A 40,813-nucleotide genomic window follows, 5' to 3' on the forward strand; every position below is an offset into this window, starting at 1 on the left:
TAACCGCAGCGACTGATATATTTTTGCAAACGTTCTTGTTCCATAGTCTGCTCCTTTCCCTTATTCCATGATTTCATGAGCTTCATGAGCCTCAATCGTATTATTACTTTCACCCTCAATTACCGGACTTTTATGGTCTTCGTCGGCCTCAATAGTGTTACTTCTTTCAGCGGTAACTGCCACACCGTTATCGACGGCTACTTCACGTTTTAAGGTCTCCACCGATTCTATGCCGACACTGCGTAAAAATGTATCGGTCGTTCCGTACAATACAGGCCGGCCAATGCTTTCCTTACGACCCAGTTCCATAACTAAATCGCGGCTCACTAAATGCTTTAAAACTTTTTCACAATTCACACCGCGCACTTCTTCAATTTCACTTTTCGTAACCGGCTGCTTAAAGGCAATAACCGCCAAGGTTTCCATCGCTGCCGGTGACAAGCGGTCTTCCCGTTGGCGAATCTTACTCACATATTCACTGCTCTCCGGCGCACTGACAAGCTCGGCTCCAACGCCGCTTACTTTTAAACGGAGGCCACGTTTATCAACCACCAGCTGATTGGCATATTGCTCCAATAACGCTTCGGCCTCTTCCGTTGCACAATCAAATAGTTCGCCAAGCAGTGCGATAGGCACCGGTTTGGCTGCGGAAAAAAGAACTGCTTCCAAATGGGCGAGCAGCGATGTATCGCTTGGCTGATTCACATCTGTCATAGTTTGTTACTCACCTTTCTAACTAATATACGCTTTCTTATGTAATATCTTAATCTAGTCGATTTAATAGCTATTCCTGTATTCAATAGTACGCATAACCAAAAATCTATTATAAACTGAACTAGACAATTTCACTGACTAAAGTTACATCCTTTAACGAACCGTCATTAGGGCCTTCCGTCACTGAGTGTATAGTAAAAATCTGACGCTTCAATAATTCCAAAACAGCTATAAACATAGTCACTTTGGCGGCCCGCACAGTTACCTCATTAAGTAAAGCTACAAAACTGAATCGGCGTTGTTGTTTGGCCCTCATAAGCAAGGAATCAATCGTATCTTCCAAACTGTAAGCTTCTTTTTCCACCTTTACCTTTGGCGGTTCCGGCACCGTTTCATCCACTCGATCAATGCAAGATTTAAATAAACTGTACAATTGGGCAATGTCAAAACGAAATACCGTTTCCTGCCCCCATTGACTCAACGAATCGGGCCGGCTAAAACTCTGACTACTCGCCTCTGATCGTTCGGTTAGAGCCTCGGTTAACTCCTTGATTTGCTTATATTCAAGCAAATTAGCCACCAATTCGTCACGGGGATCCTCTTCTTCTTCCGGATTGAGTGGTGCGTTTCTTGGCAATAGCATGCGGGATTTAATCTGTAACAGCGTAGCCGCCATAACCAAAAACTCACTGCTGTAATGAATATCAAAGGTTTGCCATTCTTCGAGCTGCGCCATATATTGCGACGTAATTTCCACAATGGGAATGTCGTAAATATCTATTTTATGTTTTTCTATCAAATGGAGTAATAAATCCAATGGCCCTTCAAAAACGGCCAGCTTATACTCATAGGGTTTCATCATATCTCCTTACGATTCGGCAAACAAATAAGAGGGGTTATACGCCCCTCTTTATGTTGTCACGAAGTCTCGATAACCTTTTTTTAATTGTATCATAGAAAAATAGCATTTAACAACCGTCAAAGTATGTAAAAAAGCATATTAAACCTTGTATTTTTACTATATTTCTGCTATCGTATTGATGTTATTATAATATAAAGGAAATGCGTTATGAAAACTCTTATATCATGGTGGCGCAATGCCGTCGTTCAGGCAATTTTGTGGTGTGTCCTCATCTTTGCCGCTTTTTATTTTATTTACGAACCTATTGCCTTTGGCTTTGATTGGGAAGATATTCTTTTGTTATCCCTCCCCTTGTTATTGGGGCTGGCCATTTTCCAGCAACTTATGCGCAGTACTTTATGGCATCGGGCCTTCTTGGGGCATGGCCTTTTGGGCATTGCCTGGGCTTTAACCTATCCTTTGTTGTACCATTGGTCCTATACCAAGCCCTTTTATTTTTACGAATTCTTCCCAGATTTCTTATTTGGCTTTCTACTCTTTGTAGGACTCAGCTTACTCCACTATTTCATGGTGCACCATCTGCCATACCGCCGTTCTTTGAGCATCCTTATTGCACTCATCCAGTGGCTTTTGTCTTTGATTCCGCTAATTCAAATCGGCTACTATATTAACACGTGGCATTGTTTGACGCCGGCCACCTTAATGGCCCTGTATCAAACAAATCCGGAGGAAGCTTTCGGCTTTTTAAAAAGCTCCGCCGGCATTCCCGGCTTAATCGGCATCGGCAATGTACTCTTATTCCTGTTTTACTACTGGTCAAACCAGGGGATGAACCGCTTGTCCCGTCGCGATATGATGACAAGATTGCGTTTAGGCGTACTCAGCATTGCCTGTCTTGCCTGTGTAATCTACTTGCCCTTTGGTTTTATGAAAACAGACATTGTTAAAAACTGGACTGATGTAGCTACATATATGAAAGAGTTACAACAATACAGCGACAAACATCACGAAATCTACAATGACTTACATCTCGAAACAGACGAAACCGCTGCCACCGGGGCGCCGGGTACTATAATCCTCGTTATCGGCGAATCAGCTTCGCGCAATTACATGAAAGTCTACAATCCAAGCTTTGCTTACGATGATACACCTTGGCAAAGCGAAATGGCGGCCTCAAATCCAGATTTTATCTTCTTTAAAAACGCCTATTCGTCTTATGTACAAACAGTACCTACCTTAGAACGGGCTCTTACAGAACGCAATCAATACGATGATAAGCCGTTCTTGGATTCTGCCAATATTCTCGATGTGGCTAAAAAAGCCGGTTACTACACGAGTTGGTTTAGCAACCAAGGCGTTTACGGCGAATACGATACGGCTATCTCCTTAATTGCCAAAACGGCAGACAGACCTTTATGGGCTCATGAAGCATATATGTTCTCCGATAAGTACGACGGTGTTATTTTGCCGCTACTCCAACAAGTAGAACCGTATAAAAATAACTTTATTGTCATTCATATCATGGGCAGTCATATTTATTATAATGACCGTTATCCTCATGAATTCAGTAAATGGAAAGTCGGCGAAGTGCCGAAAGGCAAAGAAGCTTATGCCAACAGCCAACTTTATACGGATTGGGTATTACAGCAAATTTATACCTATGCCAAGGATCACTTAAATCTACAGGCCATGATTTATTTCTCCGACCACGGGGAAAGCCTCAATTATTCCCACAATCCGGATATTTTTGATTTCGACATGGCCCGCATTCCTCTATGGGTTTACTTATCGCCAACCTACGAAGAAGCTTATCCGGAAACAACGGCTATTCTGCGTGACCATGAAAACAAATATTTCACCAATGATTTACTCTACGACTTAGTATCCGGTATCTTACAGGCACCGACTAATCGTTATGATCGGACCAGAGACTTCTCTAATCCGAACTATCGCTTCAACAAGTATAATTTAACGACGCTTTTAGGTCAGGAACCATTAACCAATGACCCGGAAGCAGCCGCACCGGAGCGATAACAGTCCAAGTTTAATTCGAAGCGAATAAAAACAAAAACACACAAAAAGCGAGTCCCCCATCAGAAGCGGGACTCGCTTTTATTTAAGTTACTATTTTGGTCGGTATTGATTAAACTAAAGGTAATGATAAATGTACAACCGTACGAACCGGTTTTTTCACATTCCGGTCAGTGCTCTTAAAGCCCAAGGCTTTGTATAATTCTTTGGCACTTTCCATGCTAGGCAAGGAATCCAATAGAAGCGTCTTATAACCTTTTTCTTTAGCTTCTTCTACAAGAATGTGAGCAATATTCATACCGAGGCCGGTACGACGAAATTCAGGGCGTACATAAAGGCGCTTCATTTCAGCGGTTTCATAGTTAACATGGCGTAAAGCTACGCAGCCGGCCGGTACATCATCTACAAAGGCAATGTATAACGCTTCACGGTCGCCTTTATACTTTTCTTCCAAGCCTTCAAATTCTTTCACATTGGCAGCAACACCTAAGGAACGTACATAATCAACAAATAGTTTCTTTACTTCATCAATATACTCATGACCATCACGAAGTTCAAAATTCATACGAAATCCTCCTTTAGCTATACCATAGTATGTATCTGTACCAAAATATACATGATTAATTACTCTAAATATATAGTTCGCTATAGGAGGAAAAAAGTCCTTCTTTATTTGAAAAAAAATAGACTGAATTTTCATTCAGTCTAAATGGTGCCGAGGACCGGAATCGAACCGGTACGGTTGTCTCCAACCGACGGATTTTAAGTCCGTTGCGTCTGCCTGTTCCGCCACCCCGGCATGGGTGGAAAAATATGGAGGCGGCACCCAGAATCGAACTGGGGAATAAAGGTTTTGCAGACCTCTGCCTTACCGCTTGGCTATGCCGCCAAATAAATGGAGCGGAAAACGAGATTCGAACTCGCGACCCCCGCCTTGGCAAGGCGGTGCTCTACCACTGAGCTATTTCCGCATAAATGGTGCCCCAGGACAGAATCGAACTGTCGACACAAGGATTTTCAGTCCTTTGCTCTACCGACTGAGCTACCGGGGCGAACGTGGCGACCCCGATCAGATTTGAACTGACGATCTTCGCCGTGACAGGGCGACATGTTAACCGCTACACCACGGGGCCGTATACGTTACTTTGTTATTATAGGGGTTTCAGCAACAATTGTCAAGCAACTTTTTGAAAAGTTTTTACATGCTTTTGACTGTTTCATTACTTTCGCCGCCCTTAGCAACGAAAATTATTCTACCATTTTTCAGGTGGCTTTGTCTAGTATAAATTTAATATTTTATTTCAATTTAATTAAATTCTTTCAAAGGCTGTAAAAATGGGTTATGAGCCAACTCTTCTTTAATCGTTGTATCCTCTGCATGACCGGGATGAACGATTAAATCGGGGTTCCATGTCATAATTTGGCGAAGCGAAGATTTAAGCACCGCATCATCCCCATTATAGTTATTCGTAGCCCCTACTGAATTTTTAAACAAAGTGTCGCCGGTAAACAAATGTTGTCCCCACTGTATAATAACGCTTCCTTTGCTGTGTCCCGGCGTTTCGTGCACATAGAGGTCAAATACCCCGAGGTTAAGAATTCCTTCCTTTAAGGGCAAATACGGGGACTGAAAGAGGCCTTTATAGGCCGATGGAATCCGCCGTTTGGCATGTAGCAATTCATCATCCCCGGGATGCATATATAAAGGAACGGGACGTTCTTTCAAAACTCCGTCAACGGCACACACATGATCGCAGTGACCATGTGTGAGTACAACGCCTTTAAGATCCGCTTCCCCTACCATTTCAAGGACTTTATGAGCATGAAAGCCCGGATCTATGATAAGCGCCTGGCCGGCCTCTTTTAAAACATAACAATTTGCCTTATATAAGCCTAAAGGCTGTTTTAAAATTTCCATAAAGTCCTCCTATCCAAGTCATACGTTGAGCCTTCTATTATGGCTATTAATCACCAGTGAGTAAAAATGTTAAGGTACTAGCCTCTGCGATGAGTACCTACCGGTTGCAATACCTTATAGGAACGTTTGCGACGTTTAAGGAAATAGCCCTGCCAAAAATCCGGATGAAGTAATACAAGTAAGGTAAACAATTCCAAACGGCCGAGTAACATATCGATTACACAAATTATTTTGGCCATCGGATGAAGCACTGCAAAAGAGCCTTGTGGCCCCAGTTTGCCGAACGCAAGCCCTACGTTCCCCAAAATCCCCGCCACACATTGTAAAGATTCACCGAAACTAAGGCCTGTAGCGGCAATGCCCAACGCAGAAATAGCAAATACAGTCATGTACAAGAAAAAGAACTGCTGCGTCATTTGAACCCATTTTTGTGGCATAGATTTGCCATTAATTGTAATGGTCTGCACCATATCGGGATGAATGGCCTTACGCAAATAAATAATACTGCTTTTAATTAAAATAATAATACGAATAATTTTAATACCACCCGTAGTAGATCCGCTACAACCACCGAAGAACATTGACATAAAGAGCATCATTTGTGCGAGCGGCGACCATACATCATAGTTGCCCAGAACCAATCCGGAACCGGTTTGCATCGACACAATCATGAATACAGCCCGATTAAAGGAGGTACCGGGAGAAAAATTATCGGCCATATATAAAGCATACATTACAATGATTGACCCGATAAACAGTATCAATAAATACATGCGATATTCAAAATCCTGCCAAACCGCTTTGAGACCTCGCTGGAATACGGCATAATACACGGTAAAGTTACCACCTGCTAAAATCATAAAAAAGATTAAAATCCAGCGAATAGCCCAACTTTCCGTATAAATATCAACGACTCCGTCATTTGGTATATAACCACCGGTGGCAATCGTGGTAAACGTCATGTTAATGGCATCAAAATACGACATACCGGCAATTACTAACGCACTGAAACATACGGCTGTAAATAATAAATAAATAGTCCATAATTTAAAAGCCATAGACCGAATGCGCGGCAATACCACACCGGGACGCGGCACCGAAGCTTCAGCGTTGAACAAATGAGCCGAATCAGCACCTAAGTTCTTAAGGAAGGCCAGCACCAATACGACAATCCCCATACCGCCAAGCCAATGAGTGAGGCTGCGCCACAGCACAAAACTTTTGGGTAAGCTGTCCAACTCTTCCACCACAGACGCACCGGTAGCCGTTATCCCCGATACCGACTCAAATAAAGAATCTATAAATGTTGGCAAAACGCCGCCGAAGTAAAACGGTAATGAGGCAAAAAAGGATACCAAAATCCAGATAGAACTAACGGTCAAAAAACCGTCGCGCAAACTGTAACTGGTACTCGGCTGTCCGTAGTAATACAATAAACTGCCCGTTACAGCCGCCATAATGGAGGCGCCGATAAAAGAAAAATATGACTCACCAACCGTCAAACCGTAAATGAACGGAACCCACATAATTCCTGCAACAATGAGGATTAACTGCCCCACTAATCGCATGACAATCTGTATACGCATAAGACACCTCGATTAAACCGGCTTCAAATACGTTAATAGTTTATTAACATGATTCGGCAACGTAAAGAAAACAATATGGTCATTGGCAAAAAGCACCGTATTACCGGTCGGCACGATAGTGGAACCATCACGTACAACGGCACCTACCAAGGCTTTACCGGGGAGCTTCAAATCTTTTAAAGCACAACCCACAAGCGGCGATACCGGACTCAATACCACTTCTACAGCCTCCGCTTTTGAACCTTCAAAAGTAGAAATGCTCACTACATTTTCACCGCGTCGTACCATACGTAAAATCTCGCCAGATGTCAAAAGGCGCGGCGAAAATACAATATCAATCCCCACTTGTTCCATAAGGACAATATATTCCGGTCGACCAACGCGTACAATTGTCTTTGGCACACCTAAATGTTTGCCCAATAAGGCCACCAGCAGATTCAATTTATCATCATCAGTAAGGCAAATAATAGCATCACAATCGGAAATTTCTTCCGCTTCCAATAAATTCATATCTGTGCCGTCACCATTGATAACCATGGCATTCTCTACCATAGATGCCAAAAGCTCACAGCGCTCCATGTCTTTTTCGATAACTTTAACCATGTAACCGGCTCGATCGAGGAGAACTGCCAAATTGCGACCGATAAGGCCGGCCCCAATCAATAGAATACGCTTGGTTTGCTCCATCATGGCTTCTTCGTGGAATTCTTCGGCTATTTTCAAAATAGCGTCTTTCGCCCCCAAGAAGAATACTTTATCCATATTCAACAGACGACTTTCGCCATGAGGAATAATCATTTCGCCGTTACGAAGAATGCCTACAATAATAACACCTTCCGGAAATTGAATATCCCGCAAACGTTGGTTAATATAAGGAACGTCTTCATGCATCTTAAATTCCATGAGACGGACGGCCCCACTGGCAAAATCCTCCACATCAAGAGCTGCCGGAGTCTGTAATACCTGCACAATTTCTTGAGCCGATACCATCTCCGGATTAATAAATAAATCAACCCCTAATTGTTCCTGTAACTCGCGGTTTTCTTCTCTCAAGTAATCATTATCACGAACACGAGCAATGGTACGAGGAATCCCGCCGATTTTTGCCACCGAACAAGCCAGCATATTTACTTCATCGGAATCAGTAACGGCGATGAGCATACCCACATCATCCATACCGATTTCTTTTAATAATTGTAAACTGCTGCCGTTACCATGAACGAGGCTTACATCTAAGCTGTTCTCCAGATTACGGATGCGCTCTGCCGATTTTTCAATAATATATACATCATGTTCATCTTGCACGAGGCGCTGTGCTACGGAATAGCCAACCTTACCGGCGCCTACCACAATAATTTTCATAATTAATCAACCCTCAAATTCAATATGTCGGTAAATGCAAAGAAAGGCGTAATTGATTACGCCTTCTATTTGCCGTCACTACGCCTTACGAGTATCCTCTTTGGCTTCCTTACCTGTGACAGACGCTTCGGTTACACCTGCACTTTTAGGAGCGTCACCGTTTGCCTTACGTTTCACAAGTTCCTCAGCCGCTGTTTTACCCGTTTCGGTCAATAAGGTCCAGCCTTCTTCCTGAATAACCTTACCTTCTTTCATTAAATGACCTACAGCACGTTTAAAGGCTGCTTTACTGAAACCGAATTTTGCTTTAATAATATCAGACGATGATTTATCACTGTATGGCATACGACCATTACGCTGATATAAATATTCCAATAACACTTCGCCATCAATGGTCAAAGCCGTTTCTTTTACAGGACGCATGGATACGTTAACACGTCCGTCATCACGTTTATAGGTAACGCGAGCATCAATCAATTCGCCCACCTTCAAATGATGTGTCATTTCACTGTTATGAATGAACGCAATCCATCGTTCCGGCGTGATAAAAAATGCCCCGTCGGAGGTGAAGTTATAGATTGCACCGCGCACCATTTGCCCTACTTGAGCCTCTGTGGCCGGTTTGGAGGCACGGCGCATAGCATCATCCACATCCATAGAAACAGCTAAACGACCGGACTTATCCGTATATAAACGAACCCAGACTTTCTCGCCTAATTGCGGACGACCACGCATTTCCGCGTGTGGCATAAATATACCGCGTTCGGTCCCCACTTCGACAAAAACGCCGAATTGGGTCTTATTAATAACTTCCACATAGCCGATTTGACCTTCTTTAATGGCCGGCAAACGCATACTGGCAGTGAGACGACCTTTCGGATCTTTGTACAAGAATACCGGTACTTCATCGCCGATTTTCACCGGTGCGGTCTGTTGATCCTTATGAAGTAAAATGTCATCATTGGTATTGCCCGTACCACCGTCCAAGAACGAACCTTGGTCGCTTTGACGTAACACCTTTAGCGTGGCTAATGTGTTTTCAGATAATTGTGTTGCCATATTAAGCCCCTGTAAATTCTACGCGAGCCGCATCATTCCAAAGCTGTTCCAAGCCGTAGAAAGAGCGTGTTTCCTGCCCGCCGAAGACATGACAGATAATATCGCCGAAGTCCAAAAGAATCCATTCCCCTTCGTGATAACCTTCACGATGAAGCACGGTAGCGCCTACTTCAGCCCCTTTATCTTCAATTTCATCGGCAATGCTCTGTGCCTGTTTTACGTTGGACGCACTCACCAATACGAAATAATCCGCTAAGCTGGATAAACCTTCCAAATCCAAAATGGCAATGTCTGTACCTTTTTTGTCAAAACCTGCTTGTGCCAATGCTAATGCCACGTCTTTAATTTCTTGTTTCTCTTTCATGAAATCTCCTTTTTATAATCATCGCCAACAATAAACTATAAAATTAAATACAATATATTGTCACGACTAACCGTTACAATCCCTATAATTATTTTAACAATTATAATACTGTTTATAACATAGTAAATTAATATTTATCCTTCTTTGGCGTTACCGGTCGAAGTATTTTTCGAATCATCAGTTGTCCCGTCGCCACCGCCTTCAATCGGGGCATTGCCTAAGGTAATGCCCAATAATTGCTGTGCTTCTACCGGGTCGTAGGTCCAGAATATTTCGCCGTTAAGCACTTCCCTGGTGCCCGGTAAAATATAGTACTGAATATTATTACCGGTAAGACTACCCAAACTCATAACCAATTTAACCGCGTCAGTCGTACTGATATTAGAATCATAGTGGCTCCAGAGGCGCCACACATGCCACATGCGGGAAATAGTAAAAGTGTCTTCCTGAGAACTCAATAATTGTTTTAAAAACCGTTCTTGACGCTGGGTACGACTGAATGCATTTTTATCGGCATCCACAAAGCGCACATATTGATACGCTTTATCCGCATCCAATGTTTGATACCCACGGGCCAAATTAACATCGGCTGTATCGGTAGCGTCGTCAATATGTACCATTTCTTTTTCCACATACATATCTTGAGCCCCCAGTACATCAAGGGTATCTTTAAAAGCCGCCTCATCGACCACCACATAATAGGGAATGGGAATATGGAATAAATCCTCCACCACGGCCTTAGTAAGTTCAATATTACCGCTACTGTACATGGTATTAATCATAGACACGGACTTATTATCACGGCTGTAAATTTTTGTATTGGACGGGATACCGATTACATCAATATTTTTTTGTTGTTCATTTACGGATAGTAAAAAGAGAGCATCCCCTTGCGCCGGATTATTGCTATCTTTGCCTACCAATAAAATATAAATCGGCTTATCCAGTGATTTTTGTTCTAAAGGAATTGTCGTTACTTGATTGGGCTGCGATGGTGGTGCCACATCGGCCGTCGTTGTTGTCTCGGTCGTAGCTGAACCACCAAAATAACTTACCGCTGCCTGATAACCGCGCCATAAACCAAAACCGATACCGCCTACCAGGACTATGAGTATTACCAAAGCTAAGATGACCCGTCCCCAACGTACTTTGGGTTTTCTCCGCACCCGCCGAGTCGGTCTTTTACGCACTTCTTCTTCCATACTACCCGCACCCTATCGATTATGAATACGCCGTACCATATCGTTACGGCCTAAAATGGTTTTAAAATAAATACTCAATTCTTGATCCAACAAATGACGAATTGTCGTATCATAACCGGCCAACACTGCTTCATCCAAATCTTCCAAGGCCAGACTGCGCAAATAGTCCACACCCGGAAAATCACGAGTTTCTTCCACATAATCGGCTAGAAAAATAATTTTATCCAATTGCGTCATACCTACGCGGCCCGTCGTATGATAACGAATGGCATCAAGAATATAACCGTCAATAACACCATAGCGATCATGGGCCATAACGGCACCGCTTACACCATGCAATAGCGCACCTTTTACATACATATCCATATCCACTTTGATGTCCGCGTCATCTACCAAACGCTGCATTTCCGATAAAGGCAATTCTTTAGCACAATCATGCAAAAGGCCGGCAATATAAGCTTCTTCCGGATCGGCACCATATCGTTGGGCCAATCCTACAGCGGCTCTCGCCACACCTAAAGTATGGGCGAAACGTTTAGGACTAAGTCGCATTTGTAAATCATTAATAATTTCTTCAAACATAGTATTTGTTGCCTCACTTTTTATAAATATCATGTTGTGCAATATACTGAACTACGGCTTTAGGAATCATGTAGCGAACACTGCGCTTGGTGCGCAATCTTTGACGTAAATCCGTAGCCGACAGCTGCATGAGCGGCACTTCGAGCAAATGAATACGGTCACGACCTAAATCGCCAAAATATTCAATAATCTTTTCAATAGCCGCCGAACCATCCGGTCGTACAGCCCCTATAAAATGGCATAAACCGAGCAGTTCATCAATATATTTCCAATTGGGTAAGTCTTGAATGGTATCTGTACCGGCTATGAAATAGTATTCCTTATCCTCACCATATTGGGCACGGAAGTACTTTATTGTATCTACCGTATAAGACGGCCCTTCCCGTTTAAATTCAACGTCGGAAATAGTAAATTTAGGATTGTCCATAACAGCCGCCGCCGTCATCTCATAGCGATATTTTGCATCAATCACGTCTTCATGTTTGTGAGGCGGATGATACGCCGGTACAAAAATAACGCGGTCAAGTTCATAGGTTTCCTGCGCCATTTCCGCTATCATCAAATGGCCTAAATGAATTGGATTGAAGGTACCTCCGATGATGCCGATTCTTCCTGTAAGTTTCATAAGCAGTACATTATCCCCATAATTAACAATGATAATACAAGCCACAGTATTATTGCTTTAATATAGGATAGCCATTCATAGCGTCCCTTAGGTGTTTTTATGTAGGAGCCATAAGCTCGTACCATATTGAGCCACTTTATCATGAACGAATTTGGCCATCTCCTTGCACATAATATTTATACGAAGTAAGCGCCAAGAGCCCCATAGGCCCGCGAGCATGTAATTTCTGAGTGCTGATACCGATTTCGGCTCCTAAGCCAAACTCAAAGCCATCCGTAAAACGGGTGGAAACATTTACATACACGGTAGATGCATCTACTTGTTGTAAAAAGGCCTGTGCCACCTCTTTATTTTCCGTAATAATACATTCCGAATGTTTCGTCCCGTAGTGATTAATATGGGCAATGGCAGCCTCCACGGAAGGCACTACTTTTACATTCATAATTAAATCGTTATATTCCGTTGACCAGGCCGATTCTTCAGCAACTTTAATATCTTTAACGATAGCCCGCGAAGCTTCATCACCGCGAAGTTCCACCTGTTTGGCCATTAAAGCATCCGCAATAATCGGCAACAATTTAGGTGCCACCGCCTCGTGAATAAGTAAGGTTTCTGCAGAATTGCAAACAGATGGCCGCTGTACTTTAGCATTGACTACAATCGGTACAATTTTAGCTTCGTCACAATCTTTATCCACATATACATGAACGACACCGCTCCCCGTTTCAATAACCGGAATGCGACTTTCTTCTACAATTCGTTTAATAAGACCCGCACCGCCACGAGGTATTACTACATCAATGTATTCACGTTGGCGCAGTAAATCAGATACGGCCGCACGATCGGTGACGGTTACCAATTGTACCGCATCGGCCGGTAAGTTAACTTCGGTCAACGCATCACGCAATAAATTTACCAAGCATTCATTGGTGTGAAATGCTTCTTTACCGCCGCGCAAAATAACCGCATTGCCTGTTTTCATACATAGAGCCGCTGCATCAACAGTTACATTCGGTCTTGCTTCGTAAAACATAGCAATAACACCCAATGGTACCCGGACTTTCGTAATCTCCATGCCATTGGGACGGGTAGAGGATTCCATGACTTCACCGATAGGATCGTCCAAGTCAACCAATTGACGTACGCCCAGAGCCATCTGCTCGATGCGCTCCTTAGTAAGACGCAAACGATCATACATGATTTGCGGTAAATTATAATCACCAGCCTGTGCCATATCTTTTTCATTGGCATCTAAAATGGCCGGAATATGAGCTACCAATACATCAGCCACGGTCTGTAATAATTTATTTTTTACCGCCGTATCAGCCAATTGCATAGCCGTCGATGCGGCCCGAGCCTTACGGCCCATAGTTTCAAAATATGTTGCGTACTCTGTCATATTAAGACTCCTATCTGAGGATTACTAAATTATCACGATGAATGACTTCCGTATGAGCACTGTCTATCTTAAGAATAGACGTAATTTCATGGGAATTGCAACCTTTAATTTGATCAAGATCCGCTGATGAGAAGTTTACCATACCACGGGCAATTTCTTCGTCATTAAACAGGATACTAATAGTTTCCCCTTCATGAAACTCACCGCTTACTGCCGTAATACCAACCGGCAATAAACTGGAACCTTTTTTAAGTAAAGCATCAGCACAGCCTTTATCGACAGTAACCGAACCTTTAAGGCGCTTACCGAAGGCCACCCAACGTTTTTTCATATGCGGTTTCGAATCACGCGCCACAAAATGGGTGCCTCGTAAACCGCCGGTGGCAATCACTTCGATAGAATCATTGCGCTCACCGGAAGCGATAACCATGTGCACACCGGAATTAACGGCAATATTGGCGGCTTGGATTTTAGTATACATGCCACCCGTACCGCGTGATGTACCGGCACCTCCGGCTATTTCATAAATATGAGGCGTAATAACGTCTACTTCATGTATTAATTCGGCATCCGGATTTGTTTGTGGATTGGCCGTATACAAACCTTCAATATCAGATAAAATAATCAACAAATCGGCCTCAACTGTACTTGCAATAACAGCCGACAAGGTATCATTATCACCGATTTTAACTTCATCAATAGACACTACGTCATTTTCATTAATGATGGGAATAACACCTAAAGAAATCAGCGCATATAAAGTATTGCGCAAGTTGATATAACGAGAGCGATTCATACTGTCTTCGCGAGTCAGAAGAATCTGACCTACCGTATGGCCGTATTCACGAAATAGCTTTTCATACATATGGAGTAAAACCCCTTGCCCCACGGAGGCAGCAGCCTGTTTCATAACAAGGTCTTTTGGTTTTTCTTTAAACCCCAAAGGAGCCAACCCGGCACCTACGGCACCGGAACTGACTAAAATAATTTCTTTGCCTTGATTGGCCAAATCAGCCAATTGCTTTACAATCGATTCGATTCGGCGCAAATTAAGCCGTCCCGTGTCATAGGTTAAGGTACTGGTACCCACTTTAACGACGATACGCTTAGCCTTGGCCAATACGTCACGGGAATGTTCATTTGTTACGACTTTAACAGTAGACTCTCTTTCGCTCATAATTATATCTCCTCATCATCAGATTACCTTTTAATGTTTCCGGAAGTCAGCTAAACTAACGCATTAAGCGAATTAATTCGGCTGACTAACGGGGCAATATGATTTTGGGGTCTTTTTTTGCTTTGTACAAAACACCGTTGTGACCGATAACCTGTACCAATTCGGCCCCCAACATAGCTGCTAATTCTTCAAATGTTTCTGCAGGGTCCACAGGGGCATTATTTAATACTTTAACTTTAATGAGTTCTCTCGCCGTAATGGCCGCACGAGCACTGTCAATAACAGCATCTTCCAAACCGCCTTTACCAATCATAACTACAGCCGGCATGGTACTGGCTAATGCACGCAAAAATCGTTTTTGTTTACCTGTCATAGTCTACCTAGTCCTTCCTTATAAATCGTGGAAAGTAAAGCGTTGATCTCCGATTACCACTTCGTCGCCGTCCTTACAGCCACGTTCTTTCAATTTTCTATCTAAATCCATATAGGACCAAATTTTTTGGAAACGACGAAGCGCCTGTTCATCTTCTAAGTTTGTCATGGCTACTAATTTTTCGATACGAGCACCGCTGATAATGAAGGATGCATCGTCACCACGGGTAATGGTAAAGTCTGTATCCGGTTTAGCTTCGTATAATACGGTATCATCGACTGCTTCCGGTTCCGGTACATAGTTTTCCACATAATACCACGCGCGATTTACCAAATCCGGTAAACCTTCACCGGTTAACGCATTTACCGGGAATACTTCATAACCTTGTTCTTCAAAATATTTAGTTACACGAGGTAATGTTTCTTCGTCTTGTAACATGTCAATTTTATTTAATGCGATTAATTGAGGTTTTTTGCTCAATTTTTCACTATATTTAGCAAGCTCTTTATTAATCGTATGGAAATCCTCAATCGGATCGCGGCCTTCCATGCCCGATACATCGAGTACATGGATGAGGATATTACTGCGTTCCACATGACGCAAGAAGGAATGCCCAAGGCCTACCCCTTCACTGGCCCCTTCAATAAGGCCCGGAATATCCGCCATAACAAAGCTTTGACCTTCAGCTACGGACACAACACCGAGAACCGGTGTTAACGTCGTAAAATGATAAGCCGCCACTTCCGGTTTTGCGGAAGATACTTTACGAATAATACTGGATTTACCTACACTCGGATAGCCCAATAAACCTACATCGGCCAACACTTTAAGTTCCAATTGAAGCCAACGTTCTTCGCCCGGTTCGCCTTTTTCCGCAAACGTCGGCGCACGATTGGCACTGGTATGGAAGTGCGCATTGCCGCGACCGCCACGGCCGCCTTTGGCCACCACATAGGTCTGACCGTCTTCAATAAGGTCAGCCATTAATTTACCGCTTTCTTCATCTTTAACAGTCGTACCGAGCGGCACCGGAATAATCATATTATCGGCACCTTTGCCGTATTTATTACTGCTCTGACCACCTTCACCGGCCGGTCCCTTAAACTGTCTTTTATATCTGAAATCAACGAGAGTGTTGATATTTCTGTCCGCTTTTAAAATGATGTCTGCTCCTTTACCGCCATCGCCGCCGTTTGGGCCGCCGTTAGGAACATACTTTTCGCGTCGGAAACTACTCATCCCGTTGCCGCCGTCACCGGCTTTCACAAAAATTCGTGCACGATCGATAAACATAGTTTTCATCCTTTTCTGATAGTAATATGGGCGGTAACTCAAAATAGCTACCGCCTCACTATTATTTTGTCTTTAAAATTTCCAATGCTTTCTGAAGTTGTGTATCATCACTTTCAGATTGCGCATTGTCCGGTAATTCAACTTCTACATCTGGCTTAATGCCTGTGCCGTCGATTACCCGATCATTTGGCGTATGATATTTGGCAATCGTAATCTTAATGCCTTCATCACCGGGAACACCCAAAATAGTTTGAACCGTTCCCTTACCATAACTGTTAGTACCCACAATGGTACCTACTTTTTCATCCTGCACCGCACCGGCAATAATTTCCGAGGCGCTCGCAGAACCTTGATTAATAAGCACAACCATAGGAATGGTAGGCTCCAAACCTTCTGAGTCATAAGACTCTATACGACCGGATCGATCCTGAATCGTAACAATCGGACCGGCCGGCAAAATATAATTAGCTACTTCCTGGGCAGTCGTCAATAAACCACCCGGATTGTCGCGCAAATCGAGGACAAGTTTTGTCATGCCCTTTTCTTTTAATTCATTATAGGTTTTGGCAAAATCAGGACCGGTTGGTTCCGCAAACTGACTGATGCGGATATAGCCAATATGGTCATCCAACATTTTGCCCTTAACCGTTGGCAATGTAATTTGTTTGCGCGTAATGGTAATATCTTTAACTTCATTACCGCGCATTATGGTAATCGTAACATTAGTACCTTCTTCACCACGAATCATCTTGGATGCCTGTTCCATGGTTAAAGTAGATGTATTAACCCCGTCAATCTCTACAATGATATCGCCGGATTTAACGCCGGCTTCCGCAGCAGGCTGGCCTTCAATAGCACTAGCCACTTTCATAAGGCCGTCCTTATCCTGGCCGAGTACAATACCGACACCGATGTAACTGGCCGATGTTTGCATATAAATATCATTATATTCTTTTTCATTAAGATATTGACTATGCGGTTCCCCCAGCGAATTAATCATACCGGCCAAAGAGCCTTCAAATAAAGATTGTTTCGAAACCGGGTCCATATAGAAATGACTGGCCACAAAATATGTGAAAAAGAACTTCACAGCGCCGATTGGGGAGCCGGAAATATACCAAAACACGAGCCACATAAATACAATGCCTGCAAGCGTAAACTTAACGGCGAATCGGACGCCGGACTTCAAGGAGTCCGACCACCGACGCTCTGTATTTTCATTATTCATCTTATAAATACCCTTGTGGATCTACAGGATCACCATTTACACGCACTTCAAAGTGAACGTGCGGACCTGTGGAGTTACCCGTACTGCCGGCATAGGCAATAACGGTGCCCTTACTTACAGATTGACCTTCCGATACGGCCAAATCAGAGTTATGACCGTATAAAGTGGAAATACCGTTGCCATGATCGATAACAACGGCATAACCGTAGCCGTCCATCCAACCGGAGAATACAACAGTACCACCATCGGCAGCATGTACCGGGGTGCCTTCATCAACGCCGATATCGATACCGGAGTGAAGAATTTGTCGTCCAAAAATAGGATGGTTACGCCAGCCGAAGTCGGACGTAATAACACCGGATACCGGCCAGGCAAGTTGACCTGTCCCTTGTACATAGGTGTAATCACTACTGCCACCGCCGCCACCGGACTGAGCCGCTGCTGCTGCGGCAGCCGCTGCGGCAGCACGTTCAGCTGCACGCTGTTGCAACATAGCACGAATGGCATCAGAGGAAGCCTGTAAATCAGCCTGCATCTGTTCAGCCACAGCCTTATCATTTTGAGCCTGTGCCAAAATAGCGGATTGTTCATCTTTTTTCTTCTGAATAACCGCTTGCGTTTCACGTGCTTTGTTTTCCAATTCTACAACTTTAGCACGATCTGCTTCCAATTCGGCTTTCCGTTGCGCAATTTCTTCACGTTCCGTCTTAATGCTGCTGATTAATTTAATGTCAGCATCAATAATACGTCGCAACATTTCAACGCGATTAGCAAAATCACTGAAGTCTTTGGCCCCAATGATAACTTCCAAATAGCTGAGACGACCATTGATATAAATATCACGGACACGCTTATTGAAGACGCCTTCCCGTGTTGCCAACCGAGCTTGCGCTTCGGCTAACAATTTTTCATTCTTAACAATTTCATTTTCTACAGCCATACGCTGCTGTTCATAGCTTTTTAAATTAGCCGTAGCCTGATCCAATTCCACCTGAATCTGATGCAATTGTTCAGACACATTCGTAATCGTAACTTCCGCATTGGCTTTTCGATTACCCGCTTCTTGCATTTGTTGTTCTATGCCGCTGAGCTGATTCGTTAAATCCTCATCTTCGGCATAAATAGTACTAAGCGGTACGGAAGCTAACATGGTGGTACTCAAAAGAACGGCCGCGATGCGCATGGATAATTTGTTATTTGCCATACCCAACCCTTCTCTTATACCTTCATATACTGTTTCAACGAAATAGTGGAACCGATAGCCCCTACCAAGACACCTACGCCCAATAAAATAGCGCTCAAGTCATAGAAGAATGGGAACATCGGTACTAACGGCAAGAATGCCAAGGAATTTTCTACTTCAAGGGTGATGAAGTGATAGAATTCCCAAACACAAGCCGTCGCAATAGCGCCGCCGATAAAACCGAGCAACATACCTTCAATGAGGAACGGCCAACGGATAAACCAGTTGGTGGCCCCTACATATTTCATGATACCGATTTCTTTACGACGGGCAAAAACGGTAAGGCGAATCGTATTGGAAATGATGAACAAGGTAGCCCCTGCCAAGAAGGCAATAAGAGCAATACCGCCGATGCGGATAACCTGAGTCATTTTAAAAATCTGTTCGATTACATCTTGTCCGTAATGAGCACTTTCCACTTCAGGGAACGTAGCTACTAATTTAGCCGTACTTTTTACTTCTTCCGGGTCCTCAAAAGTAATCACATAGGCCGATGGCAATGGGTTATTGCCGTCCAAAGCGGCTACTAAACCCTGCTGATCGCCAAGGCGATCTTTAAAACGCTTCATCGCTTCGTCTTTATTGACGAATTCCAGATTTTTTACTTTTGGTAAGGCTTTTAGTTTTTTACCGACTTCCATAACTTGGTTGGTAGTCAAGCCGTCTTTCATATAAATACTGATTTCTACCTGACTTTCCAAGTTGGAAGCCAAATTATTGAGATTTACAACCCCGGTAGTAAAAACCCCCAGAATAAATAAAGATAATGCTACTGTGGAAATGGAAGCCAAAGTCATGAGACCGTTGCGACTCATAGACTTGAGAGCCTCTTTCACAAAGTATCTAAACGTTCTAAGCTTCATTGAATTCAGCACCTCGCATTCTATCACTGATTACGCGGCCATCTTCCAATGCAATAACCCGCTTATTTAAATATTTAACCATTTCCATATCATGCGTTACCATAACGATGGTTGTCCCTGAATTGTTGATTGTTTTAAACAATTCCACAATTCCCTTACTGGTATTAGGATCCAAGTTACCCGTCGGTTCATCGGCGATGAGCACTAACGGTTTATTAACGATGGCACGGGCAATGGCTACACGCTGCTGTTCACCGCCGCTCAAATCCTGCGGTAAATCATCAGCTTTATGACCGAGGCCGACCATATCCAATACGGCGGCAACTCGTTCCTTAATAACTTTTGGTTTTTCTTCAATTACTTCAAGTGCAAAGGCAATGTTTTCCGCTACCGTTTTGTTTGGCAAAAGACGGAAGTCTTGGAACACAATGCCCAAACGACGTCGTAAATACGGAATTTTCCGTTTTTTCAAATGAGAGACTTCCATGTCATTTACGATAACGGTTCCCGAATCAGGTACTACTTCATGTGATAATAGTTTGATAAACGTGGATTTCCCAGCCCCACTAGGACCACAGATAAGTACGAACTCACCCTTCTCAATATGTATAGTTACGTCATCCAAAGCCAGCGAGCCATTGTCGTACACTTTGTTGACATGGTTAAATTGAATCATTGATTAACTTCCTTTACTATTTTCGTTCAATCGCTGTTTTAGCAGCATTCACGATATCTTCTGCAGTAAGACCATATTTGGCCATCAACTCTTTAGGTGTACCGGATTCACCGAATGTATCCTTCGTGCCGATGCGAATAACCGGTACCGGCGCAAATTCCGTTACCACTTCAGCTACCGCAGCACCTAAACCGCCATAAATATTATGTTCTTCAGCTGTTACAATGGCACCGGTTTCTTTAGCCGCTTTCACAATAGCGTCAGCATCAATCGGTTTAATGGATGCCATATTAAGTACACGAGCTTTTACATTTTGTTCAGCCAATAATTTAGCGGCCTGAACGGCAGGACCTACCAAAGCACCGCAGGCAATAATCGTTACATCACTGCCGACTGCGAGTTCAACAGCTTTCCCCGGTGTAAATTCATAGCCTTCCGGAGTTACATCGTCTACACCGGCACGGCCTAAACGAACATATACAGGACCTTCATAATCGGCAGCCCATTTAATAACCGCTGTTGTTTCCGCTTCATCGGCAGGAACAACTACTTTAAGGTTAGGAATAGCACGCATGCAGGCAATATCTTCAAGACTCTGATGAGTGGCCCCGTCTTCACCTACCGTAATACCCGCATGAGTAGCACAGATTTTTACGTTTAATTTAGGATAACATACGGCATTGCGCACCTGTTCAAAAGCACGACCCGTAGCAAACATAGAGAACGAAGACACGAACGGAATTTTACCGGCTGCTGCCAAACCGGCACCGACACTAATTAAATTCTGTTCCGCAATCCCTACGTTAAAGAAACGATCCGGATAAGCTTTTTTGAAATTATCCGTTTTAGTGGATTTAGATAAATCCGCATCTAATACAACTATATTTTCGTTAGCGGCGCCAACAGCCACTAAGGCATTACCATATGCTTCACGTGTTGCTTTACCCATCTTACACCTCCAACAATTCTGCTACGAATTTTTCATATTCTTCAGCGGACGGCGCCTTACCATGCCAGCCTGCCTGACCTTCCATTTCTTTAACGCCCTTACCTTTAACAGTGTTCATCACGATTGCTGTCGGTTTGTCGGTACAAGCTTTAGCGGCTTCAATAGCATTGTGTAATTCATCAAGGTCATGACCGTTGACTTCGATTACATTCCAATTGAAAGCTTCAAACTTAGGCGCGATTGGTAACGGCGACATTACTTCGCGAATATCACCGTCGATTTGGAGACCGTTGAAATCGATGAAAGCAGTCAAATTATTGAGTTTATAGAAACCGGCAAACATAGCGGCTTCCCAAACTTGACCTTCTTCCAATTCACCGTCACCGAGTACGGCAAAAACGCGATAGTCTTTTTTGTCGATGCGTCCGGCCAATGCCATACCACATGCGGCACTAATGCCTTGGCCCAAGGAACCGGTAGACATATCAACGCCCGGTGTATGTTTCATATCGGGATGGCCTTGTAACATGCAATCAATTTTACGTAAATTTTCCAATTCACCTTTATCAAAAAAGCCTTTTTCTGCTAACGTGGCATATAAAGCCGGCGCTGCATGGCCTTTAGATAATACAAAACGGTCACGATTGCCGTCTTTCGGATTCTTCGGATCAACGTTCATTTCTACGTAATACAGTAACGCCATGAGATCCGCAATGGATAAAGAACCACCGGGATGTCCCGATTTAGCGGCGGTTACGGCTTTGAGAATGCTTACGCGAATTGCAGTCGCCTTTTCTTGAACTAACGACTTCTGCTCAGCTGTTAATGTTGTCATAAAGACCCTCCATTCCTTTTAGGAAAATAAGTAACGCAGATTTCTGAATTCTAACGAAATATTCGATATAAAACAATATTATTGTAAACCTTTAGCCATATAATTGCCAGTGCTGCCTATAAGCCAAGCAACCGGCATATATATATATACTATTTAGGTGTATCCAAGAGCGACAAAGCAATATGTGCATTTTTAAGTGATTCTTCGCGAAGCTTAATAATGCGTTGTACCACCTGTTGCTGTAATGCGGAGTTTTCAAGAAAACCGGCCGTCGCAGCGTATATGGTATCACTTTCGATTTCATCCAAAGTCCCTACCGGCTCCTGACCAATCATCTGTAAGAAATTGGTAATTTTAGGATCGTACGAAATGCCTACTACGGGTTTTTCCATTAAAGACGCAAAAACCAAAGCATGTAAGCGAACCCCGATTAAAACGTCCATACAACCTTCCAAAGCTAAAAGCTCGGTCGTATTATACATGCGCTCCAACACTACCGGTTCACTCTTCATAAGGCTTTTAATGGCCATAGCTTCTTGCGTATCCGCCGGATGCTGCATGGGAATGAATACCACTTGGGCGCCCAATTCCTCATGCAATCGGTCGAGTGCTTTGGCCAATTCGCCGCGATAGGCAATCGATTGCTTCCAATTGCGCACCGATACACCTACGCGATAACGTACGCCGGACAACTGATACGGTTTTAATAAGCGTCGTCCGATAGTTTTATCTACGGGATGCATGGCCAACACTGCATCGGCGGTCACCTGAATAGGCACCTTAGTTACCCCCATATCGAGCAATTCCGCTTTGGAACGCTCATCACGGACGGTAATCATAGTGACTTTATTCAATACCTGACCGACAATCTGACGTGCTCGTTTACGGCGAAGCGGGCCGATGCCCTGTGCATAGAGCATAACCCTTTTACCAAAACTCGTGGCCAAAGTAATAATGCTTAAATAGTAGTATAAGCTGCGTTTACTCGTTACATCCTGCAATAAACTGCCACCACCGCTAATCAATAAATCACAGCGACCGATGGCATTTAAAATACCAAACATGTCAAAACGGCCAATAGCCTTGACGCCGTGATTGGCTGCGGTGTGACCTGGATTGCCGGAAATAACGGTAATGTCCGCATCCGGTACTACTTCTAAAATAGCTTCCAAAATAGCAGCCAACATGGCTTCATCACCTGCATTACCGAACCCGTAATAACCGGAGATAACAAGTCTAGTCATTAGCTACCTCCCGTTTACGAGCCCATGTAACCACATAGGCTAAGAAGCGGAATACTAAAATTGCCACAACGCCGAAAACAACGCCTAACCAAAGGCCGTCATAACCGCGTGCAATGGACATCATAACCGGCGTCCGTAAATGACAGAAGGTTTCCACCATGGATCCGATACCGATAACCCCGGCAATTGTAAATAAGAAATGTAAAACCATAGGCCAACGACGCAAGAGGGCAAAAGATGCCAACATCAAAGCGGGATGACCTATTAAAAATTCTTTTTCACGAGGACGAGCATATAATGTATTTTCTAAGAAACGGCGTAAGGCAATTTCAAAGCCCGGCACCGGCACACCGGCTGTATGACCGCTGCGCCCCACAAAGACCCAGCCAACCACGCCAAGCATAGCAAAAATAGCAATCATATAAATCTTAACGTCCAAGGTCAAGAAAGATTTCATAAAGCTTCGGCATTCAGGCCAGGAATCAATCGTACGACCCTGCCAAAGTGGAAATCGCTGTAAATAAGCAATCGCGGTCAATATAATCGGTGCTACGAATACCAATTTAACACCGCGGAATAAAGCAAATTCCATGAAAAAGCGTGTATTACCAAGCATAGCGGCGATCATAATACCACCGATAGCCGCAATAAGAGCAGCCCCTACAAGATATACGGCAGCATCGAGGGTCGCCCGCCAAGGCCCTACGGCCGGTCCGTCAGCCCGACGTACCCAACAATCCATAATGAGGATAATAGCCACAACCGGTGCAGCAATCGCTGTGCTTAAGGCCCAAATTTGAGTGATTAAAGTACCACCCGTTACTGTATAAAGTACTACTGTAATTAACAGCAACGTAAAGTTTAATACTAACTGACGGTGCTTACGCATCGGCAAGAGTAAGTTAACCATAAAGGTAAAGAGGGCCACGGCGCCGGCCATGGTCAACACAACTGCGATTGGCCCCGGTGTATATGGCGGATAAATAGAAGCACGACCAAAGGTAAAGCCGCGATCTTCCAGTTTTTCTTTAAGCGATTTCATGTACGTAATACTTGATTCTAAGGCCGTCTTATTATCGCTGCCTTCTTCATAAATCGGCAATAAGTTAAAGCGAATATTACGTTCAATATCACTGATATAAAAACGTTGCGCCACTTCTTCAGGTGGTAATTTTTTGAACTCGTCCTTAGCAATTGTATATAAGCGACCAACACTGTATTCATCGGCTACGGCTAAGTCATTGTTAAAACCGACCTGATTTTCATATTGCAATTGATTTACCGCTTCAATCCCTACAACCGGAATACGCAAATTATGCAAATATTCATTAGTAAGGCCGATAAAATTAGGATAGCCTAACGCTTCCTTGCCTACAAAAACCATGCCCGTTACATTAGGTATACCATCCAAACGACTAAACACGAGGTCAACATTTTCACGGGTAACCTGCTTAAAGTTAGTAGGACGTACAATAACGTCGAAGCCCTGACGGCTTACTTCTTCAGCCTGTAAACGGGAGATGCTTAAATTCATATCCATCAATGCTTCGTATGGCTGTGACAATGCCAAAACAGGTCCGCGGTTGGAGTACATAACCCCTACTTTATCCTTACCTAAGCGTTGAACCAAATCTTCATGAATTTCCTTGAAGTAGCCTTCCTTACCGGGCGCCGCTACGATATAGGTGTAACCCGGCTGCGGTTGTGGTCCATAGAACTGCATAATAGCCGCATCTTCACCATGATAGACTAAAATCTCACCGGCATCACGAGCCTTGGTAAGGGTACGGTCATAAATGGCCATCCCTGTAACGCCTGCATCTTTTAAGGCTTTTAAGGCGTCAGCCGTACTTCGCTTTTCAAAAGAAGAAGCTCTCAATACAGCATCATAGTCGACTATATTTTCAATCTGATTTTGGGCTTCTTCCACTTGATGACGCTGTTGCACCAGGAATAATCCGGCCAACAAACCGATAATAATAATCGCAATAAGGACTAAAGAATGTTTTCTCTTTTTTCTATTAGTTTCCTTCACAGTAACACCTTTCTTACTTACTTATCGGATTGACAAACAAATGAAGTTCTCCATTTTCTGTTTCAATGCGATCGGCTTTTACAGGAATTGGGAATTCCGCAAAGTCATAAATAGTAATCTGTTTTAATACGGACGCATTTAAACCACCGATGCCGGCGCCGTTAATTTCAAAGCGCTGCGGTGAGAATACGAGGGCATTATTTTTGATTTCCAAGTTGCCTTTAATGCTGGCAGTACCACGCACAAAGCCCATGTCCACCGACCCGACTACTTCAATGCCGTCAGAATTAATCACTACATCTTGAATGGTTAGGCCTTTTACAGCTTGTTCCATGAAGTCTTTCAAGTCAGAAGCTGTAACAGTACCTTCGATTTCACCTTTGCCCATTTGCTGAATTTCCATGGTCTGGTTCATAAATAAAGCGATAGGACTGAATTCTAAATTATTTACATCCATATGAACATCAGCAAAATTTAAATTGCCTAATTTTACATTTTCCAAAACACCACGCATAACATCTACGCGACCGCCAACCATGGCAATAGCCGGTGAAGATTCAATGCGTAAGGAAATTGTTTCAGGATGTAATTTATTGTTAATTTCCTGTTCCAGTTTGTTAGCCACAAAACTCGGCAAAAAGAATTGTGCCGCTACTACAATAGCTACTATGACAACAACTAAAAAGGCGATAAACTTTTTCATTTCTGTAATCGTCTCCTATATTTTCAAATTAGCTTCTTTCTTCAAATACCCTTCCATGAAGGCATCCAAATTACCGTCCATAACGGATTGAATATTCCCTGTTTCTACACCGGTACGATGGTCTTTGACCAAATTGTACGGATGGAATACATAAGAACGAATCTGGCTTCCCCATTCAATAGCTTGATAGGTCCCGCCGATCTTTTCTTTTAATTCCGCTTGTTTTTCCAATTCCAGTTCAAACAATTTGGCACGCAACAGTTTTAACGCTTGTTCACGGTTTTGAATCTGTGAACGTTCACTCTGACATTGGACTACTACGCCCGTCGGAATGTGGGTCATACGAATAGCGGAGTCAGTTTTATTGATATGCTGACCGCCGGCACCGCTGGCGCGATAGGTATCAACACGTACATCCTTCATATCCAGATGAATGTCTACGGTATCATCAATTTCAGGCATAACATCAACGGCCGCAAAGGATGTATGGCGTCGTGCATTCGCATCAAACGGCGAAATACGAACCAAACGATGTACCCCTTTTTCAGACTTCAAATAGCCGAAAGCATTTTCCCCTTTAATGAGGAAAGTGGCACTTTTTATACCTGCTTCATCACCGGGTTGTTCATCCATCATAGTAATGGCAAAGCCGTGTTGCTCCGCCCAACGCAAGTACATACGAATCAGCATGGATACCCAGTCTTGAGCTTCCGTGCCGCCCGCACCGGCGTGGAAAGTTAAAATGGCATTATTCGTATCATATTCACCGCTAAGTAACAACAATACTTCACGCCGTTCCACTTCTTCCGTAATGTGTTCAACCTGAGTCTTAAGTTCTACTTCCATGGAAGTATCCTGCTCATCGATGGCCATATCAAGCATAAGCTTTAAGTCTTCAATCTCTCCGACTAATGCTTTATAACCTTCTACGGCATCTTTAAGCTGGGTCGCTTCCTGGGAAATTTCTTTCGCCGATTCCGGATCATTCCAAAATTCAGGGTCACTCATTTTAACATCTAACGTAAATATACGATCTTCCTTCTGAGCGATGTTAAAGTGAATCCCTCATTCCATAAATACGCTCCTCTAAATTGTCAATAGGGCCTTTTAAATCCTCTAACAATCTATTCACCTCTTTCTGATAATACTACTGAAAAGCAGAAAATGGCCGTGCCGAAAATAACTCCCGGCAACGAACCATTCTGCGTGTTCTAATCTACATTTTGTGGTTCCAACACATCATCATGATGGGTTTGCGCATTGGCCAGGGGATCTGCAGCTGATTCTTCTTCAATCACATTGTCATTCAATTCGATACGAATGCGATAGAGATACATAATCGTATCTTCCTGAATGGCTTCAATCATAGCTTCAAACATATCATACGCTTCAAATTTGTATTCAACAAGCGGATTTTTCTGACCGTATGCACGAAGGCCGATACCTTCACGGAGCATATCCATGGAATCCAAATGTTCCATCCATTTGCTGTCCACAACTTTAAGCATAACTGCTTTTTCGAGTTCACGCATATTGGCTTCGCCAATGAGTTGTTCTCGTTTATCATATTCTTCATGCGCAATAGCAAGCAAACGTTCTTGCAATTCACCGCGGCCCAAATCTTCCATTTCAGCCACCGTAAGCTGTCCCGGTTCTAAGAAGAAAAGTTCTAAATGTTTTAATAGACCTTCATAATCCCATTCTTCCGGATATAATTTTTCATCGGCATATTGATTCATAGCTTTAATTACTAAAGAATCAACCATTTCCATGATGGTGTCACGCAACGATTCATTGCCCAAGATTTTGCGGCGTTGATCATAAAGAACTTCACGCTGCTGATTCATAACATCGTCATATTCCAAAATATATTTACGAATATTAAAGTTATGATTTTCTACTTTCTTCTGAGCACGTTCGATAGATTTAGTAATCAAAGAGTGTTCAATCGGTTCATCCTCTTCCATACCAAGTTTATCCATCATACCGGAAATATTATCGGCCCCGAAAATACGCATCAAGTCATCTTCCAAAGATAAGAAGAACTGACTGGAGCCCGGATCGCCCTGACGACCCGAACGGCCGCGCAACTGGTTGTCGATACGGCGACTTTCATGACGTTCGGTACCCAAAATATGGAGACCGCCAAGTTCAGCCACACCTTCGCCTAAGGAAATATCTGTACCGCGACCGGCCATGTTAGTGGCAATCGTTACCATACCGCGCTGACCGGCATTGGCTACGATTTCCGCTTCTTTTTCATGGTGTTTAGCATTCAACACATTATGTGGTACGCCGCTCTTAAGGAGCATATCACTTAACTGTTCCGATTGTGTAATCGAAGTTGTACCTACCAATACAGGCTGGCCTTTTTTATGGCGTTCTACTACATCTTTAACAACCGCTTTGTATTTCGCCTTCTTAGTTTTAAAAATCAAATCCGGCAAATCTTTACGAAGTAAAGGTTTATTTGGCGGAATTTCATATACTTCCAAACCGTAAATGTTGTTAAATTCCTGTTCTTCCGTTTTGGCTGTACCGGTCATGCCCGCTAATTTCTCATACATACGGAAGTAGTTCTGGAACGTAATGGATGCCAAAGTCTGGCTTTCACGTTCAACTTTAAGGCCTTCCTTGGCTTCGATGGCCTGATGCAAACCGTCGGAATAACGACGACCGAACATCAAACGACCGGTAAATTCGTCAACGATAACAACCTGTCCGTCTTTAACTACATAATCCTTATCGCGATGCATCATGGCATAAGCACGTAAAGATGCATTTAACAAGTGATTCAATTCCAAATTGGCCGAATCGTATAAGTTTTCGATTTTAAGCATTTTTTCAACTTTGGCAATACCCGATTCAGTCGGTGCGATTGTTTTTTGTTTTTCATCAATCGTATAATCTTCACCGGCTACCAATTGCGGTACAACTTTTGCCAACGTATAATAGCTGTCCGTAGAGCGTTCGCCGGGACCGGAAATGATGAGCGGTGTACGGGCTTCATCGATGAGGATGGAGTCAACTTCATCGACGATGGCATAATTAAGCGGACGCTGTACCATTTGTTCGGCATGAATAACCATGTTATCACGCAAATAGTCGAACCCGAATTCATTATTGGTGCCGTATGTAATATCAGAAGCATAAGCCAATTTACGCTGATTGTAATCAAGGTTGGCTACAATAAGACCAACACTCAACCCAAGGGCACGATACAATTTACCCATCCACTCGCTGTCACGTTTTGCCAAATAGTCATTGACCGTAACAACATGCACACCTTTACCGGTTAAGGCATTTAAATACACCGGCAAGGTAGCTACCAAGGTCTTACCTTCACCGGTACGCATTTCTGCGATATTACCGCGATGCAAAGTAATACCACCGATAAGCTGTACGTCAAAATGGCGCATGCCGAGCACGCGCTTCGAAGCTTCACGAACAACCGCAAATGCTTCCGGTAAAATATCATCCAATGTTTCACCGTCAGCCAGTCGTTTCTTAAATTCTTGTGTCTTAGCAGCTAATGAACTGTCACTTAAACCGCTAAGACTCGGCTCTAAGCCATTAATTTCATCTACAATGGCACGCATCTTTTTTATTTCGCGTGCGCTGTTATTACCAATTAATCTTTGTATAAAACCAAACAAATATCTCAACTCCTTAGGTCTGTATATTCTCTTATATACATACTCAATTAATTATATCACAAAGTTTCTAAAAAAACCAAAATATACAGTGTAAGTAATAAGCTTTTTACATATTATATACGGAAGTGTGACCGATTTTATACAAAATAAGTATTTCCCTCTTTTGGTTTGCTAAGTGAAAATCGTTATCTTAAAGCTTGCTAAGTGCAAATACAAAAAAATGACCCCTTCTATGTTGAAGGGGTCATTAAAGCAATCTTATTTGTTGTCAGCGTTTTCAGGTACATACCATAAACCGTTGTTATGGGTTTTCATGTATTCTTTGAATTCAGGCGAATTATACGCATCCTTCAAATCTTTAGCCCATTGGGTATCTTTATTCTTATCCAATACAACGAGCTGTAAGAGTAAGTATGGTAAAATGTCTTCTTTCATTAAAGCTGTAGAAGGATCGATTTTAGCATTGTATACGATGGAACCGGTAATTACGATGTACGCAAAGTCAGTACGAACCGATGGAATTGTTAAGGACTTCATTTCTACAAAGTTAAGATTATATGGGTTTTCCACAATATCTGCTTTAGTTACAGTGGCCAAATCTTTATTCGGATCCAATTTGATAAGGCCTGCTTTTTGAAGTAATGCATAGGCACGGGCCGTATTAGATGCATCATTCGGAACAGCGATAGTATCACCGTTAGCTACTTGGCTAAGCTGAGTTTTAGCGCCTGGATAGATGCCGGCCGGTACTGTAGGAATCGGAGTCAACGCTACCAAATGGCCACCTTGCTTTTCATTGAAGTTATTCATATACGCTGTATGTTGTTCAACGTTAAAGTCTACTTCGCCGTCATTCAAAGCTACGTCAGCCTGTACTAAGTCGGACATATCGCGAGCCGTAATCTTGTAACCTTTCTTCTCCATAATCGGTTTAACAGCTTGTTCAAAGAGTTCCGAGTACGGTCCCTGCGATTTACTGAAAACTAAATCTTTTTTGTCACCTGCTGCGGAGTCATTACCGCAACCGGCCAATAACACGGCGCCTAACACGGTAGCCGCCAACAACACACCAATTTTCTTAAAACGTTTGAAATTCATAATACCCCTACTTTCTTTCTCAATGATTGCGCATTTTAAATGCAAAATGATTACCCACAGTTTGAATAATCTGAACAAAAATAACAAGCACAACAACAGTAAACAACATTAGCGGGAAGTTCAGACGTTCGTACCCGTATGTGAGCGCCAAATCGCCGACCCCGCCGGCCCCGATAGCTCCGGCCATTGCCGTTGCTCCGATAAGCCCGATTGTACCGGTTGTAACCGATAAAATTAAGGAGGCTTTTGCTTCCGGCAAAATAAAATGCCAAACAATCTCAAAATGAGAAGCACCCATAGCTTGCGCCGCTTCAATAATCCCTTTATCCACATCAAGTAACGAGTTTTCAAACAAACGCGTCAAATATGGCGCAATGAAAATAACCAGCGGAACTAAGGCCGCCGTCGTCCCGATACGCGTTCCGATTAATAATTTGGTAAGCGGTAAAATAAACACCATCAAAATGATGAACGGCACACTACGAATAATATTAACGACCGTATTCACTACAGCAAAGACATAATTATTTCTTAAAATACCGTCCTTATTGGTCAGTACTAAAATAACTGCCAAAATAAGACCGATAATAGACCCGATGATCAGTGACACGAATACCATGTACAACGTCTCTTGGGCCGCCAGAATAATTTGCTCGTTCGGTACTCCCAAATCCGGCATCATAACGTAATCACCTCACATTCCAGTCCTGCATCACACATATATTTTTTGGCTGCTTCCAAATCTGCCGCAGCACCGACCACTTGTAAAATAAAAATGCCCAGAGCCGAATCTTGCAATTGGTTAACCGACGCAAATACGATATTCGTTTCCACGTTGAACTTGCGATTTACTTCATAGATAACATTTTTAGTTACTGCGTCACCCAAGAAGCGTAATTTCACTAATTCATATGATCTTGTATCCGCTTTTAACTGTGCTACCACATTGTCCGGAATACGTTCCGGAATAACAGTCTGTACGAAACGCTTTGTCATGCTCTGCGTTGGATGACTGAAAACATCAAGGACAGTGCCCATTTCTACGACACGACCATGCTCCATAACAGCTACGCGATTACAAATTTCCTGGATTACATTAATTTCATGAGTTACCAACAGAATCGTAATATTAAATTCTTTGTTAATTCGTTTTAACAATTTTAAAATTTGTTCCGTCGTTTCCGGGTCCAAAGCACTGGTCGCTTCGTCACAAAGCAGTATAGACGGATTCGTCGCAAGTGCTCGAGCGATACCGACACGCTGTTTTTGCCCGCCCGATAATTGAGTCGGATACGCATTGGCTCGGTCCGGTAAATTTACGAATTCCAATAGCTCTTTGACTCTTTTCTCAATCACATCTTCCGCCACTTTATTCAAACGAAGCGGAATCGCAATATTATCAAAAACCGTTTTCGAGTTCAACAAGTTAAAAGATTGGAATATCATGCCAATCCCCTTACGAACTTTACGCAGTTCATTATGGGACAATTCATTAATATTCACACCGTCGATTAGGACTTCACCGGCAGTGGGCTCTTCCAAAGCATTAACCATGCGCAGCAACGTAGATTTGCCGGCACCACTGAAGCCTACAATGCCAAAGATATCTCCATCCTGAACCGTCAGCGTTACATCTTGCAAAGCCTTAACATGTTGCTTTTTAATGATAAACTCTTTGTCAATATGCCTAAGTTCAATCATAAAATCCCCCCTATTGTATAAAAAAGGGCCTACCGCCTCCATGACAGAGGCGGTGGCCCGCGGTTCCACTCTGTTTACAACAGCATACTCACAGATGGATGAGCTGTTGCACTCAAATACTATAACGGCAGTTCACCGTGAAAACCTACTAATATTTCAGTTCTCCCGCTCACAAAGGCATTCAGTCCAACTACATCGTAATAAACTCTCAACCTAGGTTTATCTCTCTGTTCGGTTCATTGAACGTACTTGTTTTGTTCATTGCGTTTTATATACTCTTTTATGTTTTACTTTAATTCTCATCGATTTTTAAAACATATCATTATGATAGGTTTTAACTTCTTTTTTGTCAAGGTCAAAATAAATTCATACAATTACTAAAAATTTCTATATATATAATAATAGCAAAGATTCGCTAAAAATCCAACAGCATCATGATCATTTTACCAAACTGTCTGTATATTACTACCGATCCGCCACATTAGGTAAAATTTTAGCACAATCAATGTTATAAAAAAGCTGTAGCAGATTATGTACTCACAATCTGCTACAGCTGCTATATATTCAGTTATCTAAACGTCCTACGGTATTCTCCCTTCGGAGTAGCCTTTAAAGCTCCGGCTCAATTAACCCATAGGAACCGTTTTTACGGCGGTACACTACGTTCATAACTTCTGTTTCTGCATTGTAGAACATAAAGAAGTCATGACCAACCAAATTCATTTGCATAATGGCTTCTTCCACACTCATAGGCCTAATCGCAAAATGTTTGCGGCGAACTATGCTGATTTCTTCTTCCTGAACGGGAACTTCCGGAACATATGCATCCGGTTTGAAGCCTGCTTCTTTCTTGAAGCGCCGTGCCAAACGAGTTTTATATTTATGAATTTGACGAACAATTTTATCGACTACTAAATCAATAGCCGCATACATATCTGTATTCGATGCAACACCGCGAAGAACAATCCCTTCAACGAAACAGGTGAGTTCAACTACGCGATTTTCTTTTTCTACTGAGAGCACAGCTTGTACATCAAATGGTGCATCAAAATAACGAGCAAGTTTATCTACACGTTTTTCCAAATACTCGCGGAGAGCTGCTGTTACTTCTAAATTCTTACCTCTTACTGTTACTTTCATATAAAACACCCTTTCTTCTCAAGTTCTAAACTACGAACTTGTTTCTATGTTTATATAATTCTCCAAGGATGTACAAAAGTCCTCTTTATTTTTTGAAAAATTTTTAAATTTTTTATAAATTTTTTACAAATCATAACCATCCCTATAAACAAGGGCTTTCACCAGGTTTTTCAAGTAAAATTGTGATTTAGGCAAATAAAAAAGACCGGCCGAAGCCGATCTCTCAGTGTAGTTATTTATGCTTTAGTGACATTCGTAGCCTGTGGGCCGCGAGGTCCGTCAACGATTTCAAAGTTTACTTCTTGACCTTCGTTCAAGGATTTGAAACCATCTTCCTGAATCGCGGAGAAATGTACGAATACATCGCCACCGTCTTCTCTTTCAATAAATCCATAACCTTTTTCTGCACTGAACCACTTAACTTTACCGAGCATAAAAAATTCCTCCTAAAAAATCCCTGCATTAGAGTACTTATGGTACCCTTCAATAAGGTTAGCACAGTAAGTATTAAAAAACAAGTTTATTATGCTGTATATGCATTATAAGTATACATACAATTATTTATGGCTCTATTATGCAAAATTAAACAGCTTGTTAATTATGAAGTAAAAATTTTGAACTAATGCCAGGCTGGAAACATCGACAGGAACAGGGTTTAATAAGATTGTTAAAGTTTTTAATCAAAAAGTCATAAATTAATTTTCTAATATAAAACATAAAATAATCTGTCACAATTTAGTCATAAATAATTAAAATTTATTCATCTTGAATCATATAAAATAACGCCCTTAATTAAGGGCGTTATAAAGCAATTATAAAATTTTGGAAAGGAACAGTTGAGTACGTTCATTAGTCGGATGTTCAAATACATCTTTTGGAGTTCCTTCTTCGAGAATCTTGCCTTCATCAACAAAGAGAACGCGCGTCCCCACTTCTTTAGCAAAGCCCATTTCATGTGTTACTACAACCATGGTCATGCCTTCTTTGGCGAGGTTTTTCATAACATCAAGAACTTCACTTACCATTTCCGGATCAAGCGCCGACGTCGGTTCATCAAAGAGCATTACTTTCGGCTTCATGGCGAGCGCTCTGGCAATGGCTACACGCTGCTGTTGCCCGCCGGACAATTGCTGTGGATACGAATCGGCTTTATCCTGTAAACCTACTTTGGCCAACAACTCAAGGGCTATTTTTTCAGCTTCTTCCTTGGACATCTTGCGAATTTTCTGTGGTGCCAAAGTAATATTATCGAGTACCGTCATATGCGGGAATAAGTTAAAACGTTGAAATACCATACCCACTTCGGCACGCACGTTGTTAATGTTTTCTTTAACATTTAGATTCATACCGTCTACGATAACATCACCGGAGGTTGGTTCTTCCAAATAGTTCATGCAGCGCAATACCGTACTTTTACCGGAACCGGACGGTCCGATAATAACGACTACTTCCCCGCGTTCCACATGAAGATTAATCCCTTTAAGGACTTCGTTTTTACCAAAACTTTTATAAACATCAATCATCTTAATCATTTGATATTATATCTCCTTTCAAGGAATGCAACTAATTGCGAAATACTTAATGTCATAACTAAATAAATAATCGCAACGGCTGTCCAAATTTCAAAGGATCCGTAAGTTCTGGCAATAATCAACTGACCACGACGAGTCAATTCTTCAAAGCCGATAACCGATACTAAGGAGGTATCTTTCATCATGGCGATAAATTCATTACCAAGTGGCGGAATAATCGCTTTAAATGCCTGTGGCATCACGATATAGCGCATAGTTTGAGCCCAAGTGAGACCTAAGGAACGACCAGCTTCCATCTGGCCTTTATCGATGGACTGAATACCGGCACGGAAAATTTCGGAAACATAAGCACCGGAGTTAATACTACAAGCCGTAACCGCTGCCACATATGGGTTGATGGATTGTCCGATAACCATTGGCAAGGCAAAATAAATCATAAAGATCTGAACCAATAACGGTGTACCACGGAACAATTCAACGTAACATTTAACTAATAAACGAACAATTTTAAAGCGTGACAAATTAGCCAACGCGGCAATCATACCGATGAAAAAACCGCAACCAACCGCCATTACCGTAATTTGTATCGTAATGACAGCCCCTTGTAAGAGAATCGGTATATTATCCCAAATTAAACTCCAATCGAAACTCATAACTAACCCTTTCCTTATAACTAATACTTACCAATCACTGTATATTCTCAAGCATCTTTTATTACCGAGTAATATATATACTGTTTTATACGCTTACGTCATTATAGATGTATTTTTATACAATGTCAATAGTTATTTAATCATATTTTGGTAAGCTTGGGCTAATCGCTTCACTGCTTCGGTTAAGTCATCCGGTCCAAGGCCGGTAAAATTAAGCCGCACATAGCCTCGTTCCTCTTTATTTACAAAAAACGGAGTGCCCGGAATTACCAAAACACCGGCGTTTATAGAATTTTTGAAAAATTCATACTCATTCACGCCGACCGGTAAGTAGAGCCACAAGAAAAAGCCCCCTTCCGGTACAGTAAATGTAAAGTCCGGCAGTTCATTTTGCAATTCCTTTACCAAAGTATCACGTCTATCTTTATAAACCTTATTCATAGATGCTACATGGTCATCATAAGAATATATATTCATAAATCCGGCTGCCAAAGCATGATCCGGTAAGGAACTATGAATATCGGAGCATTCCTTAACCAAAGAAAGCTGTGTCATAATATCTGCCCGGCCCGCTACCCAACCGATTCTTAGTCCCGGACTCAAGGTTTTAGACAGGCTTCCCATGAAAAGTACCTGTCCTTTCGCATCATAAGCACTAAGCGCTTTATGATATTTACCGGTGTAGGTAATTTCGCCGTAAGGATTATCCTCTAATATAATTACATTATATTTAGCAACTAAAGCCATAAACTCTCGGCGCCTTTTATCAGACCAACAAAGTCCGGTAGGATTCTGATAATCAGGAATCACATATATCGCTTTAATAGAGGAGTCTGTTTCTAGAGCCTTTGCCAACAACTGTAAATCCATGCCCTCTTCATCACAAGAAATCCCCTTGAGCGAAGCACCTGTCATAGCTAAACAATTCTTGGCGTCAATAAACGTGGGGTCTTCTACTAACACGGTATCACCCGCTTCTAAAAACAAACGAGCTGCCATATCCAATGACTGCATGGATCCGCTGGTTACCTGAATTTGGTCGGGCTCAATATTAATACCGTATTTAGTCATAATTCGACTTAAATGGCGGCGTAATTCCAAACCGCCCAAACCGTCGCCATATTGTAGCACTTCACGCCCTTCTTCTTCAAACACTTTAGCCGCTACAATACTTAATTCTTCCACAGGGAATAATTCCGGTGCCGGAACACCTTCGCCGAGTGACAAAATGCCCGGCACCGTTTTAGCCTCATCCTTTAAGGCCGCAATGGCGGAACGCTCCAATTGAAGCGCCCGTTTTGCATATAATTTTGTGTAATCCATCTGTATCACCTGTCACTTCTAACAAATAATTATTGAATATCACCAAACCATTTTTGCTGTAATTTATCGTATTCGCCGTTAGCTTTTAATTTTTCAAAAGCCGCATTCATTTTATCCAATAGCTCTTTATCATCCTTACGCACCGCAATCGCTACGGTATGATCTTGTAACCCAACCGGTACAATTTTTAAATCTTTCATGTTCAATTTCTGGATGTAATATTTTGCTACCGGTTCATCAAGCATGGCAATTTGAATGTTGCCTGCTTCTAAATCCTGTAACATCGTGCTAATGGCATCGAATTCTTTAACGGTTGTGCCCGGTTTTTCCTGCGCCAACATAGCACCGGTGGTTCCGATTTGAGCGCCTACGGTTTTACCGGCAATATCTGCTTCACCATTAACATTATTGGTATCTTGACGAACTACCATAACGAGTTTTACATGATAGTACGGTGCTGTGAAATTAACTTTAGCCTCACGCTCTTTTGTCACTACAAGGCCGGATGCAATAGCATCAATCTGTTTACTTTGCAAGGCAGGAATCAAACCATCAAACGGAAGACTTACAAATTTTGATTCATAGCCCATTTCTTTAGCCAAAGCATTACTTAAATCTACGTCAAAACCTTTATAGGTGTTATCTTCGGCATATTCAAACGGCGGATACGTAGTTTCCGCACCAAATGTAATTACCTTTTTATCAGAAGCCGTGTCGCTGCCGCAACCTGCTAAAACACCGGCCGCTAAGCCCACTGCCATAAATAAGGTTAACCCTTTTTTCCAATTCATAATGTTCCTCCTCATTTCACAAAACATTGCGTAATAATACTACAATTTTATACTACCATGTAAATATACAAAAAGGTACTATGCTAAAACTTTAGCGCTTGTATTGCTAAATATTTTAACATAGTACTTCCTGTTGCTCAAATGTATTGGCTAAGGTAATTAGAGCACAACATTTAATTTAACGATTTTCCCTGATTTAATCAGTTACCGGACCATTCAGTCGGCATATCAGCAGGGGCATCAGTTTTGAACCATTTCTGGTAAATAGCGTTCAATTCGCCATCTTTCTTCATTTCGGCTAATGCTTTATTTACAGCGTCCTGTAATTCTTTGTTGTTTTTAGCAAATGCGAAGCCAAAGTATTCTTTCGTATTAGGATACGGAATTACTTTTACATCACCTTGATGTTTAGAAGCATAATATTGTGCTACTGGTAAATCAAGTACTGCTGCATCAACGCCACCTTTATTAAGTTCTAATAAGGCATCACTGCTGTGGTCGAACTGTTTCAACGTTGCATTGGCAATTTTGCCGGCTAAATCAGCACCGGTGGTCCCCATTTGTACGGAAATATTTTTGCCTTGTAAATCTTCTAATGTATTAATAGGCGAGTTACCTTTAACTACTACGGCCATACCGGATTCATAGTAAGGAGCGGCAAACAATACTTTTTCGGATCTTGCTTTAGTAATCGTCATACCGGAAGCAGCCATATCAATATCTTTATTGCCAAGACTTGGAATCAAAGCATCAAAGGCCACATTTTTGAACTGCACATCGGCGTTCATCTTTTTAGCAATTGCCTTCACCATATCGATATCAAAACCGGTTAAATCTTGGGAACTTTCATCCTTAAATTCAAACGGTACAAATGTCGCATTAGTACCTACTTTAATCACTTGCTTGCCGTTAGCAGCTTGACCGCTGTTCGAATCACTGCCGCATCCGGCCACCAAAGCACCCATGGCTAATACCGCCATACCTGTTAACATAATTTTCTTCATCTTCTGTGTAAACATAATTCCATCTCCTACTCTTCTTCTTGTATAATCATGAATTCAAACTCTCTCTCAACTGAGTTTCTCTAATTGGTATGACATGATTATACATAACCTTGCATAAATAGTCAATAGCGAAATGTATAAAAATTCAGAAATTTCTGTATAAAAATAAAAGGCAGCCCGAAAGCTGCCTTTTTACATACGGCTGACCTGGTCTTTGCCCCCACACTCGCCTACTGGAAGGTTCGCTCCTAAGCCCGTGGCTCCCCACTACTACTCCTCTCGATTTTATCGGTAGGTCTTACATCTAAGCCGCACCATGCTCATAATGTCGTTGCACTACTTACGTGGATCGTTTTGCCTGCGACTGGCCTCGACTTTCAACCACAGACCCGTATGAAGAAATTATACGCAAAGAATTTTACTTTGTCTATATAAAAATGATATGGCAAAAATATTTATTTTCCTTGATACTTTAGGTTGTGAAAGTATTCAATCTTTACAATTCCTTTACTTACCGTATTCTCTTTTAGTTTCTCATAAATCAACCATACATCTTTCAATTTTTCAACAACTTGCTATACATAGATAGCAACGTCAACCTATACCAAAAAATTCCTAAATATTGTATAATGTGTTTACTTGTTAAATGGGGACACAAAGGGAAGGACTCAGTATTATGTTTATGTTATCTTTAATGCAGCCATCGGGCTTATATGAATTGGAAAAAGATAGCCTAGAAGCTATCAGTGCCCAACTCCTGCAGATGATTCGCATGAAAAGCTACGAGCTATATACACACTCCATTAATGTAGCGAATCACTCTGTCAGCATTGCCGCAAAACTAGGGCTACCGGCCAACGAAATAGAACAAATCAGACATGGCGCATTATTGCACGACTTGGGTCTTATTATGATGCCCTCTGCGGTTTTAAAAAAAGCGCCATTCTTTAATCGTCAGGAATTATCTAAATATCGTCAGCATCCGGCAAACGGGGCAAACATGATTGAAAACTATCCATGTTGTCAATCGATTATCCCCTACATCCGATACCATCACGAGCGTTGGGACGGTTCCGGATTTCCTAAACACTTATGCGGCAGTAATATTCCACTAGGTGCTCGCATCATCGCCATTGCCGATTACTATGATTCCGCTATTAATCCGTCAACGGAATCCTGGTCTAAAAGTAAAAAGACGGCTAAGCAGGAATTATTCAGTGGTTCAGGCATTTATTTCGATCCTGATTTAGTCAAAGCCTTTATTGAAATTATCGGCTAATAAATTAAACGCCATTATATTCGTTCAAAAAATATAAGCCCAATGACAACTAAAGAGCTGCGTTGCAGCAAAATAAAAAACAGCCAATCTGATTGGCTGTTTTTTATTAGGTTGAATTGCATATACTAATCTATACTGATTCTACCTTATATAATCTTGCATAATGATCTTTGGTTGAATATATTGCTCTATTATTCTTATTCCAGTCTCTCTTGGACCAACATATTCAGGTCCATATTCAAAATGAACAGAGACCTTATTTTCACCTGGTAAAAATAAAATATTATATATCTCATTTGTACTTATATAACGA

General features: G+C 42.2%; 38 protein-coding genes, 5 tRNA genes, 1 pseudogene and 1 other annotated feature (1 of these 45 running past the window's edge). Of the genes and pseudogenes, 2 read left to right on the forward strand and 42 right to left on the reverse strand.

The window, feature by feature from the left end; translation table 11 throughout:
• The 3 genes and pseudogenes from EO124_RS02265 to EO124_RS02275 all read right to left on the reverse strand — a co-directional run.
• Positions 1 to 44, reverse strand: a pseudogene (locus EO124_RS02265) (pseudouridine synthase) (its annotated part extends 673 nt beyond the left edge of the window); the annotation flags it as partial.
• 16 nt (positions 45 to 60) lie between these two features.
• Positions 61 to 714: an SMC-Scp complex subunit ScpB gene (gene scpB, locus EO124_RS02270; RefSeq protein WP_127058162.1), complete on the reverse strand. Its 654-nt coding sequence runs from the start codon at positions 712 to 714 to the stop codon at positions 61 to 63.
• Positions 715 to 835: 121 nt separating this feature from the next.
• On the reverse strand, positions 836 to 1,576 hold the full coding sequence (locus tag EO124_RS02275) for a segregation and condensation protein A (RefSeq protein WP_241230651.1): 741 nt from the start codon (positions 1,574 to 1,576) through the stop codon (positions 836 to 838).
• Positions 1,577 to 1,783: 207 nt separating this feature from the next.
• On the opposite strand from EO124_RS02275, the gene EO124_RS02280 reads away from it, so the two are divergent.
• On the forward strand, positions 1,784 to 3,610 hold the full coding sequence (locus EO124_RS02280; protein WP_127058163.1) for a phosphoethanolamine transferase: 1,827 nt from the start codon (positions 1,784 to 1,786) through the stop codon (positions 3,608 to 3,610).
• A 109-nt stretch (positions 3,611 to 3,719) separates the two neighbouring features.
• Here the strand turns inward: EO124_RS02280 and EO124_RS02285 are convergent, their stop codons facing one another.
• The 39 genes from EO124_RS02285 to EO124_RS02475 form a co-directional block, all read right to left on the reverse strand.
• Positions 3,720 to 4,172, reverse strand: coding sequence for a GNAT family N-acetyltransferase (locus EO124_RS02285; RefSeq protein WP_021840641.1), 453 nt, complete (start codon positions 4,170 to 4,172; stop codon positions 3,720 to 3,722).
• A 145-nt stretch (positions 4,173 to 4,317) separates the two neighbouring features.
• Positions 4,318 to 4,406: transfer RNA gene (locus EO124_RS02290), tRNA-Leu, on the reverse strand.
• Positions 4,407 to 4,421: 15 nt separating this feature from the next.
• Positions 4,422 to 4,496, reverse strand: a tRNA-Cys gene (locus tag EO124_RS02295).
• Between the two features lie 7 nt (positions 4,497 to 4,503).
• Positions 4,504 to 4,578 (reverse strand) — tRNA-Gly (locus EO124_RS02300).
• 5 nt (positions 4,579 to 4,583) lie between these two features.
• Positions 4,584 to 4,659: transfer RNA gene (locus tag EO124_RS02305), tRNA-Phe, on the reverse strand.
• Positions 4,660 to 4,664: 5 nt separating this feature from the next.
• Positions 4,665 to 4,740, reverse strand: a tRNA-Asp gene (locus tag EO124_RS02310).
• Between the two features lie 173 nt (positions 4,741 to 4,913).
• On the reverse strand, positions 4,914 to 5,525 hold the full coding sequence (locus EO124_RS02315) for an MBL fold metallo-hydrolase (RefSeq protein WP_127058164.1): 612 nt from the start codon (positions 5,523 to 5,525) through the stop codon (positions 4,914 to 4,916).
• 77 nt (positions 5,526 to 5,602) lie between these two features.
• Entirely contained in the window at positions 5,603 to 7,111 is a 1,509-nt protein-coding gene (locus tag EO124_RS02320) for a TrkH family potassium uptake protein (protein WP_127058165.1), read from the reverse strand.
• Positions 7,112 to 7,123: 12 nt separating this feature from the next.
• Entirely contained in the window at positions 7,124 to 8,473 is a 1,350-nt protein-coding gene (gene trkA, locus EO124_RS02325) for a Trk system potassium transporter TrkA (protein WP_127058166.1), read from the reverse strand.
• Positions 8,474 to 8,551: 78 nt separating this feature from the next.
• Positions 8,552 to 9,532, reverse strand: a complete 981-nt coding sequence (locus EO124_RS02330) for a CvfB family protein (RefSeq protein WP_127058167.1) — start codon at positions 9,530 to 9,532, stop codon at positions 8,552 to 8,554.
• Position 9,533: 1 nt separating this feature from the next.
• Positions 9,534 to 9,896, reverse strand: coding sequence for a ribosome silencing factor (gene rsfS / locus EO124_RS02335; protein WP_021840646.1), 363 nt, complete (start codon positions 9,894 to 9,896; stop codon positions 9,534 to 9,536).
• 134 nt (positions 9,897 to 10,030) lie between these two features.
• Complete coding sequence (locus tag EO124_RS02340; protein ID WP_127058168.1) at positions 10,031 to 11,098, reverse strand: LCP family protein; 1,068 nt, start codon at positions 11,096 to 11,098, stop codon at positions 10,031 to 10,033.
• Positions 11,099 to 11,110: 12 nt separating this feature from the next.
• Positions 11,111 to 11,680, reverse strand: a complete 570-nt coding sequence (gene yqeK, locus EO124_RS02345) for a bis(5'-nucleosyl)-tetraphosphatase (symmetrical) YqeK (RefSeq protein ID WP_127058169.1) — start codon at positions 11,678 to 11,680, stop codon at positions 11,111 to 11,113.
• Between the two features lie 13 nt (positions 11,681 to 11,693).
• Positions 11,694 to 12,305: a nicotinate-nucleotide adenylyltransferase gene (gene nadD / locus EO124_RS02350; RefSeq protein WP_021840649.1), complete on the reverse strand. Its 612-nt coding sequence runs from the start codon at positions 12,303 to 12,305 to the stop codon at positions 11,694 to 11,696.
• Between the two features lie 139 nt (positions 12,306 to 12,444).
• Positions 12,445 to 13,704 (reverse strand): glutamate-5-semialdehyde dehydrogenase, encoded by a 1,260-nt coding sequence (locus EO124_RS02355; protein WP_127058170.1) that lies wholly within the window; start codon positions 13,702 to 13,704, stop codon positions 12,445 to 12,447.
• Positions 13,705 to 13,714: 10 nt separating this feature from the next.
• On the reverse strand, positions 13,715 to 14,881 hold the full coding sequence (gene proB, locus EO124_RS02360) for a glutamate 5-kinase (protein ID WP_127058171.1): 1,167 nt from the start codon (positions 14,879 to 14,881) through the stop codon (positions 13,715 to 13,717).
• A gap of 85 nt (positions 14,882 to 14,966) precedes the next feature.
• Positions 14,967 to 15,254: a ribosome assembly RNA-binding protein YhbY gene (gene yhbY / locus EO124_RS02365; RefSeq protein ID WP_127058172.1), complete on the reverse strand. Its 288-nt coding sequence runs from the start codon at positions 15,252 to 15,254 to the stop codon at positions 14,967 to 14,969.
• 18 nt (positions 15,255 to 15,272) lie between these two features.
• Positions 15,273 to 16,547: a GTPase ObgE gene (obgE, locus tag EO124_RS02370; RefSeq protein ID WP_127058173.1), complete on the reverse strand. Its 1,275-nt coding sequence runs from the start codon at positions 16,545 to 16,547 to the stop codon at positions 15,273 to 15,275.
• A gap of 61 nt (positions 16,548 to 16,608) precedes the next feature.
• The gene (locus tag EO124_RS02375) at positions 16,609 to 17,775 is read right to left on the reverse strand and encodes a S41 family peptidase (protein ID WP_438873609.1); all 1,167 of its coding nucleotides are present in this window, start codon (positions 17,773 to 17,775) and stop codon (positions 16,609 to 16,611) included.
• Between the two features lies 1 nt (position 17,776).
• The gene (locus tag EO124_RS02380; RefSeq protein WP_127058174.1) at positions 17,777 to 18,979 is read right to left on the reverse strand and encodes a murein hydrolase activator EnvC family protein; all 1,203 of its coding nucleotides are present in this window, start codon (positions 18,977 to 18,979) and stop codon (positions 17,777 to 17,779) included.
• A 14-nt stretch (positions 18,980 to 18,993) separates the two neighbouring features.
• Entirely contained in the window at positions 18,994 to 19,881 is an 888-nt protein-coding gene (gene ftsX, locus EO124_RS02385) for a permease-like cell division protein FtsX (protein WP_127058175.1), read from the reverse strand.
• Positions 19,871 to 20,557 carry a cell division ATP-binding protein FtsE gene (gene ftsE, locus EO124_RS02390; RefSeq protein WP_127058176.1) on the reverse strand — a complete coding sequence of 229 codons (687 nt, stop codon included), beginning with the start codon at positions 20,555 to 20,557 and terminating at the stop codon, positions 19,871 to 19,873. Before ftsE ends, ftsX begins: the two co-directional genes overlap by 11 nt.
• Before the next feature lie 16 nt (positions 20,558 to 20,573).
• Positions 20,574 to 21,506, reverse strand: coding sequence for a transketolase family protein (locus EO124_RS02395; protein WP_127058177.1), 933 nt, complete (start codon positions 21,504 to 21,506; stop codon positions 20,574 to 20,576).
• A gap of 1 nt (position 21,507) precedes the next feature.
• Positions 21,508 to 22,341 (reverse strand): transketolase, encoded by an 834-nt coding sequence (locus EO124_RS02400; RefSeq protein WP_021840659.1) that lies wholly within the window; start codon positions 22,339 to 22,341, stop codon positions 21,508 to 21,510.
• Between the two features lie 149 nt (positions 22,342 to 22,490).
• Positions 22,491 to 23,585, reverse strand: a complete 1,095-nt coding sequence (gene csaB / locus EO124_RS02405; RefSeq protein WP_021840660.1) for a polysaccharide pyruvyl transferase CsaB — start codon at positions 23,583 to 23,585, stop codon at positions 22,491 to 22,493.
• Complete coding sequence (locus EO124_RS02410; RefSeq protein ID WP_127058178.1) at positions 23,578 to 25,620, reverse strand: DUF5693 family protein; 2,043 nt, start codon at positions 25,618 to 25,620, stop codon at positions 23,578 to 23,580. The genes csaB and EO124_RS02410 overlap by 8 nt, the downstream gene beginning before the upstream one ends.
• A gap of 13 nt (positions 25,621 to 25,633) precedes the next feature.
• Positions 25,634 to 26,323 (reverse strand): LmeA family phospholipid-binding protein, encoded by a 690-nt coding sequence (locus EO124_RS02415; RefSeq protein WP_127058179.1) that lies wholly within the window; start codon positions 26,321 to 26,323, stop codon positions 25,634 to 25,636.
• A 15-nt stretch (positions 26,324 to 26,338) separates the two neighbouring features.
• A protein-coding gene (gene prfB, locus EO124_RS02420; protein WP_241230652.1) for a peptide chain release factor 2 occupies positions 26,339 to 27,446 on the reverse strand; the annotation gives its coding sequence in 2 pieces (ribosomal slippage) (positions 26,339 to 27,388 and positions 27,390 to 27,446; 1,107 coding nt in all).
• Between the two features lie 88 nt (positions 27,447 to 27,534).
• Positions 27,535 to 29,979 carry a preprotein translocase subunit SecA gene (gene secA, locus EO124_RS02425; RefSeq protein WP_127058180.1) on the reverse strand — a complete coding sequence of 815 codons (2,445 nt, stop codon included), beginning with the start codon at positions 29,977 to 29,979 and terminating at the stop codon, positions 27,535 to 27,537.
• Between the two features lie 258 nt (positions 29,980 to 30,237).
• Positions 30,238 to 31,077 carry a MetQ/NlpA family ABC transporter substrate-binding protein gene (locus tag EO124_RS02430; protein WP_127058181.1) on the reverse strand — a complete coding sequence of 280 codons (840 nt, stop codon included), beginning with the start codon at positions 31,075 to 31,077 and terminating at the stop codon, positions 30,238 to 30,240.
• 19 nt (positions 31,078 to 31,096) lie between these two features.
• Entirely contained in the window at positions 31,097 to 31,759 is a 663-nt protein-coding gene (locus EO124_RS02435; RefSeq protein ID WP_206512521.1) for a methionine ABC transporter permease, read from the reverse strand.
• Positions 31,756 to 32,778: a methionine ABC transporter ATP-binding protein gene (locus tag EO124_RS02440; protein WP_127058182.1), complete on the reverse strand. Its 1,023-nt coding sequence runs from the start codon at positions 32,776 to 32,778 to the stop codon at positions 31,756 to 31,758. Before EO124_RS02440 ends, EO124_RS02435 begins: the two co-directional genes overlap by 4 nt.
• Positions 32,779 to 32,820: 42 nt before the next feature.
• Positions 32,821 to 33,049 (reverse strand) — a binding site (T-box leader).
• 338 nt (positions 33,050 to 33,387) lie between these two features.
• Positions 33,388 to 33,918, reverse strand: a complete 531-nt coding sequence (gene hpf / locus EO124_RS02445) for a ribosome hibernation-promoting factor, HPF/YfiA family (protein WP_021840668.1) — start codon at positions 33,916 to 33,918, stop codon at positions 33,388 to 33,390.
• A gap of 236 nt (positions 33,919 to 34,154) precedes the next feature.
• Complete coding sequence (locus EO124_RS02450; RefSeq protein WP_006556860.1) at positions 34,155 to 34,352, reverse strand: cold-shock protein; 198 nt, start codon at positions 34,350 to 34,352, stop codon at positions 34,155 to 34,157.
• Positions 34,353 to 34,730: 378 nt separating this feature from the next.
• A complete protein-coding gene (locus EO124_RS02455; RefSeq protein ID WP_021841390.1) occupies positions 34,731 to 35,450 on the reverse strand; it encodes an amino acid ABC transporter ATP-binding protein in 720 nt (239 codons plus the stop codon).
• Positions 35,447 to 36,103: an amino acid ABC transporter permease gene (locus EO124_RS02460; protein WP_127058183.1), complete on the reverse strand. Its 657-nt coding sequence runs from the start codon at positions 36,101 to 36,103 to the stop codon at positions 35,447 to 35,449. The genes EO124_RS02455 and EO124_RS02460 overlap by 4 nt, the downstream gene beginning before the upstream one ends.
• 132 nt (positions 36,104 to 36,235) lie before the next feature.
• Positions 36,236 to 37,426 (reverse strand): aminotransferase-like domain-containing protein, encoded by a 1,191-nt coding sequence (locus EO124_RS02465; RefSeq protein ID WP_127058184.1) that lies wholly within the window; start codon positions 37,424 to 37,426, stop codon positions 36,236 to 36,238.
• Positions 37,427 to 37,455: 29 nt separating this feature from the next.
• On the reverse strand, positions 37,456 to 38,217 hold the full coding sequence (locus EO124_RS02470) for a basic amino acid ABC transporter substrate-binding protein (RefSeq protein WP_164726535.1): 762 nt from the start codon (positions 38,215 to 38,217) through the stop codon (positions 37,456 to 37,458).
• Positions 38,218 to 38,417: 200 nt separating this feature from the next.
• Positions 38,418 to 39,236 carry a basic amino acid ABC transporter substrate-binding protein gene (locus tag EO124_RS02475; RefSeq protein WP_127058186.1) on the reverse strand — a complete coding sequence of 273 codons (819 nt, stop codon included), beginning with the start codon at positions 39,234 to 39,236 and terminating at the stop codon, positions 38,418 to 38,420.
• A 661-nt stretch (positions 39,237 to 39,897) separates the two neighbouring features.
• On the opposite strand from EO124_RS02475, the gene EO124_RS02480 reads away from it, so the two are divergent.
• Positions 39,898 to 40,500, forward strand: a complete 603-nt coding sequence (locus EO124_RS02480) for an HD-GYP domain-containing protein (RefSeq protein ID WP_021841395.1) — start codon at positions 39,898 to 39,900, stop codon at positions 40,498 to 40,500.
• Positions 40,501 to 40,813: the final 313 nt, after the last annotated feature.

Origin of the sequence: Veillonella ratti (assembly GCF_003992115.1) — a bacterium.
In the GTDB taxonomy this organism is placed as follows: domain Bacteria; phylum Bacillota; class Negativicutes; order Veillonellales; family Veillonellaceae; genus Veillonella_A; species Veillonella_A ratti.

What these genes read in the sequence shown, in the direction of transcription:
- EO124_RS02320 (WP_127058165.1), bottom strand. Translation starts at nt 7,111, where the DNA reads ATGCGTATACAGATTGTCATGCGATTAGTGGGGCAGTTAATCCTCATT.
- rsfS (WP_021840646.1), bottom strand. Translation starts at nt 9,896, where the DNA reads ATGAAAGAGAAACAAGAAATTAAAGACGTGGCATTAGCATTGGCACAA.
- EO124_RS02315 (WP_127058164.1), bottom strand. Translation starts at nt 5,525, where the DNA reads ATGGAAATTTTAAAACAGCCTTTAGGCTTATATAAGGCAAATTGTTAT.
- csaB (WP_021840660.1), bottom strand. Translation starts at nt 23,585, where the DNA reads ATGACTAGACTTGTTATCTCCGGTTATTACGGGTTCGGTAATGCAGGT.
- EO124_RS02470 (WP_164726535.1), bottom strand. Translation starts at nt 38,217, where the DNA reads ATGAATTGGAAAAAAGGGTTAACCTTATTTATGGCAGTGGGCTTAGCG.
- EO124_RS02440 (WP_127058182.1), bottom strand. Translation starts at nt 32,778, where the DNA reads ATGATTGAACTTAGGCATATTGACAAAGAGTTTATCATTAAAAAGCAA.
- proB (WP_127058171.1), bottom strand. Translation starts at nt 14,881, where the DNA reads ATGAGCGAAAGAGAGTCTACTGTTAAAGTCGTAACAAATGAACATTCC.
- EO124_RS02450 (WP_006556860.1), bottom strand. Translation starts at nt 34,352, where the DNA reads ATGCTCGGTAAAGTTAAGTGGTTCAGTGCAGAAAAAGGTTATGGATTT.
- EO124_RS02400 (WP_021840659.1), bottom strand. Translation starts at nt 22,341, where the DNA reads ATGACAACATTAACAGCTGAGCAGAAGTCGTTAGTTCAAGAAAAGGCG.
- ftsX (WP_127058175.1), bottom strand. Translation starts at nt 19,881, where the DNA reads ATGAAGCTTAGAACGTTTAGATACTTTGTGAAAGAGGCTCTCAAGTCT.
- EO124_RS02465 (WP_127058184.1), bottom strand. Translation starts at nt 37,426, where the DNA reads ATGGATTACACAAAATTATATGCAAAACGGGCGCTTCAATTGGAGCGT.
- EO124_RS02430 (WP_127058181.1), bottom strand. Translation starts at nt 31,077, where the DNA reads ATGAATTTCAAACGTTTTAAGAAAATTGGTGTGTTGTTGGCGGCTACC.
- nadD (WP_021840649.1), bottom strand. Translation starts at nt 12,305, where the DNA reads ATGAAACTTACAGGAAGAATCGGCATCATCGGAGGTACCTTCAATCCA.
- ftsE (WP_127058176.1), bottom strand. Translation starts at nt 20,557, where the DNA reads ATGATTCAATTTAACCATGTCAACAAAGTGTACGACAATGGCTCGCTG.
- obgE (WP_127058173.1), bottom strand. Translation starts at nt 16,547, where the DNA reads ATGTTTATCGATCGTGCACGAATTTTTGTGAAAGCCGGTGACGGCGGC.
- hpf (WP_021840668.1), bottom strand. Translation starts at nt 33,918, where the DNA reads ATGAAAGTAACAGTAAGAGGTAAGAATTTAGAAGTAACAGCAGCTCTC.
- EO124_RS02380 (WP_127058174.1), bottom strand. Translation starts at nt 18,979, where the DNA reads ATGGCAAATAACAAATTATCCATGCGCATCGCGGCCGTTCTTTTGAGT.
- yqeK (WP_127058169.1), bottom strand. Translation starts at nt 11,680, where the DNA reads ATGTTTGAAGAAATTATTAATGATTTACAAATGCGACTTAGTCCTAAA.
- EO124_RS02435 (WP_206512521.1), bottom strand. Translation starts at nt 31,759, where the DNA reads ATGATGCCGGATTTGGGAGTACCGAACGAGCAAATTATTCTGGCGGCC.
- EO124_RS02355 (WP_127058170.1), bottom strand. Translation starts at nt 13,704, where the DNA reads ATGACAGAGTACGCAACATATTTTGAAACTATGGGCCGTAAGGCTCGG.
- EO124_RS02280 (WP_127058163.1), top strand. Translation starts at nt 1,784, where the DNA reads ATGAAAACTCTTATATCATGGTGGCGCAATGCCGTCGTTCAGGCAATT.
- trkA (WP_127058166.1), bottom strand. Translation starts at nt 8,473, where the DNA reads ATGAAAATTATTGTGGTAGGCGCCGGTAAGGTTGGCTATTCCGTAGCA.
- EO124_RS02395 (WP_127058177.1), bottom strand. Translation starts at nt 21,506, where the DNA reads ATGGGTAAAGCAACACGTGAAGCATATGGTAATGCCTTAGTGGCTGTT.
- EO124_RS02285 (WP_021840641.1), bottom strand. Translation starts at nt 4,172, where the DNA reads ATGAATTTTGAACTTCGTGATGGTCATGAGTATATTGATGAAGTAAAG.
- EO124_RS02330 (WP_127058167.1), bottom strand. Translation starts at nt 9,532, where the DNA reads ATGGCAACACAATTATCTGAAAACACATTAGCCACGCTAAAGGTGTTA.
- EO124_RS02455 (WP_021841390.1), bottom strand. Translation starts at nt 35,450, where the DNA reads ATGATTAAGATGATTGATGTTTATAAAAGTTTTGGTAAAAACGAAGTC.
- EO124_RS02475 (WP_127058186.1), bottom strand. Translation starts at nt 39,236, where the DNA reads ATGTTTACACAGAAGATGAAGAAAATTATGTTAACAGGTATGGCGGTA.
- EO124_RS02415 (WP_127058179.1), bottom strand. Translation starts at nt 26,323, where the DNA reads ATGAAAAAGTTTATCGCCTTTTTAGTTGTTGTCATAGTAGCTATTGTA.
- EO124_RS02480 (WP_021841395.1), top strand. Translation starts at nt 39,898, where the DNA reads ATGTTTATGTTATCTTTAATGCAGCCATCGGGCTTATATGAATTGGAA.
- EO124_RS02375 (WP_438873609.1), bottom strand. Translation starts at nt 17,775, where the DNA reads ATGAATAATGAAAATACAGAGCGTCGGTGGTCGGACTCCTTGAAGTCC.
- yhbY (WP_127058172.1), bottom strand. Translation starts at nt 15,254, where the DNA reads ATGACAGGTAAACAAAAACGATTTTTGCGTGCATTAGCCAGTACCATG.
- EO124_RS02275 (WP_241230651.1), bottom strand. Translation starts at nt 1,576, where the DNA reads ATGATGAAACCCTATGAGTATAAGCTGGCCGTTTTTGAAGGGCCATTG.
- EO124_RS02340 (WP_127058168.1), bottom strand. Translation starts at nt 11,098, where the DNA reads ATGGAAGAAGAAGTGCGTAAAAGACCGACTCGGCGGGTGCGGAGAAAA.
- EO124_RS02460 (WP_127058183.1), bottom strand. Translation starts at nt 36,103, where the DNA reads ATGAGTTTCGATTGGAGTTTAATTTGGGATAATATACCGATTCTCTTA.
- scpB (WP_127058162.1), bottom strand. Translation starts at nt 714, where the DNA reads ATGACAGATGTGAATCAGCCAAGCGATACATCGCTGCTCGCCCATTTG.